At 70.8% G+C, this 55,523-nt stretch carries 50 protein-coding genes and 1 tRNA gene (2 of these 51 cut by a window edge); 14 read left to right on the plus strand and 37 right to left on the minus strand.

The window, feature by feature from the left end; all coding sequences use genetic code 11:
* Together mfd and ACFQUV_RS21390 are read right to left on the minus strand one after the other, a co-directional pair.
* A protein-coding gene (gene mfd, locus ACFQUV_RS21385) for a transcription-repair coupling factor (protein WP_129609617.1) crosses the window boundary here: on the minus strand, positions 1–383 show its 5' end (the start). The gene continues 3,151 nt to the left of window position 1, outside the view; only the first 383 of its 3,534 coding nucleotides appear in the window; the start codon lies at positions 381–383; the stop codon falls past the left edge of the window.
* Positions 384–521: 138 nt separating this feature from the next.
* Positions 522–812 (minus strand): succinate dehydrogenase assembly factor 2, encoded by a 291-nt coding sequence (locus tag ACFQUV_RS21390; protein WP_111385929.1) that lies wholly within the window; start codon positions 810–812, stop codon positions 522–524.
* Between the two features lie 221 nt (positions 813–1,033).
* Between ACFQUV_RS21390 and recG the strand changes: the two genes are divergently transcribed.
* A complete protein-coding gene (recG, locus tag ACFQUV_RS21395) occupies positions 1,034–3,133 on the plus strand; it encodes an ATP-dependent DNA helicase RecG (protein WP_129609616.1) in 2,100 nt (699 codons plus the stop codon).
* 94 nt (positions 3,134–3,227) lie between these two features.
* Here the strand turns inward: recG and ACFQUV_RS21400 are convergent, their stop codons facing one another.
* The 4 genes from ACFQUV_RS21400 to glmU all read right to left on the minus strand — a co-directional run bounded on the left by ACFQUV_RS21400 (position 3,228) and on the right by glmU (position 8,128).
* Complete coding sequence (locus ACFQUV_RS21400) at positions 3,228–3,716, minus strand: hypothetical protein (RefSeq protein ID WP_129609615.1); 489 nt, start codon at positions 3,714–3,716, stop codon at positions 3,228–3,230.
* Between the two features lie 91 nt (positions 3,717–3,807).
* Positions 3,808–4,710 (minus strand): DUF502 domain-containing protein, encoded by a 903-nt coding sequence (locus ACFQUV_RS21405; protein WP_129609614.1) that lies wholly within the window; start codon positions 4,708–4,710, stop codon positions 3,808–3,810.
* A 78-nt stretch (positions 4,711–4,788) separates the two neighbouring features.
* Positions 4,789–6,612 carry a glutamine--fructose-6-phosphate transaminase (isomerizing) gene (gene glmS, locus ACFQUV_RS21410; protein WP_129609613.1) on the minus strand — a complete coding sequence of 608 codons (1,824 nt, stop codon included), beginning with the start codon at positions 6,610–6,612 and terminating at the stop codon, positions 4,789–4,791.
* A gap of 127 nt (positions 6,613–6,739) precedes the next feature.
* Entirely contained in the window at positions 6,740–8,128 is a 1,389-nt protein-coding gene (gene glmU, locus ACFQUV_RS21415; protein ID WP_129609612.1) for a bifunctional UDP-N-acetylglucosamine diphosphorylase/glucosamine-1-phosphate N-acetyltransferase GlmU, read from the minus strand.
* Positions 8,129–8,343: 215 nt separating this feature from the next.
* On the opposite strand from glmU, the gene ACFQUV_RS21420 reads away from it, so the two are divergent.
* Both ACFQUV_RS21420 and ACFQUV_RS21425 read left to right on the plus strand, forming a co-directional pair.
* On the plus strand, positions 8,344–9,369 hold the full coding sequence (locus ACFQUV_RS21420) for a hypothetical protein (protein ID WP_129609611.1): 1,026 nt from the start codon (positions 8,344–8,346) through the stop codon (positions 9,367–9,369).
* Between the two features lie 111 nt (positions 9,370–9,480).
* Positions 9,481–9,855, plus strand: a complete 375-nt coding sequence (locus ACFQUV_RS21425) for a hypothetical protein (RefSeq protein WP_111388684.1) — start codon at positions 9,481–9,483, stop codon at positions 9,853–9,855.
* Here ACFQUV_RS21425 and ACFQUV_RS21430 read toward each other — a convergent pair.
* Positions 9,821–11,422, minus strand: coding sequence for a beta-(1-6) glucans synthase (locus ACFQUV_RS21430; RefSeq protein WP_129609610.1), 1,602 nt, complete (start codon positions 11,420–11,422; stop codon positions 9,821–9,823). The two genes, ACFQUV_RS21425 and ACFQUV_RS21430, sit on opposite strands and share 35 nt — an antisense overlap.
* Before the next feature lie 217 nt (positions 11,423–11,639).
* Between ACFQUV_RS21430 and ACFQUV_RS21435 the strand changes: the two genes are divergently transcribed.
* Positions 11,640–12,191, plus strand: coding sequence for a beta-1-3, beta-1-6-glucan biosynthesis protein (locus ACFQUV_RS21435; RefSeq protein ID WP_129609609.1), 552 nt, complete (start codon positions 11,640–11,642; stop codon positions 12,189–12,191).
* Positions 12,192–12,382: 191 nt separating this feature from the next.
* Entirely contained in the window at positions 12,383–15,106 is a 2,724-nt protein-coding gene (locus ACFQUV_RS21440) for a glycosyltransferase (RefSeq protein ID WP_129609608.1), read from the plus strand.
* A gap of 225 nt (positions 15,107–15,331) precedes the next feature.
* Here ACFQUV_RS21440 and ACFQUV_RS21445 read toward each other — a convergent pair whose 3' ends face one another.
* Positions 15,332–16,507 (minus strand): M20 aminoacylase family protein, encoded by a 1,176-nt coding sequence (locus ACFQUV_RS21445; RefSeq protein WP_378395674.1) that lies wholly within the window; start codon positions 16,505–16,507, stop codon positions 15,332–15,334.
* Between the two features lie 186 nt (positions 16,508–16,693).
* On the opposite strand from ACFQUV_RS21445, the gene ACFQUV_RS21450 reads away from it, so the two are divergent.
* Both ACFQUV_RS21450 and ACFQUV_RS21455 read left to right on the plus strand, forming a co-directional pair.
* Positions 16,694–16,769, plus strand: a tRNA-Lys gene (locus ACFQUV_RS21450).
* Between the two features lie 136 nt (positions 16,770–16,905).
* Positions 16,906–17,109: a DUF3222 family protein gene (locus ACFQUV_RS21455; RefSeq protein WP_129607401.1), complete on the plus strand. Its 204-nt coding sequence runs from the start codon at positions 16,906–16,908 to the stop codon at positions 17,107–17,109.
* 236 nt (positions 17,110–17,345) lie between these two features.
* Here the strand turns inward: ACFQUV_RS21455 and ACFQUV_RS21460 are convergent, their stop codons facing one another.
* Positions 17,346–17,615, minus strand: coding sequence for a twin-arginine translocation signal domain-containing protein (locus ACFQUV_RS21460; RefSeq protein ID WP_129607400.1), 270 nt, complete (start codon positions 17,613–17,615; stop codon positions 17,346–17,348).
* 456 nt (positions 17,616–18,071) lie between these two features.
* Here ACFQUV_RS21460 and ACFQUV_RS21465 point away from each other — a divergent pair, with 456 nt between their 5' ends.
* Complete coding sequence (locus tag ACFQUV_RS21465; protein ID WP_129607399.1) at positions 18,072–18,866, plus strand: DUF2189 domain-containing protein; 795 nt, start codon at positions 18,072–18,074, stop codon at positions 18,864–18,866.
* Between the two features lie 205 nt (positions 18,867–19,071).
* Here the strand turns inward: ACFQUV_RS21465 and ACFQUV_RS21470 are convergent, their stop codons facing one another.
* The 3 genes from ACFQUV_RS21470 to ACFQUV_RS21480 all read right to left on the minus strand — a co-directional run bounded on the left by ACFQUV_RS21470 (position 19,072) and on the right by ACFQUV_RS21480 (position 20,695).
* A complete protein-coding gene (locus tag ACFQUV_RS21470; protein WP_111385174.1) occupies positions 19,072–19,392 on the minus strand; it encodes a hypothetical protein in 321 nt (106 codons plus the stop codon).
* 206 nt (positions 19,393–19,598) lie between these two features.
* The gene (locus tag ACFQUV_RS21475) at positions 19,599–20,078 is read right to left on the minus strand and encodes a MaoC family dehydratase (RefSeq protein ID WP_129607397.1); all 480 of its coding nucleotides are present in this window, start codon (positions 20,076–20,078) and stop codon (positions 19,599–19,601) included.
* A 191-nt stretch (positions 20,079–20,269) separates the two neighbouring features.
* Entirely contained in the window at positions 20,270–20,695 is a 426-nt protein-coding gene (locus ACFQUV_RS21480) for a hypothetical protein (protein ID WP_129607396.1), read from the minus strand.
* A gap of 457 nt (positions 20,696–21,152) precedes the next feature.
* Here ACFQUV_RS21480 and ACFQUV_RS21485 point away from each other — a divergent pair, with 457 nt between their 5' ends.
* Both ACFQUV_RS21485 and trmFO read left to right on the plus strand, forming a co-directional pair.
* On the plus strand, positions 21,153–21,314 hold the full coding sequence (locus ACFQUV_RS21485; protein ID WP_111385171.1) for a DUF1127 domain-containing protein: 162 nt from the start codon (positions 21,153–21,155) through the stop codon (positions 21,312–21,314).
* A gap of 179 nt (positions 21,315–21,493) precedes the next feature.
* Entirely contained in the window at positions 21,494–22,903 is a 1,410-nt protein-coding gene (trmFO, locus tag ACFQUV_RS21490) for a methylenetetrahydrofolate--tRNA-(uracil(54)-C(5))-methyltransferase (FADH(2)-oxidizing) TrmFO (protein ID WP_129607395.1), read from the plus strand.
* 15 nt (positions 22,904–22,918) lie between these two features.
* On the opposite strand, the gene ACFQUV_RS21495 is transcribed toward trmFO, so the two are convergent.
* The 5 genes from ACFQUV_RS21495 to yajC form a co-directional block, all read right to left on the minus strand.
* Positions 22,919–23,755: a phytoene/squalene synthase family protein gene (locus tag ACFQUV_RS21495; protein ID WP_129607394.1), complete on the minus strand. Its 837-nt coding sequence runs from the start codon at positions 23,753–23,755 to the stop codon at positions 22,919–22,921.
* 45 nt (positions 23,756–23,800) lie between these two features.
* Entirely contained in the window at positions 23,801–24,181 is a 381-nt protein-coding gene (locus tag ACFQUV_RS21500) for an Mth938-like domain-containing protein (protein WP_129607393.1), read from the minus strand.
* A complete protein-coding gene (secF, locus tag ACFQUV_RS21505; protein ID WP_129607392.1) occupies positions 24,178–25,176 on the minus strand; it encodes a protein translocase subunit SecF in 999 nt (332 codons plus the stop codon). The genes ACFQUV_RS21500 and secF overlap by 4 nt, the downstream gene beginning before the upstream one ends.
* Positions 25,177–25,189: 13 nt before the next feature.
* Complete coding sequence (secD, locus tag ACFQUV_RS21510; RefSeq protein WP_111385166.1) at positions 25,190–26,797, minus strand: protein translocase subunit SecD; 1,608 nt, start codon at positions 26,795–26,797, stop codon at positions 25,190–25,192.
* 91 nt (positions 26,798–26,888) lie between these two features.
* Positions 26,889–27,236 carry a preprotein translocase subunit YajC gene (gene yajC, locus ACFQUV_RS21515; protein WP_111385165.1) on the minus strand — a complete coding sequence of 116 codons (348 nt, stop codon included), beginning with the start codon at positions 27,234–27,236 and terminating at the stop codon, positions 26,889–26,891.
* Between the two features lie 215 nt (positions 27,237–27,451).
* Between yajC and ACFQUV_RS21520 the strand changes: the two genes are divergently transcribed.
* The gene (locus ACFQUV_RS21520) at positions 27,452–28,360 is read left to right on the plus strand and encodes an ATP-binding protein (RefSeq protein ID WP_155479212.1); all 909 of its coding nucleotides are present in this window, start codon (positions 27,452–27,454) and stop codon (positions 28,358–28,360) included.
* Positions 28,361–28,468: 108 nt separating this feature from the next.
* Here the strand turns inward: ACFQUV_RS21520 and ACFQUV_RS21525 are convergent, their stop codons facing one another.
* The 4 genes from ACFQUV_RS21525 to ACFQUV_RS21540 all read right to left on the minus strand — a co-directional run bounded on the left by ACFQUV_RS21525 (position 28,469) and on the right by ACFQUV_RS21540 (position 32,784).
* On the minus strand, positions 28,469–29,953 hold the full coding sequence (locus ACFQUV_RS21525) for a peptidoglycan DD-metalloendopeptidase family protein (RefSeq protein WP_129610778.1): 1,485 nt from the start codon (positions 29,951–29,953) through the stop codon (positions 28,469–28,471).
* Positions 29,954–30,247: 294 nt separating this feature from the next.
* Positions 30,248–31,015: an ABC transporter permease gene (locus tag ACFQUV_RS21530; RefSeq protein WP_129610777.1), complete on the minus strand. Its 768-nt coding sequence runs from the start codon at positions 31,013–31,015 to the stop codon at positions 30,248–30,250.
* Positions 31,012–31,938: an ABC transporter ATP-binding protein gene (locus tag ACFQUV_RS21535; RefSeq protein ID WP_129610776.1), complete on the minus strand. Its 927-nt coding sequence runs from the start codon at positions 31,936–31,938 to the stop codon at positions 31,012–31,014. The genes ACFQUV_RS21530 and ACFQUV_RS21535 overlap by 4 nt, the downstream gene beginning before the upstream one ends.
* A 192-nt stretch (positions 31,939–32,130) precedes the next feature.
* The gene (locus ACFQUV_RS21540; RefSeq protein WP_111388267.1) at positions 32,131–32,784 is read right to left on the minus strand and encodes a protein-L-isoaspartate(D-aspartate) O-methyltransferase; all 654 of its coding nucleotides are present in this window, start codon (positions 32,782–32,784) and stop codon (positions 32,131–32,133) included.
* Between the two features lie 596 nt (positions 32,785–33,380).
* On the opposite strand from ACFQUV_RS21540, the gene ACFQUV_RS21545 reads away from it, so the two are divergent.
* Entirely contained in the window at positions 33,381–33,767 is a 387-nt protein-coding gene (locus ACFQUV_RS21545; RefSeq protein ID WP_111388268.1) for a response regulator, read from the plus strand.
* A gap of 367 nt (positions 33,768–34,134) precedes the next feature.
* Here the strand turns inward: ACFQUV_RS21545 and surE are convergent, their stop codons facing one another.
* The 11 genes from surE to ACFQUV_RS21600 form a co-directional block, all read right to left on the minus strand.
* Positions 34,135–34,899 carry a 5'/3'-nucleotidase SurE gene (gene surE / locus ACFQUV_RS21550; RefSeq protein WP_129610775.1) on the minus strand — a complete coding sequence of 255 codons (765 nt, stop codon included), beginning with the start codon at positions 34,897–34,899 and terminating at the stop codon, positions 34,135–34,137.
* A gap of 73 nt (positions 34,900–34,972) precedes the next feature.
* Positions 34,973–36,337 carry a serine--tRNA ligase gene (gene serS, locus ACFQUV_RS21555; RefSeq protein ID WP_129610774.1) on the minus strand — a complete coding sequence of 455 codons (1,365 nt, stop codon included), beginning with the start codon at positions 36,335–36,337 and terminating at the stop codon, positions 34,973–34,975.
* Between the two features lie 108 nt (positions 36,338–36,445).
* Complete coding sequence (tatC, locus tag ACFQUV_RS21560; RefSeq protein WP_111388562.1) at positions 36,446–37,264, minus strand: twin-arginine translocase subunit TatC; 819 nt, start codon at positions 37,262–37,264, stop codon at positions 36,446–36,448.
* A complete protein-coding gene (gene tatB / locus ACFQUV_RS21565; protein ID WP_129610773.1) occupies positions 37,261–37,848 on the minus strand; it encodes a Sec-independent protein translocase protein TatB in 588 nt (195 codons plus the stop codon). Before tatB ends, tatC begins: the two co-directional genes overlap by 4 nt.
* A gap of 256 nt (positions 37,849–38,104) precedes the next feature.
* Positions 38,105–38,377: a twin-arginine translocase TatA/TatE family subunit gene (locus ACFQUV_RS21570; RefSeq protein ID WP_129610772.1), complete on the minus strand. Its 273-nt coding sequence runs from the start codon at positions 38,375–38,377 to the stop codon at positions 38,105–38,107.
* Between the two features lie 179 nt (positions 38,378–38,556).
* The gene (gene scpB / locus ACFQUV_RS21575) at positions 38,557–39,522 is read right to left on the minus strand and encodes an SMC-Scp complex subunit ScpB (RefSeq protein WP_129610771.1); all 966 of its coding nucleotides are present in this window, start codon (positions 39,520–39,522) and stop codon (positions 38,557–38,559) included.
* A gap of 63 nt (positions 39,523–39,585) precedes the next feature.
* Positions 39,586–40,419, minus strand: a complete 834-nt coding sequence (locus ACFQUV_RS21580; protein ID WP_129610770.1) for a ScpA family protein — start codon at positions 40,417–40,419, stop codon at positions 39,586–39,588.
* Between the two features lie 131 nt (positions 40,420–40,550).
* Positions 40,551–41,573, minus strand: a complete 1,023-nt coding sequence (gene nagZ, locus ACFQUV_RS21585) for a beta-N-acetylhexosaminidase (RefSeq protein WP_129610769.1) — start codon at positions 41,571–41,573, stop codon at positions 40,551–40,553.
* A 143-nt stretch (positions 41,574–41,716) separates the two neighbouring features.
* Positions 41,717–43,438, minus strand: a complete 1,722-nt coding sequence (locus ACFQUV_RS21590) for an SPOR domain-containing protein (RefSeq protein ID WP_129610768.1) — start codon at positions 43,436–43,438, stop codon at positions 41,717–41,719.
* A 93-nt stretch (positions 43,439–43,531) separates the two neighbouring features.
* On the minus strand, positions 43,532–45,334 hold the full coding sequence (gene argS / locus ACFQUV_RS21595) for an arginine--tRNA ligase (protein WP_129610767.1): 1,803 nt from the start codon (positions 45,332–45,334) through the stop codon (positions 43,532–43,534).
* A gap of 28 nt (positions 45,335–45,362) precedes the next feature.
* Entirely contained in the window at positions 45,363–46,571 is a 1,209-nt protein-coding gene (locus ACFQUV_RS21600; RefSeq protein ID WP_129610766.1) for a deoxyguanosinetriphosphate triphosphohydrolase, read from the minus strand.
* Between the two features lie 81 nt (positions 46,572–46,652).
* Between ACFQUV_RS21600 and erpA the strand changes: the two genes are divergently transcribed.
* The gene (erpA, locus tag ACFQUV_RS21605; RefSeq protein WP_111383806.1) at positions 46,653–47,018 is read left to right on the plus strand and encodes an iron-sulfur cluster insertion protein ErpA; all 366 of its coding nucleotides are present in this window, start codon (positions 46,653–46,655) and stop codon (positions 47,016–47,018) included.
* 32 nt (positions 47,019–47,050) lie between these two features.
* Here erpA and ACFQUV_RS21610 read toward each other — a convergent pair whose 3' ends face one another.
* The 4 genes from ACFQUV_RS21610 to ACFQUV_RS21625 form a co-directional block, all read right to left on the minus strand.
* Entirely contained in the window at positions 47,051–48,292 is a 1,242-nt protein-coding gene (locus ACFQUV_RS21610) for a sensor domain-containing diguanylate cyclase (RefSeq protein ID WP_165364108.1), read from the minus strand.
* Between the two features lie 217 nt (positions 48,293–48,509).
* A complete protein-coding gene (locus ACFQUV_RS21615; RefSeq protein WP_129610764.1) occupies positions 48,510–49,475 on the minus strand; it encodes a tripartite tricarboxylate transporter substrate binding protein in 966 nt (321 codons plus the stop codon).
* A gap of 114 nt (positions 49,476–49,589) precedes the next feature.
* Positions 49,590–52,781, minus strand: a complete 3,192-nt coding sequence (locus ACFQUV_RS21620) for an efflux RND transporter permease subunit (RefSeq protein WP_129610763.1) — start codon at positions 52,779–52,781, stop codon at positions 49,590–49,592.
* Between the two features lie 55 nt (positions 52,782–52,836).
* Positions 52,837–53,988 carry an efflux RND transporter periplasmic adaptor subunit gene (locus ACFQUV_RS21625; RefSeq protein WP_129610762.1) on the minus strand — a complete coding sequence of 384 codons (1,152 nt, stop codon included), beginning with the start codon at positions 53,986–53,988 and terminating at the stop codon, positions 52,837–52,839.
* A gap of 315 nt (positions 53,989–54,303) precedes the next feature.
* On the opposite strand from ACFQUV_RS21625, the gene xth reads away from it, so the two are divergent.
* Positions 54,304–55,125 (plus strand): exodeoxyribonuclease III, encoded by an 822-nt coding sequence (gene xth / locus ACFQUV_RS21630; RefSeq protein ID WP_129610761.1) that lies wholly within the window; start codon positions 54,304–54,306, stop codon positions 55,123–55,125.
* 326 nt (positions 55,126–55,451) lie between these two features.
* Here the strand turns inward: xth and ACFQUV_RS21635 are convergent, their stop codons facing one another.
* Positions 55,452–55,523, minus strand: the end of a protein-coding gene (locus tag ACFQUV_RS21635; protein WP_129610760.1) for a tetratricopeptide repeat protein. Its footprint extends 819 nt past the window's final position; only the last 72 of its 891 coding nucleotides appear in the window; the start codon falls outside the window, past its right edge — the gene reads right to left on this strand; the stop codon is at positions 55,452–55,454.

The following is a 55,523-nucleotide window of genomic DNA, read 5'->3' on the forward strand; positions in this document are numbered from 1 at the left end:
ATGGCGTTGACGGTGGTCAGCAGCACGGTCGGCCGCGCGTCGCCCTTGAGTCGGGCGAGCCGCGCCAGCGTGATCATCCGCTCGGCCACGATGGCCGGATGCGGCGAGACGCGGTCGTAGGGCTGGCAGTCCCAGGCTGGGAACTCCATCCGGGCGAGATCGGGCGCGAAGAAGGCCAGCGTGCGGGCGAGCTGCGCCATGCGCGGTCCGTCGCGGCAGATCACCATCAGACTGACGGCGGGCGGGTTCGGCCGGGCCGCGATGGCGCGGGCGAGATCGCCGAGGACGAGGCCCTCGGCCCCGTCGGCGACGCTCGACAGCGTCAGGGCGCGACCGAGCGCGACGCGCTCGGCAGGTGACTTTTGGGGGAGCTTCGGAGCCATCACGTACCAGTCGTCCAAAGTTCGAGCCGTCGTGGCCGGGCTCGTCCCCGCCACGCCGACGTTCCGGCTATCGGGTCGCTCGACCCGCAATGACGTGGATGGCCGGAACGAGCCCGGCCGTGACGGCTTTCGCGGTGATCACTCCGCCGAGGCCGCGTGGTTGAACGCCTTGAGGCGGCGGAACAGCGGGGTGTCGTAGTCGGGAGGGACCGGCTTGGAGCCGTTGATCCAGGCGTAGAGATCGAGATCGGGCGCCGCGCACCAGCCCTCGAACTCCTCCACCTCGGCGTCGGTGAGGTCGCCGATCACGGCGTCGGCGAAGCGGCCGGTGAGCAGGTCGAGCTCGCGGGTGCCGCGCCGCCAGGCCCGGAACAGGAGTCGCCGCCGCCGCTCCGACAGGCCCGCGCTCGATCGTGTGCATCCGGTCATGGGCCCTCTCTCCGGCGCTCGCGCGCCTCTTTCGTCAACGCCGAAAGCCCGGACGGGGCCGGGCGCGGGTTCGATATAGCGGCTGAGGGCCAGTCCGGCAAAGGGTCGCCCATCGGTTCGGCGGGGCGGGTGAACCGCCGGCGCGGTCCGGGTATACGAGTCGGGATTGCGGAAGCGCCACCCGCCGTCCCTGCCGCCCGAGAGCCCCAAAGGCCGACACCGTGCGTCCCGACCTGCTCAACCCGCTGTTCGCCCCGGTCACCGCCCTGCCCGGCATCGCCGCCAAGACCGAGCGGCTGTTCCGCCGGCTGCTCGGCCGCGACGACGTTCCGCGGGTGCTCGATCTCCTGTTCCATCTGCCGTCCGGGGTGATCGACCGGCGCGAGCGCCCGAAGCTCGCCGAGGTCGTGCCCGGCCGGGTGGCCACCATCATGGTCACCATCGACCGGCACCGCGCCCCGCCGCCCGGGCGTTCGCGCGCTCCTTATGTGGTGTATGCCAGCGACGAGACCGGCGACATCGCCCTCACCTGGTTCAAGGCGCGGGCGGAGGTGCTGGAGAAGCTGGTGCCGGTCGGCGAGCGGCGATGGGTGTCGGGCACCGTCGCGCTCTACGACGGCATGCTCCAGATGGTGCATCCGGACCGGGTGGTGGCCGAGGCCGATCTCGCCAAGATGCCGGCGGTCGAGCCGGTCTACCCGCTCACCGAGGGCCTGTCGGCCTACGGGGTGCGGCGCGCCGTCGAGGCCGCCATCGCCCGCCTGCCGGCGCTACCCGAATGGCAGGACCCGGCGTTCCGGGCGCAGTCGCGCTTCCCGGGCTTCGCCGAGGCGCTGCGCAGCGTCCACCGGCCGACGGTGCCGGCCGACCTCTCGCCCGAGAGCCCGGCATGGTCGCGCCTCGCCTATGACGAGTTCCTGGCCGGCCAGCTCGCCCTGATGATGGTGCGGGCCCGGATGAAGAAGGCGGCCGGCCGCGCCACCGTCGGCGACGGGCACCTGCGCGACAAGCTCGCCGCCGCCCTGCCCTGGAGGCTCACCGCCTCGCAGGCCCGAGCGATCGCCGACATCGCGGCCGATCTCGAGAAGCCCGAGCGGATGCTGCGGCTGCTCCAGGGCGACGTCGGCTCCGGCAAGACCGTGGTGGCGCTGTTCGCCTGCGCGGCTGCCGTCGAGGCCGGCAGCCAGGCGGCCCTGATGGCGCCGACCGAGATCCTGGCGCGCCAGCACCTGAAGACCATCGCGCCACTGGCAGAGGCGGCGGGCCTCAGGGTGGCCATCCTCACCGGCCGCGAGCGCGGCCGCGAGCGCACCGCCACGCTGGAGAAGCTGGCGGCGGGCGAGATCGATGTCCTCGTCGGCACCCATGCGATCTTCCAGGAGGACGTGACGTTCCGCGACCTCGCGCTGGCGGTGGTCGACGAGCAGCACCGCTTCGGTGTCCACCAGCGCCTGGCGCTCGCCCGCAAGGGCCACGCCGTCGACGTGCTGGTGATGACCGCGACGCCGATCCCGCGGACCCTCGTGCTGACCTATTTCGGCGACATGGACGTGTCCGAGCTGCGCGAGAAGCCGGCGGGACGGCAGCCGATCGACACCCGCACGGTGGCGCTCGACCGTATCGACGACGTCGTCGCGGCGGTCGGCCGCGCCATGGCGGAGGGCCGGCAGGTCTACTGGGTGTGTCCGCTGGTCGAGGAATCCGAGACCGTCGATCTCGCCGCCGCGCAGGACCGTTTTCGCGATCTGTCGGGGGTGTTCGGCGACACCGTGGGGCTCGTCCACGGCAAGATGCGTGGGTCCGAGAAGGACGCCGCCATGGCCCGCTTCTCGGCCGCCGAAACCATGCTGCTGGTCGCCACCACGGTGATCGAGGTCGGGGTCGACGTGCCGCGGGCGAGCGTCATGGTGATCGAGCACGCCGAGCGGTTCGGGCTCGCCCAGCTCCACCAGCTCCGCGGCCGCATCGGCCGTGGCGCCGAGAAGTCGACCTGCCTGCTGCTCTACAAGGCTCCGCTCGGCGAGGCCGCCAAGGCGCGGCTCGCCACCATGCGGGACACCGAGGACGGCTTCCGCATCGCCGAGGAGGACCTGCGGCTGCGCGGCGAAGGCGACGTGCTCGGCACCCGCCAGAGCGGCCTGCCGGGCTTCCGCGTCGCCCGCATCGAGACCCATGCGGGGCTGCTGGAGGCGGCCCGCAAGGACGCCGCACTCATCCTCTCCCGCGATCCCGAGCTGACATCGGAGCGAGGGGCCGCCCTGCGGGTGCTGCTCTACCTGTTCGGCCGCGACGAGGCGATGCGGCTCCTGCGGGCCGGGTGAGCGCCTATGCTCAAGGTCCGGACGCCGGCGCTCCCTCGCCCCGCGAAGCGGGGAGAGGTGAAGCTCGGTGACGCCTGGCCAGCGGCGCTCCGCCTCACCACACCAGCACGGCGCGGAAGCGCTCGTGCACCAGCGCGATCGGAGTGCCGTCGGCGAGCTCCATGACGGCGCGGTGCTCCAGCACATGGGCGGGCCGCGCGGCCGGCGGCGCGTCGACCAGCACCTCGGGACCGGCGCGCCGCACCAGCACGGTGCGCCGTCGCGGCTGCAACGCCTCGACCGCCTCGCCGAACGGGCAGTCTGTGGTCAGCCGCTCGCGCATCTCCGCCGTCAGCCGGTCCGGAAAGTACCAGTTGTGGGCGTCGGCGACGGCGAGCCCGCCGATGCGGATCTCGACCCGGCGGAATGCCGTGCCGGCGGCGTCGCCGCCCAGCGCCCGCAGGCTGTCGGCATCGAGCGGCTCGGGCGAAGCACCCGCCGCGAGACGCACCGAGGGCGGGCCGTCGGCGAGGCCGCATTCGCGGCACCAGCCTTGCAGCGCCACGGTGGCGAGGCGACTCGCCAGGATACGGTCGCTCAGCACCTCGATTGCGCGCCGACGTTTCGCCGCGGCCGTATCGACCACTGCGTCGCTTTTCGCCACCACCACCATGATACGCCTGCCGTGACGAGTCCTACGGGGCGCTCGCCCGCGCCGGCCCACTCTCGGCCAGGGCGACCGGCGTCTCGTCGGTCCGGCTCGTCGAGCCGTCGCGACCACCCGTGACCTTGTCGGCCGCGACCTTGTCGGACCCGGTCCCCTGCTGGGCGATCTGGGCGGCCTGCGCGGTGGCGGCGAGCGCCGCCAGCTTCTTCTGGGTGTCGCCGCCGTTGGGCTGGATCATGCCGGCGGACATCACCAGCTTGGCGGCTGCCTCGACCGTCATGTCCAGCTCGATCAGCCGGCTCTTCGGCACGTAGAAGAAGAAGCCGGTGGTCGGGTTCGGGGTGCAGGGCATGAAGCAGGAGACGTGCTCCTCGGGCGGCAGCCGATCGGCCACCTGCTGGCCCGGCGGCGCCGACAGGAACACCAGCGACCACATGCCGGGCGACGGAAACTCGATCAGCCCCACCTTGCGGAAGCTCGACCCGGTCTCCGAGAACAGCGTCTCGAACACCTGCTTGAGCCCCTTGTAGAGCGAGCGCACCAGCGGCATGCGATCGAGCAGCCGCTCGCCGAACTCGACCAGCGTCCGCCCCACCAGGTTGGCGGTGAGGAAGCCGAGGGTGGTGAGCGCCACGAACGCGATGATCAGGCCGGTGCCCGGGATGGTCCACGGCAGGTAGGTCTCGGGCCGGTACTGGAGCGGGATGAACGGCCGCACCAGCGCATCCACCCAGGTGACGAACGACCAGGTCAGCCACAGCGTGATGGCGAGCGGCCCGGCCACGACGAGCCCGGTGAGGAAGTAGTTGCGCAGCTTCGCACCGGCGCCGAGCCCGGGGCCGGACGGCACCGGCGGCTTCTCGGTCGCGGCCGGCTTGGCGGATGCCTTGGCGGGCGCGGCTGGCGGCTTCGGCGGATCGGAGACGGTCATGGAACCCTGTAAGGTCGCTCGGAGGTGGCGCGCCAGGGTGAATCGATCGGAGCGGTCCGGGCGTCGTCGCGGCCGAATCTATTCGACCGTGACCGACTTGGCGAGGTTTCGCGGCTGGTCGACGTCGGTGCCCATGATGACCGCCGCATGATAGGCCAGCATCTGCACGGGCAGCGCGTAGACCATGGGGGTCACCGACGCCGGCATGTGGGGCAGCACCAGGGTGGCGAGCGACTCGACCGTCGCCTCCTTGGCGCCCTGCGGATCGGTGACCAGGATGATGCGGCCGCCGCGGGCGGCCACCTCCTGCATGTTCGACACGGTCTTCTCGAAGACGCGGTCGTGCGGGGCGATGACGATCACCGGAATCGTCTCGTCGATCAGGGCGATCGGCCCGTGCTTCAGCTCGCCGGCGGCGTAGCCCTCGGCGTGGATGTAGGAGATCTCCTTGAGCTTCAACGCCCCTTCGAGGGCGAGCGGGAACGAGGTGCCGCGGCCGAGATAGAGCACGTCGCGGCTCTTGGCGATGTCGCGGGCGAGCTTCTCGATCTCCGGCTCCAGGGCGAGCGCCGCCGTCATGTGGCGCGGCACCTCGGTCAGCGCCCGCACCAGCCGGCGCTCGTCGTCCTCGGACAGATTGCCGCGGGCGCGGCCCGCCGCGATGGCGATGCAGGCCAGCACGACGAGCTGGCAGGTGAACGCCTTGGTGGAGGCGACGCCGATCTCGGGACCCGCCAGCGTCGGCATCACCACGTCGCTCTCGCGCGCGATGGTGGAGGTCGGCACGTTGACGACCGAGACGACGTGCTGGCCGTTCGCCTTGGCGTGGCGCAGCGTCGCTAGCGTGTCGGCGGTCTCGCCCGACTGCGACACGAACACGGCGAGGTTGCCGGGCGCCAGCGGCGCGTCGCCATAGCGCAGCTCGGAGGCGATCTCCACCGCCACCGGCAGCCGCGCCAGGCGCTCGAACCAGTATTTCCCGGTCAGGCCGGCGTAATAGGCGGTGCCGCAGGCCGCGATGGTGACCCGCTCGATGTCGCGGAAGTCGAATGGCAGGTCCGGCAGCACGATCCGCTCGGCCGCGAAGTCGACATAGTGGGCGAGCGTGTGGCCCACCACCTCGGGCTGCTCGTGGATCTCCTTGGCCATGAAGTGGCGGAAGTTGCCCTTGTCGACCAGGAAAGCGGAGGCCGAGGAGGTCAGCACCGGCCGCTCCACCGGCGCGCCGGCCTCGTCGTAGATCTGCACCGAGCCGCGGTGCAGCACCACCCAGTCGCCGTCCTCCAGGTAGCTGATCCTGGAGGTGAACGGCGCGAGCGCGATGGCATCGGAGCCGAGATACATCTCGCCGTCGCCATAGCCGACCGCCAGCGGCGAGCCACGGCGGGCGCCGATCATGAGATCGTCCTCGCCCTCGAACACGAAGGCGAGCGCGAAGGCGCCACGCAGCCGCGGCAGCACCGCCTTGACGGCCTCGACCGGGCCGAACCCCTCCGCCATCACGGCGGCGACGAGCTGGGCCACCACCTCGGTATCGGTCTCGCTGGCGAAGCGCACGCCGCGCCCCTCCAGCTCGCCGCGCAGCTCGTTGAAGTTCTCGATGATGCCGTTGTGGACGACGGCGACGCGATCGGCGGCGTGCGGATGCGCGTTGATCTCGTTGGGGCGGCCGTGGGTCGCCCACCGGGTGTGGCCGATGCCGACCAGGCCGGCGAGCGGCTCGCGGGCGAGGCGCTGCTCCAGGTTCTTCAGCTTGCCCTCGGCGCGCCGGCGGGTCAGCCGCCCATTCTCCAGGGTGGCGACGCCGGCCGAATCGTAGCCGCGGTATTCGAGCCGCTTGAGCGCATCGACGAGCTGCGGCGCGACCGCCTCGCGGCCGAGAATTCCGATGATTCCACACATGGCAGACGCACCCCTCTCGCCGGTACGGGACGGCCCGGCGCCCCCGCCCGCGGCAGCATTTCACAAGCGGCGGCGCCGCACATCCGCCGATTCGTCGGAGCGGCCCGCCGCACGCGACGGCGTACGTTCAGGTCGCCGATCCGGGCTTTTTCCGGGCGGCCTTGCCGCGACCCGCCGCCCAGCCCTCCTTCACCACCTGGCGGCCGCGGCCGATCGCCAGGCCGTCGGGCGGCACGTCCGCGGTGATCACCGAGCCGGAGCCCACATAGGCGCCCTCGCCGATCGTCACCGGCGCCACCAGCGACGAGTTCGAGCCGATGAAGGCGCCCGCCCCGATGTCGGTGCGATGCTTGGCGGCGCCGTCGTAGTTGCAGGTGATGGTGCCGGCCCCGACATTGGCGCCCGCCCCGACCCGGGCATCGCCGATATAGGCGAGGTGGTTGGCCTTGGCGCCGGCCTCGATGGTCGACGCCTTCACCTCGACGAAGTTGCCGACATGGACGTCGCGCTCCAGCACGGCGCCGGGCCGCAGCCGGGCATAGGGGCCGACGATGGCGCCCGGGCCGACCCGGGCGCCTTCGAGATGCGAGAAGGCCCGGATGGTGGCGCCCCCCTCGACCGTCACGCCGGGACCGAACACCACATAGGGCTCGACCGTGACGTCGCGGCCGAGCCGGGTGTCGAAGGACAAGTGAACCGTGTCGGGGGCTGCCATGCAGACGCCGGCGTCGAGCGCCGCAGCGCGCAGCCGCCGCTGGAGGACGGCGCCCACCTCGGCGAGCTGGCCCTGGGTGTTGACCCCCAGCACCTCGGTCGCGTCCGCCGCCTCGGTGACGACGGCGCGTCTTCCCGCGGCGCGCGCCAGCGCCACCACGTCGGTCAGGTAGAACTCGCGCTTGGCGTTGTGGTCCGTCACGGCGTCGAGCAGCGCCAGCGCTTGCGCGCCCGCGAGGCCCATCACGCCGCCGTTGCACAGGCCGATGGCCCGCTCGGCCGGGCTCGCATCCTTCTCCTCGCGGATGGCGACGAGATCGTCGCCGTCGGTGACGAGGCGGCCGTAGCCGGACGGATCGGCGGGCCGGAAGCCGAGCACCGAGACGGCGGCGCCGGCGGCGAGCGGCGCGCGGAGCTGCGCATAGGTCTCGGGGCGGATCAGCGGATTGTCGGCGAACACCACCAGCACGTCGTCGGCGCCGCGCGCGAGCGCCGCCCGCGCGGCCCGCACCGCATGGGCGGTGCCGCGCCGCTCGGCCTGGACGAAGACGTCGGCCTCCGGCGCGATCGCCCGCACCGCGGCGGCGACCGGCTCGGCATCGGGCCCGATCACCACGGCGACACGGCCCCCGACGGTCGCCACCGCGGCGAGCACATGGGCGAGGAGCGTCCGCCCGGCGAGCGGATGCAGCACCTTGGGGCGCGACGATCGCATGCGGGTGCCCTCGCCGGCCGCCAGCACGACGGTGAGGCAGGTGCGGGCGGTGTCGGTTTGCGCCGTCACGTCGGATCGCGCCGTCATGGAGACTCCTGGTGGGACCGGGCGGCAGGCGCTCGGGAAGGCGCGCCCCTCATAGCGCGCCGGAACGACCGCGAAAAGCCGCGCCGCCGCGTCCGGCGGGGCAGCGACCATGGTTGATATCTGGTAAATTTCCGCGACTTGATTCGATGTATTCGGGCGACATGACGGACCGGCCTCGACAACGGCGCGCGGACGATGGCGAGGAGCGGGTCGACATGAGCCCCGTTTTCCGGCTCGCCGGCTGGGGTATCGCGGCAGCCGGCGCACTTGCCATCGCGGTGCTGGCCGCCCAGTCGAGCACCAGCGATCGCCGGATCGCGACGGCCCCTGCCCCGATGGCGGCCCAGGTCGAGAGTGCACGCGCCGACGCCGTACGGGCCGAGGCGGCGCGGGTCACCGCCCAGGCGATGGCGCGAGCCGCCGAGGCCGAGCGCGAGGCGCGCCGGCTCGCCGAGACGGTGAAGAGCCTGGCGGCCGATCGCGACAAGCTCGCCGGCCGCGTCTCCGCCCTGGAGACCAGCCTGGAGGACCTGACGGGCTCGGTCGCCCAGGTCCAGGCGAGCCGTCAGGGGGCAGGCGCCGACCTGTTCATGATGCCAGGCGTGGTGCCGCCGTCCGGCTTCCGGGCGCCCGATCCGGCGCCGGGCCGGACGCCCGCCGAGGCGGCGTCGCGCAGCCCCGATCCGCGGACGCTGCCGCCGATCGAGCCGCGCGAGACGGCGGCGGTTCCGCCCGGCGCGATCGCGACGGCCGCGGCTCCCCCCTCCGCTGCCGCCCCGGCCGGCGCTCCGATGTCCCTGCATCCCGAGCCGCCCACGGCCGGCGCCAGCGTCGCCGACATGGACCCGCGCGATATCCCGCTGCCGCGGCCGAACCCGCTGGCGATGGCCCGCGTGCAAGCAGCCGAGCCCTCGGCTGCGGCGCCGGCCCCCGCCCCTGCGGCGGCACCGCCCGAGGGCGGCAAGCGCTTCGCCATCGAGATCGGCGGCCCCGCCACCATCGACAATCTGCGCACCCTGTGGGCCAAGGTCCGCGACGGCCAGGCCGGCGACCTCGTCGCCGATCTCCAGCCGGCGATCGCGTTGCGCGAGGCGGCGAAGCCGGGCCTCGTGGAGATGCGGCTGGTCGCCGGGCCGGTGCCGACCGCGCTGGCCGCCGCCCGCCTGTGCGCCTCGCTGTCGATCAGCGGGATCGCCTGCCGGTCGACCCCTTACGAAGGCCAGATGCTGGCCCTACCCTGACGTCGACCCAGCACCGAGGCCGGATCGGCACGGCTCTTCAAGCGGCTGGCCGAGATCGCTATAGACTTGCACGAACACCCGCTCCGCTCGTGCTCAGCACCCGGGACCCGCATGCGCCGCTTCCTGCCCTCCGCCCGCACCACCAACTGGCTGATCACGGTCGGCTTCCTGGCGCTCGGCTATGCCTTCTACCTGCGCTATCTCGTCATCGAGAACACGCCGGTCGGGCTCGCCTGCGACGCCGGCGCCCAGACCACCGTCTGCCTGGTGCGGCTGGTCGCGACCCGGCTGTTCAACGCCCAGGTGTTCGGCTGGGTGGCGCTCGGCGCCGCGCTGATCAACCTGATGCGCCCGAACGCCCCGATGTTCGCCCTCGGGCTCGCCGCCGCGGCGCTCGGCGTGGTGCTCTACAATGCCGGCCTCGCGGGTCTCGCGGCCGGCCTGCTGGTGCTCAGCCTGGCGCGACCCGTACGCGAAGAAGCGTGAGGGCGAGCGCCACGAAGGCGGCGGCGAGCCACGCCGCCTGCCAGTTGGCCGGCGTCTCGTTGAGCAGCACGAACACGGCCGAAAGCCCGAGCACCGCCGCCGCCACGGTCTCGGCAGCGCCGCGAACACCCACCCCGCACGCCCGGACGAGGCCGACCAGCAGGAACGGCACCACGCCGGCGGTGAGCGCCGCGAACGGGAAGTCGCGATAGCGCGGATCGAAGACGAGCCCCAGCGCCGTCTGCACGGCGAGCACCGCCACGACCACCAGCAGCCACGCGCCGGCACGGCCGGCCCAATCGACGGCACGGTCGTCGCGCCCGCCGATCGCGGCCGAGAAGCCCGGCAGCGGCGTCCCCCGTCCCAGCAGGGCGGCACCGACCACCGGCGCCACGAGGGCCACCCCCATCAGGACCGCACCGCGCACGAGCCCGCCCCAGCCGAGGCTCTCCACCGCGACCTTCTCGGCCGTCAGGCCGGCCAGCGCGCCGCCGGTGACCGCGACCGCCGCCACAGCGGCCCACACCGGCGCCGGCAGCTTGGCCCGCCCACTCCCCGCCGCCAGCAGCGCGGCCGCGAAGACCGCCGCCACCAGCGCGACGCCGAGCGCCGCTTGCGCGAGCCATGCCGGATGGTCCGACACCGGCTCGCCGACCGCGAACTTCGGCGTGCGGCCCTGGTCGGTCAAAAGGCCCCAGTGGCCGCCCACCGTGCCCTCCAGGATGCGCTTCCACGGCTGATCGAATGCCTCGATGACATTGACCCGGAAGCCGCCCTGCTGGGCCCGGGCGAGCACGTCCTGCACCACCAGCGCCTGATTCGACAGCGACGGCAGCGCCCCCTCGCGCATGCGGCCGTGGCTCGGCCAGCCGACCTCGCCGACCAGGATGTCGCGGCCCGGGAACACCGCCGCCACCTTCTTGACGATCGCCTCGACATGGGCGCCCGACTCCGCCGCCGGGATCGGGATGTCCTCCCAGTACGGGAGGATATGGATGGTGATGAAATCCGCCGCCGCGGCGAGATCGCGGTTGCGCAGCCAGAACTCCCAGACATCCGCATAGGTGACCGGCACCGGCACCGCCGCCTTCACCTCGCGGATGATGGCGCCGAGGTCGACGGCGGACAGCTCGCCGCGCAGCAGCACCTCGTTGCCGACCACCACGCCCGAGACGACGCCGGGATGGCGGCGCACCAGCGCGATGGTGCCGGCGATCTCGGCCCGGTTGCGCTCGCGCTGGCTGCTCAGCCACAGGCCCTGGAGCACCTTCAGGCCGTGCCGCTCGGCGATCGCCGGGATCTGGTCGAGCCCGTGCTGGATCGAGTAGGTGCGGATGCAGCGAGTGAGCGGGGCGAGCCGCGCCAGGTCCTCCTCGATCTGCCGGGCATCGACCCGCACCGACAGGTCGAGCGGGCTCTGGGCACCGCGGAAGGGCGAGTAGGACACGCATTCGAGCTTGCGGTCCGGCACCGCGCCGGCCGCCACCGGCACCGGGCGCCCGAGCCCCCACCAGAAGCCGGCGACCAGCGCGGCGGCGATCACGAAGAGGCTGACGGGCAAGCGCATCGAGGGACGTCCGTGGCGGATGGCGGCGCGGGTGTTCGGTGCCGCCGGGACGGCGCCGAAGCCCCGGCGGCGGGGAAACCTGATTTGCAGTGCGGACAAGTAGACAGGGCCTTTGATCCGTCGCAAGATTGACATTGTCGCCATGCCGTAATGACGTTCCGGTCCCCGATGGCCGCAAGCCGTCGGGGCTTAACTTGCCCAGACCCACAGCACCGTCATGCACCTCACTGGTTCGCGCGTCGCTGCCGTTGCCGCCGCAACGGTTCTCTCCCTCGCGGCCGTCCTCGGGCCTGCGTTCGCCCAGGCTCCCGAGCAGAAGGCCCCCGAGCAGAAGGCTCCCGAGCAGGCGGCGCCACCGCAGCCGGCCCCCCAGCCCCAGAGTCCACCCGGCCAGGCCGGCGATCCGGCGCGGGCCGAGCGCAAGACGCGGGCCGACCAGACCGTCGAAGCCGGGCGCACCCTGCGCGGGCCCGCCGCCGCCGCCGAATGCGTGTGGCTGGGCGAGCGGGTGGTCGGCCTCCTGTGGCGCGACGACCTCGACACCGCCTTCCGGCACCTGGAGCTGTACGACCGCTTCGGCTGCCCGGGCGGCCATGTGCAGACGACGTTCCGCTGCGTCGTGCGCCAGGGCAACATCGATCCCAAGGCCACCGAGACGCTGAACGCACGCGTTCATGCCTGCTGGCTCGACCCGGAATTCGTGCCGGCGCCGCCCGCCGCGGCGGCCGCCGCGCCGGCGGCTCCGCCGCAAGGAACGAACCCCCGTTGAGATCATTGACGGGGCGTTGTCCATGCACCGCAAACGGCCGGCGATCGCCCTGAATTCGCCATGTCCAAAGTCTACTTGAACGTGCCCGCGCGGTATCCATATGGTGCAGCGCAAGGCAATCCCCGGTCGCGGTCGAGCCTAGGGGTCAGGCTCGAGACCGCTTACCTCCGCCCCAATCGGTAGAAGAGACCATGCGCTCCGTCGCTGCCGTGGTCGCGCTCGTAGCGTGCGTGCACGCGGGCGCGTGGGCCATTTGGCAAAACCAGACGTCTGCCCCGAACGTTACCGGCCCGCTCGCCAGCGTGTCGTACTCGCCCTTCGAAGGGCATCCGGAAGACGGCGCACGGCCGACCACCGAGCAGATCAGGAACGATCTGAAGGTGCTGTCGCCGATGACCCGGGCGATCCGAACCTACTCGGCAACCGGGGGCGCCGAGCTGGTGCCGCCCGTCGCGGCGGAGTTCGGGCTCAAGGTCGCGGTCGGCGCCTGGCTCGATCACGACCGCGCCCGCAACGAGCGGGAGATTCGCTCGGTCGTCGATCTCTACCGCAAGAACCGCAACATCAACGCCATTGTGGTCGGCAACGAAGCGATCTATCGCGCCGACTTCCAGAAGAAGACCGAGATCGTCGACGGCGCGTCGGTGACGCGGACGTTGAACGAGAAGGAGCAGGTCGGCGAGCTGATCCGCTACATCCAGCAGGTGAAGCGCGAGGTCGGCGGCTCCATCCCGGTGACCACCGGCGAAATCTACTCGACCTGGCTCGATCACCCCGAGCTCGCCTCGGCGGTCGACTTCATCGCGGTCCACATCCTCCCCTACTGGGAAGGCTTCTCGGCCACCGAGACGGTCGATCTCGCGATCAACAATTATTTCAAGCTGCGTCAGGCGTTCCCGGGCAAGCGCATCGTCATCGCCGAGTTCGGCTGGCCGAGCGCCGGTTACAATCGCCGCGCCGCCGAGCCGGGCCGCGTTCTCCAGGCGACGCTGCTGCGAGATTTCGTCGCACGCGCCGAGGCGCTGGGCGTCGACTACAACATCATCGAGGCGTTCGACCAGCCGTGGAAGACCTTCGAGGGTAGCGTCGGCGCCTACTGGGGCCTGTTCGACGCCGCCCGCCAGCCCAAATTCCCGTGGACCGGCCCGATCGCCGATCCGGCCTTCGTGAGCGTCGCGGCGGTCGCTGTGGTGGCCGGCCTCGCGCTGTCGCTGCCGGTGCTCGCCATGTCGGGCGCCACCCTTCTGCAAGCCCTGGTGTTGGCGCTGTTCGCCAACGGGGTCGGCGCCTGGGTCGGCGTCATCTTCGACTACTGGACCGGCCACTACTTCGTGGTCGGCCAGGCGATCGCGCTCGGCATCGGCCTGCTGCTGATGATCCCGCTGGTGATCATCGCGATGTGGAAGATCGACGAGATCGCCCAGGTGCTGTTCGGCCGCGGCCCGCAGCGGCTGATCCGCCAGGGCGTCAAGGCGCCCGAGGGCTACGCCCCCAAGGTGTCGATCCACGTCCCGGCCTATTTCGAGCCGCCCGAGATGCTGAAGGCGACGCTCGATGCCGTCGCCCGCCTCGACTACCCGAACTACGAGTGCGTGGTGATCATCAACAACACGCCCGATCCGGCCTTCTGGCGGCCGATCGAGGAGCACTGCCGCACGCTGGGCGAGCGCTTCAAGTTCCTCAACGCCGAGAAGATCGAGGGCTACAAGGCCGGCGCGCTGCGCCTCGCGCTCCAGCACACCGCCCCCGACGCCGAGATCATCGGCATCATCGATGCCGACTACACGGTGACGCCCGACTGGCTGAAGGATCTGGTGCCGGCCTTCGCGGACCCGCAGGTCGGCCTGGTGCAGGCCCCGCAGGATCACCGCGACGGCGACAAGACCCCCCTGCACGCCATCATGAACGGCGAGTATGCGGGCTTCTTCGACATCGGCATGGTCCAGCGCAACGAGGTCGACGCCATCGTGACGCACGGCACCATGTGCCTGATCCGTCGCGCCGCCATGGACGACGCCGGCGGCTGGTCGTCGGACACGATCTGCGAGGACACCGATCTCGGCCTCACCATCTACGAGCAGGGCTGGCGCGCCCACTACACCAACCGGCGCTACGGCCACGGCCTGCTGCCCGACACCTTCGAGGCGTTCAAGAAGCAGCGCCACCGCTGGGCCTATGGCGGCTTCCAGATCGTCAAGAAGCACTGGCGCCGCTTCCTGCCCGGCGAGACCCGCCTGTCGACCCCGCAGCGGCGCGAGTTCGTGCTCGGCTGGATGAACTGGATGGGGGCCGAGAGCCTCGGCGTCGTCGTCGCCATGCTCAACCTGATCTGGGTTCCGGTGGTCGCCTTCGTGGGTATCGCCATCCCGGACAAGGTGCTGACCCTGCCGATTCTCGCCGCCTCGGCGGTGTCGATGCTGCACTTCGCGACGCTCTATCGCGCTCGTGTCGGCATCGGGGCCGGCCACGCGACCGGCGCCATGCTGGCCGCGATGGCGATGCAGTGGACGGTGGCCAAGGCGGTCGGCGTCGGCCTGATCAAGGACCACCTGCCCTTCGTGCGCACCGCCAAGGGCGGCTTCGCCCGCAAGCGGGTGTCGTTCCCGGCCTTCGACGAGGCGGTGTTCGGCGGCCTGCTGCTCATCGGCGCCGCGATCATCTTCATCACCAACCACGAGAGCGTCCGCGAGGTGAACCTCTTCGGCATCGTGCTGGTGGTGCAGAGCCTGCCGTTCCTGGCGGCGGTCGGCCTCGCCGGCCTCGAGGGCTCGCGGCTCAACGACTTCGCCTTCTGGCGCTCGCTCCAGGCCCGCACCACCGAGCTGCTGGGCGGCACCGCGGCCGAGCCGCGCCGCGCCGAGCTGCGGATCGAGCCGCCGGTCAGCGCCGACAAGGGCATCGAGCCGGCCCAGTAGGCGCGGCTCTCGTCCGCCAGACAAAGCAAAAAGGCCCGGCTCGCGCCGGGCCTTTCTATTTCATGATGACTCCGGTTGGGCGCCTTGCTCGGCCTCGTGTCCGGACGCGCTGTCGCGCGCAGCGCGGCCGCGCGAGCCGGGACCCAAACGCCGCGGATCAGGAGGCGCCTCGTCCGGGGCACCCCTTCCGGCGGCATCGCGCCCCCTACCCCGGCATCGCGCCCCCTACCCCGGCAGCGCGGTCTCGACCAGCCGCACCCAGTAGGAGGTGCCGTAGGGGATCACCTCGTCGTTGAAGTCGTAGGCCGGGTTGTGCAGGCCGGCGGAGTCGCCGTTGCCGACGAACACGAAGGCACCCGGCCGCTGCTCCAGCATGTAGGCGAAGTCCTCCGCCCCCATGAACGGCGCGATGTTCGGATCGACCTTGTCGGCGCCCGCGACCTCGCCGGCGACGCCCGCCGCGAAGCCCGCCTCGCGGGCGTGATTGACCAGCACCGGATAGCCGCGCCGGTAGTCGAGCCGGGCCTTGGCGCCGTACGCCGCCGCGGTCGCCTCGGCGATCCGGCCGATTCGCTCCTCCAGCAGGTCGCGCACCTCGGGCGCCAAGCTGCGGGCGGTGCCGCGCAGGCGCGCCGTCTGCGGGATCACGTTGTCGGTGTTGCCGGCCTGGAACATGCAGATCGACACCACCGCGGCCTTCAGCGGATCGACGTTGCGCGACACCACCGACTGGAGCGCGCTGACGATCTGGGCGCCGACCAGGACGGTGTCGATGGAGAGATGCGGCCGCGCCGCATGGCCGCCGACGCCCTCGATGTCGATGGTGACGAGGTCCTGGGCCGCCATGATCGGCCCGGTGCGGGTGGCGAAGCGGCCGACCGGCAGGCCGGGCGCATTGTGCATGCCATAGACCTCGTCGATGCCGAAGCGCTCGAACAGGCCGTCCTTGATCATGGCGAGTGCCCCCGCCCCGCCCTCCTCGGCCGGCTGGAAGATCACCACCGCGGTGCCGGCGAAGTTGCGGGTCTCGGCGAGATGGCGGGCGGCGCCGAGCAGCATGGCGGTGTGGCCGTCGTGGCCGCAGGCGTGCATCTTGCCCGGCACCGTCGACCTGTGGGGGACGTCGTTCGCCTCCTCGATGGGCAGAGCGTCCATGTCGGCGCGCAGGCCGATCACCTTGCCGGGCGCACCGTTGCCGCCCTTGGCGCCGCGGATAACGCCGACGACGCCGCTGCGGCCGATGCCCGGCACCACCTCGTCGCAGCCGAAGGCCCGCAGCTTCTCGGCGACCAGGCCGGCGGTCCGCGGCAGATCGTAACGCAGCTCGGGATGGGCATGCAGATCGCGCCGCCATTCGGTGATCTGGGCGTGCAGGTCGGAAATGCGGTTGACGATCGGCATCGGCAGTCCTCGTTCGGCAGTCTTGGTCCGCGGGGCGCGTACCGCCCACTCGTCGTCAGGCGGGCGAGTATCGCCCATTGTTGTCAGGGCGGGCGAGTATCGCCCGCTCGGCCACGGATTGCCACATGCCGGCGGCAGCGCCGACCTTGCCACCGCGGCGGCGGGTCTTTACACACGGCGACGCAGGAGCCCGTAGCTCAGTCGGTAGAGCACGTGACTTTTAATCATGGGGTCCCGGGTTCGAGTCCCGGCGGGCTCACCATCGCGATCGATTGTACTGGCTGGGACCCGATTTCCGTGTCCGAGATGCCGAGCACCCACCGCGCGACGCCGGCCCCCCACTGCGGGGTGACACCCGGCGCGCCCACGGGGGGTCCTGAACTCATGGAATGCCGACGATGACCGAGCTCGTTGCCGACGACGTCCGCAAGATTGCCGCCGCGCTGGTGAAAACCGCAATCGAGACCGTGTCCGAGGAGGACGGCGGGGCCCGAAACGCCTGCAAGCTGTGCGGCGCCTCGGTGCCGTGGCAGCAGACCGGCGAGGAGATCCGCCACGCGCCGGGCTGCGCCGTGGTGATCGCCCAGCGCATCACCAGCTGAGCATCACCGGCTGACGCGCCCCGTTTCGAGCGGGCTGCCGGCCGCCCCGCCGGGCGGATGCGCCTCGCTTCGACCCCGCCGCCGGCCGCAGCGCCGGCGCATGAAAAAGCCGCCCCGAGCGGGGCGGCCATTGGTCGAATCCGACCGGATCGGTTCTGCTCGGGCGCCCTCTCGGGACGTTCTCGTGTGATCGTGTCGCCGACCGCGAACCGGGTCCCACGTCGCCGGACGATACTCTAACGCTTGAGCACGAAGATCCGGCAGTAGCCCTTGGGGGCGATCTCGCCCTCGACCGTCGCGCAGCCATTCGGCGGCCGCCAGTTCGAGCAGGTGTCGCAGGTCTTGTCGCCCAGCGGCGTGTCCTGATAGGCGACCGCCTTCTGCGACATCTTGGCGGCCGCGGGCTGCACCGCGACGCCCAGGATGGCCGCAGCGCCGGCAGCGCTCGCCGCCGTCTTCAGCAGGCCGCGACGCGACACCTCGCCAGTCTTGGAAGTCTCACTCATTGTCGAGCATCTCCTGGTGATAATCGGTGAGCCGCGGACCTCGGCTGCACCTCGGCGCACCGCGGCGAATGAACGGTACAGAGATACAATCCGGCGCGTGCGACAACAAGTCACCTAGCCGCGATTTTCGCGTGACATGCCGCGTCGGGCGGCCGACCGCGCCCAGCCGGTCCGTCCAGGACGACGGAGCAGCGGCCGCGGGCGGCCGACATCGCGGCATCGCGGGTGCGACATCGCGCGCCGTCGACTGTCGCCTTCGTGACCGCCCGTGAGTGGCATCCGGCCTTAGCCTTCCCGTTCGGCGGGACGAGTTCGACGCGAATCGACGGAAGGGCCGTCCCGTCTGGCGGCGGCGCTGCGAGGAGGTGCCATGTCCGACGCCGGCATCACCGCTTCGGCGATCCGGCTGCGGCCCATCGGAAGAGGCCGCCATCGACAATCACGAGGGAGGACTGAATGGCAACGCTCCACGTCTTCGCCGGCTCGCACGCGCCGGACGCTCGCCCCACCGTCCGCCGCATCGGCTTTGCCGATCTGGGCACGGCGATCGCCCGTGGCCTCGACGATTTCCGTGCGATGCCGAGCCATGTGATCTTCCTCAGCCTGCTCTATCCGCTGGTCGGGCTGGTGCTGGCCCGCCTGAGCTTCGGCTACGACCTGGTGCCGCTGCTGTTCCCGCTCACCGCCGGCTTCGCGCTGATCGGCCCGTTCGTGGCGCTCGGCCTCTACGAGATGAGCCGCCGGCGCGAGCAGGGTGTGCCGACGAGCTGGCGCGACGCCTTCGCGGTGCTGCGCAACCCGTCGATCGATTCGATCGCCCTGCTGGGCGGCCTGCTGATGGTGCTGTTCGTGATCTGGCTGGCGGTTGCGGACGCCCTCTATGTCGGCCTGTTCGGCCATGCGCCGCCCGAATCGCTCGGTCGCTTCCTGACCGACGTGTTCACCACCGAGCAGGGCCGCACGCTGCTGCTCGTCGGCAACGCCATCGGGTTCCTGTTCGCCCTCCTGGTGCTGGTGGTCAGCGTGGTGTCGTTTCCGCTGCTGCTCGACCGCGATGTCGGCCTGGTCTGCGCGATGGAAACCTCGGTGCGGGCGGTGCTGCGCAATCCGCTGCCGATGGCGGCCTGGGGCCTGATCGTCGCGGTCGCCCTGGCGGTCGGGTCGCTGCCCTTCTTCATCGGCCTCGCCGTGGTGCTGCCGGTGCTGGCGCACGCCACCTGGCATCTCTACCGGCGCGTCGTCGTGATCTGAGGCAGTGACCGAGCCCGGCTCGCGATACTCGCCGCTCGCAATATGCCGTCGCGCGCAATGATCGCGCATCTCAATGATCGCGCGTCGCAATGATCGCGAGACTTGGCTCGTGTCCGACGAAAACCTGGCTCCCCCCGGCGTAACAAGCACCACTCGGGCTGCGCCCTCCAGCGCAGCCCTCCTCGATCCAGAACCTCGGCGCCCGTCAGCGCAGCGCCGAGACGTCGCCCTCGTCCGGCCCGCACACCCGCAAGGCGCTCAGGATGCTCAGGGTGGTGGCGTTGGGGCAGTAGTTGCGCCAGTCCTGCCATCCCGGGTCGGCGAACTCGTCCGCGAGATCGCGGGCACAGCGGCCCGGCACGTCGCAGGTGGCGCACAGCCGGTGCAGCACACCGAAGGCCCGCGGCTCGCTGCAATAGAGTTCGTCGGGATCGAGGTGCAGGGCCCGCATCCGGCGGCACAGCAGCAGATCATCGGCGGCAGGGTCGTCGTCGGGATCGAATCCGCGCCCCGGCTGAAGCCGCATAATGGCGGCCAAGTCACTCAAAGTTTCGTGTGGAGGCGTCATAGGACCTCCCTTTCATGCGATGGTCACGCCCCCTCTTCCGCGTGCAATTCGAGTATACACCGCGGCTTTCGCGCAGCTAATTCAATCGTCGTATGTGACTGCCGCCGCCCGTTATGCGGATTGAGGCCGGGGAGCGCGGGCGAGCCTCCGCCCGCGCCGGCGCATCAGGCTTTCGCGTCGGGCTTCGGCGCATCGGGCTTGGGCAGCCGCGACGGCACCTTCACCCAGGCCTCGCCGTCGACCACCACCTCGTCTCCTACCTTGCAGGTGCAGACGATCCGGGCGCGGCACTTCTCCGGCATCAGCTCGGCGATCTCCAGCCGCACGTGAACGACGTCGCCGATCCGCACCGGGCCGCGGAAGTTCAGGGTCTGCGAGAAGTAGATGACGCCGGGGCCGGGCAGCCGCATGCCGAGCACGGCCGAGATCAGGCTGGCCGAGAAGATGCCGTGGGCGATGCGGGTCTTGAACAGCGTGCCGGCCGCATAAGCCTCGTCGAGATGGATCGGGTTGTGGTCGCCGCTGACATCCGCGAAGGCGCGGACCGCAGCATCGGTGACGGTCCGCTGCAAGGTCTCGCTCATGCCGATGGCGAGGTCCTCGAAATAGAGGCTGCGGGGCTCCAATACGGTGTCGACGGCCATGGTCCTCTCTCGTTGCAGGATGGCAGCGATGCACGAACCGCGGCAGAGCACCATGGGATATGCGCCCTGGCAAGCGTGACCCTCGGTGGCGCCCCCCGGACGATGGTCTAACACGATGGCCGAATCGAAACGGGCCGCCCGACAGGCGGCCCGTCCAATGTGTCGGCGGCGACGGAACGACGCCCGAGGTGTCAGCGATAATGGCCGTGCGGCACCACGCGGCCCGGCCCCGGTCCCATCGGATAGCCCGGACGCACCACCGGCCCCGGCCGATGGATCGGGTAGCCCGGACGCACCACCGGACCCGGCCGATACACGGGAGCCGGCCGGTAGACCGGCGCCGGCCCGTACCGCCAGCCCTGCCAGCCCATGGGGCCGCCCCAGCCATAGCCCTGGCGCCAGGCGAAGCCGCAGCGATACCAGCCCGGGCCGCGCCAGCCGCCGCCATACCAGCAGTAACGGTTGCCGCCCCAGTAGTATTGGACCGTCGTTCCGACCGTGGCGGCATCGGCCGCCGCGCCCAGCGCGCCCGCCGCGGAGAGCGGCGCCGCCTGCGCCGCCGAGACGACGGTGAGCGCGGCTGCGGCCGCCGCGAGAGCCAAGAGGTGACGCTTCATTCCCATCCTCCGATGATGATTGTCGGCGTAGCCGGCAAGTGACCCATGGTGATCGGCTCGCCCAGAACGGCTGCGAGACCGCGACGCGACCGGCGCGCCGACCGAATGGCGCAGTGGCCTTCGGCCGCCCCTGGCGGCTGGTCGGTGTCGCGCATCGCCAACGAAACGAGCGGCGTCCCCGCTCTTTGTCGCCGTAGCATGCGCCCGGGTTCAAGCGCTATCACCGGCTGACCCGCCCACTGCCCCGACCGGCCGCGAATGCGGGCGTCTGCCGCTCGCCCATTCTGCTCACTGTCAAGGCAGTATTTTGCCTAATAATGCATCAGCCGAATAGCTGAAGCGCAAAACCTGAGGCTTTTCGCCCGATTTTGGCAACCTATCTGTGCAACAAGACGGCCGCGTGGGCAGCGTCCACGCGGCCGGGCGTCACCCACGACGTCGTCTCAAGGGGGTTGTCATGTACGTCTTCTCCAACCTGGTTCACATGATCCGGGTGTGGCATCGCTATCAGACCAGCCTGCGCGAGCTGAGCCGGCTCGGCGACCGCGAGCTTGCCGATATCGGCATTCTGCGCGCCGACATCCAGCGGGTCGCCTGGGAGGCCGCACGGGTCGACTGAGACCGCGGTTCGTCCCGGAGTGCTCGCCGTCGGCGGTACCCATTACGGAAAGAAAAGTCGCCCGCCCCCGTGGCGGGCGCTTTCTTTTGGGGGTCGCCGCGTCCGCGGCGCCTTCCGGTCGGCACCCCCGGACGCGACGGCGCTTCCCAAGCCGCGCCTCCCTCCCCTATATCCGGGCCATGCAACCCGTTCACGTCATCGGCGGCGGACTCGCCGGCTGCGAAGCCGCTTGGCAGATCGCCACCCGCGGTGTTCCCGTGGTGATCCACGAGATGCGGCCCGTCCACGCCACCGCGGCCCACAGGACCGACGGCCTGGCCGAGCTCGTCTGCTCCAACTCGTTCCGCTCCGACGATGCCGCCACCAATGCGGTCGGCCTGCTGCACGCCGAGATGCGCCGCCTCGGATCGCTGATCATGCGGGCCGCCGATGCCAACCAGGTGCCGGCCGGCGGCGCGCTGGCGGTCGACCGTGACGCCTTCTCGGCGGCCGTCACGGCGGCGCTCACCGCTCATCCCCTGGTCACCATCGCGCGCGAGGAGGTGGCCGGCCTGCCCCCCGCCGAGTGGGACAGCGTCATCGTCGCCACCGGCCCGCTGACCTCGCCGGCGCTCGCCGAGGCGGTGCGCGGCCTCACCGGGGCCGACTCCCTCGCCTTCTTCGATGCCATCGCGCCGATCGTCCACCGCGATTCCATCGACATGTCGGTCGCCTGGGCGCAGTCGCGCTACGACAAGGCGGGTCCCGGCGGCTCCGGCGCCGACTACCTCAACTGCCCGCTCGATCGCGCCCGGTACGAGGCGTTCGTCGATGCGCTGCTCGCCGCCGAGACGGTGCCGTTCCGCGACTTCGAGGCGTCGACCCCCTATTTCGACGGCTGCCTGCCGATCGAGGTGATGGCGGCGCGCGGCCGCGACACCCTGCGCTTCGGGCCGATGAAGCCGGTCGGGCTCACCGATCCGCGCCATCCGGAGCGGAAGCCGCATGCCATCGTTCAGCTCCGCCAGGACAACCGGCTCGGCACGCTGTTCAACATCGTGGGCTTCCAGACCAAGATGAAGCACGCCGAGCAAGTGCGTGTGTTCAGGATGATTCCGGGACTGGAGCAGGCCGAGTTCGCACGCCTCGGCGGCATCCATCGCAACACCTTCCTGGAGTCGCCCCGGCTGCTCGATCCGACCCTGCGGCTCGCCGCCATGCCGCGGCTGCGCTTCGCCGGCCAGATCACCGGCTGCGAGGGATACGTCGAATCGGCGGCCGTCGGGCTCCTCGCCGGCCGCTTCGCGGCGGCCGAGCGGCGCGGCGAGCCGGTCGCGCCGCCGCCGCCCACCACGGCGCACGGCGCCCTGCTGGGCCACATCACCGGCGGCCATGTGGTCACCATCGACGCGGGGCCGCGCTCGTTCCAGCCCATGAACGTCAATTTCGGGCTGTTCCCGCCGCTCGCCGCCGCGCCGGTGCGCCAGCCCGGGGCGCCGCGGCTGCGTGGCGCCGCCAAGACGCTCGCCCGCAAGCAGGCGCTGACCACCCGGGCGCTCGCCGATCTCGATGCCTGGCGAGCCGCCGCCGAGCCGGTCTCCCCCGCCTGACCAGCGGCGCGGCCATCACCTGGACCGGCGCGCCGCCCGCCACAGAATCCACTGCCGCCGCCAGGGCGCGAGATCGACCCGGGCGAAGGGATCGTCCGCCGCCTCCAGCCGATCGAGCAGCGGTCCGGCGAGCGCCACCGGCAGGAAGGCGGGACCGGCCGCCGCCGGCAGCATGGCGCGGGCCCGCTCGGCCTCGGCCAGCTCCAGCCGCGCCCGCTCGCGCAGGTCGGCGAGTGCGGCCCGCAGGCCCGGGCTCTCCCGGCGCTCGACGATGTCGGCCGGGTCCACCCCGTGGCGGGCCAGGAGATCGGCCGGCAGATAGACCTGCCCACGCGCCGCATGCGCCGGCATCGCCTGGAGCAGCCGCGCCAGGCCCGAGCCGATCCCGGCCGGGCCGGCGAGCGCCGCGATCATCGGGTCGGGACCCGCCAGGATGCGGCCGGCCAGCTCGATCAACGCCGACGAGGTCTTCCGCACATACCCGTAGAGGGCCGTGAGGTTCGGCATCGGATCGTCGTAGAGATCGAACGCCCGCGCCTCCAGCAGCAGCAGCAGCGGCGCCGTCGGCAGAGCATGGGCCGCCACGGTGGCGAGCAGCGCGTCGGCGACCGGGTTGGCCCGCACCTCGCCGTGGCCTTCCCCGCCGAGCGCATCGCGCCACCACTGGAGCCGGATCTCGCCCGCCATCGGGGTCCGAGCCACCTCGCGCACCCGCGCCACCTCGACGTTGAAGGCGTAGAGCGCCAGGAGATGCGGCCGCTGCGCGGCCGGTGCGAACAGGGCTGCCAGCCAGCGGTCGCGGTCGGCAGCGCGCACCAGCGTCTCGCAATGGGCGAAAGACTCGGCCGTCATGGGCGGAGACTAGCGCGGCCGCGACACGCCGGCATCCGTCGTCTCTCAGTCCACCGCGATCAGCACGGCGCCGACGCGCCGCCGCTCGACCAGCAGCAGATTCCAGGTCCGCACCGCGGCGCCGGTGGTCATGCTCTCGACCACGATGCCGTGCTGACGCAGCCGCGCCCGCAAGGGCTCCGGCACCGGCCAGGGCACCATGCCGGCGCCGATCAGCAGATACTCGACCGACGGCTCGGCGGCGATCACCCGATCGATCTCGGCCTCGCCAATGGCATCCGCTGTCGTCGGCGGAATAGCCCAGATGCCGTTCGGCAGGCACAGCACCGAGCCGCGATGCGACAGGTCGCCGAAACGAAAGCCGCCGTCGCCGTACGACTCGATCAGCGCCGGTCGCGGCAGGTGCCGGTCGCCCGCGTCGCTCACGCGCCGCGCCCGCCCTTCACCAGCGGCAGCGGCGCCCCGCCCTTCTTGTCGTCCGCCGTCGCCTCGTCGGCCTCGTCCTCGACGCCGCCCTTCTCGCGGTTCCGGCCGACGCCCAGATAGATCAGGATCGGCGAGGCGATGAAGATCGACGTGTAGGAGCCGACCAGCACGGCGCCGAACGTCATGGTGGCCGAGAAGCTGTAGAGGGTCGGCCCGCCGAAGATCAGCAGCGACAGCAGCGCGAGCGTGACGGTGACGTGGGTGATGATCGAGCGCGACAGCGTCGAGTTGATGGCGATGTTGATGAGCTGATCGATGGGCAGCTTCTTGTAGCGGCGCAGCATCTCGCGGATGCGGTCGAAGATCACCACCGTGTCGTTGACCGAATAGCCCAGGATGGTGAGGAGCGCCGCCACGCTGGTGAGATCGAAATCGATCTGCAACAGCGACATGAAGCCGACGGTGAGCACCAGGTCGTGGACGTTGGCGATCATGGCGCCGAGCGCGAACTGCCACTCGAACCGGAACCAGAGATAGAGCAGGATACCGAACACGGCGAGCATCATGCCGATGGTGCCGCTGATCAGCAGCTCCTGCGACACGCGGGGTCCCACCACCTCGACGCGCCGGTAGTCGACCGTGTCGCCGAGCGCGCCACGCACCTTGGCGACCGCCGCCTGCTGGGCCTCCTCGCCGCCCGGCTGCTGCGGGATGCGGATCATCACGTCGCGCGGCGAGCCGAACTCCTGGAGCTGGACGTCGCCGAGCTCGAGCGCGTTCAGGGTCGAACGCATCTTGGCGAGATCGGCCGGGCCGGCCTTCGACTGCACCTCGATCAGGGTGCCGCCGAGGAAGTCGATGCCGTAGTTGAGGCCGACGAAGAAGAACGCGAGCAGCGCCAGAACCGACATCGCAGCCGAGAACGGGAAGCTGATGCGCCGGAAGCGCATGAAGTCGAAATTGGTGTCGTCCGGGACGATGCGGAGATGGCGCATGGTGGGGGCTCGATCAGATGGAGATGACGCGCGGGCGCTTCCACCACACCCAGGTCGCGATCATCAGCCGCGTCATCGTGAAGGCGGTGAACACCGTGGTGATGATGCCGATCGCCAACGTCAGGGCGAAGCCCTTCACCGGGCCGGAGCCGATGAAGAACAGGATCGCGGCGGCGATGAAGCTCGTGGTGTTGGAGTCCACGATGGTGGCGAGCGCCCGGCTGAAGCCGGCGTCGAGCGCGTTGAGGGCCGAGCGTCCGGCCCGCACCTCCTCGCGCACGCGCTCGTAGATCAGCACGTTCGAGTCGACCGCCATGCCGACCGTGAGCACGATGCCGGCGATGCCGGGCAGCGTCAGCGTCGCGTTGAGCATCGACAGGATACCGAAGATCATCGCCACGTTGATGGCGACCGCGATGTTGGCGAACAGGCCGAACAGCCCGTAGGTCGCGAACATGAAGGCGATCACCATCAGGGACCCGATCCAGGTGGCGCGGATGCCCTTGTCGATCGAATCCTGGCCGAGGCCGGCGCCGACGGTGCGCTCCTCGATGATGGTGAGCGGCGCCGGCAGGGCGCCGGCCCGCAGCAGGATCGCCAGATCGTTGGCGCTCTGCACCGAGAAGTTGCCGGAGATCTGCCCCGACCCGCCGAGGATCGGCTCGCGGATCACCGGCGCCGAGATCACCTCGTTGTCGAGCACGATGGCGAACGGCCGGCCGACATTCTCCTGGGTCACCTGGGCGAAGCGGCGGCCGCCCGAGGTGTTGAAGCGGAACGACACGATCGGCTCGCTGGTGCGCTGGTCGAAGCCGGGCTGGGCGTCGTTGAGGTCCTCGCCCGAGACCATGATGCGCTTCTCGACCACCACCGGCACGCGGGCGCCGCCGCGGCCCTCGTAGAGCAGCTCGGAGTCGGGTGGCACCCGCCCGCTCTGCGCCGCCTCCTGCGGACTGACCGACATGTCGACCAGCCGGAAGGTCAGCTTGGCGGTCTTGCCGAGCAGCTCCTTCAGACGGGTCGGGTCCTGGAGGCCCGGCACCTGCACCAGGATACGGTCGACGCCCTGGCGCTGGATCGACGGCTCGACGGTGCCGAGCTCGTTGACGCGCTTCTCGATGATCTGGATCGACTGGTCGACCGACTGGCGGATGCGCTCGGTCATCGCCGCCTGGGTGATGGTCAGGCGGTAGGCGCCGTTGCCGAGATCGGCGATGTCGACCGAGCGCTGCCCGGTGCCGCCGAGCAGCCCGCCGAGCGGCTGCGACAGCTCGCGCAGCTTGGCGAGCGCCTGGGCCGGGTCGCTGCCCTCGCGGATGCGCACCTCGACCGAATCGCCGCGGGCGACGAGGCCGGTGTAGCCGATCTTGGCGTCGCGCAGCACGCGGCGGACGTCGTCACGCAGCGTCTCGACCTTCTCGCGACGGACCGCGTTGGAATCGACCTCGAGCAGGATGTGCGAGCCGCCTTGCAGATCGAGGCCCAGCACGATGTGGCGTTGCGCCCATTTGGGCCAACGGTCGACCATCTCGTCGGGGAAGAAGTTGGGGACGGCAAACAGGCAGACGATCAGCGCCAGGCCCAGAATGGCCACCGCCTTCCACCGCGAGATATAGAGCATGAGGGTCGTCCGTTACGAGAGAGAGTGCCGGCCCGCGAGAGGGCGGGCCGTGGGGCAGCGCCGCGGGCGGACCGGCCGGGCGCCGGCGCGGTCAGCCCGCCTTGACGGCCTCGTCCTTCACGGGCTCGCCCTTGGCGCGGACCTCGGCCACCATGCTGCGGATTTGGCGCGCCCGCACCCCATCCGCAAGCTCGATCTCGATCTCGTTGTCGTCGATCACCTTGGTCACCTTGGCGATCATGCCGCCCGAGGTGATCACGGTGTCACCGCGGCGCACGTTCTTGATCATCTCCTGGTGCTGCTTGGCGCGGCGCTGCTGCGGCCGCAGGATCAGGAAGTACATGATCACGAAGATGAGGATGAACGGCAGAAGCGACATCATCATCTCGGTACCGCTCGCCGCTCCGGCGGCCTGAGCGTACGCAGGCGTCACGATCATCGGTCTCTACTCCTCGGGAAAGCGGGTCGAGGGCAGGTCCGGGGGGCGCCGCGCGCGCCCGGTCCCACCCGAAAAATCCGCCGGGACTATAGCGGTGGGCCGGCTGATTGCAACGCCGCGTCAGGGACGGCGTGTCGCGCCCGGCGGGGCTTTCCCGGCCCGGTGGGTTGCGGTTGCGGCCCGCCCCCGGTATGGAACGGCCGGAACCGGACGCCATGCATCAGCCCTCGACCACCCCCCTCGCCGCCCCGCCCGCCAGCCTCGACACGCTGCTGGAGCGCATCGCCGCCGCCCTGGAGCGGCTGGCGCCGCCACCCCCGGCGGCGCCGGACTTCGCTGCCGCGGAGGCGTTCGTCTGGCATCCGGAGGGGCATCGCCTGGCCCCGGTGCCGCATGTCAACCGGGTGGACATGTCGCTCCTGTGCGGCATCGACAGCGTGCGCGACCTCCTGCGCGCCAACACCGAGCGGTTCGCCCGCGGCCTGCCGGCCAACAACGCCCTCCTGTGGGGCGCCCGCGGCATGGGCAAGTCGTCCCTGGTGAAGGCCGTGCACGCCGGCGTCAATGCCGGGCTCGGCGACAAGGCCGGCAGCCTCAAGCTGATCGAGATCCACCGCGAGGACATCGAGAGCCTGCCCGAGCTGATGGGCATGCTGCGCGGCGCGCCGTGCCGCTTCATCGTCTTCTGCGACGACCTCTCGTTCGACGCCGCCGACACCTCCTACAAGTCGCTGAAGGCCGTGCTGGAAGGCGGCATCGAGGGACGGCCCGAGAACGTCATCCTCTACGCCACCTCCAACCGCCGGCACCTGCTGCCGCGCGACATGATGGAGAACGAGCGGTCCACCGCCATCAATCCGGGCGAGGCGATCGAGGAGAAGGTGTCGCTGTCGGACCGCTTCGGCCTGTGGCTCGGCTTCCACCGTTGCAGCCAGGACGAGTATCTCGCCATGGTCCAGGGCTATGTGGCCCACCACGGCATCCCGATCGCACCCGACGCGCTGCGCCGCGAGGCGCTGGAATGGGCCACCACCCGCGGCTCGCGCTCCGGCCGCGTCGCCTGGCAGTTCGTCCAGGATCTCGCCGGCCGGCTCGGCGTTCGCCTCACCGACACGCCGGCCTGAAGCCGGCGCCGCCCCGCTAGGCGCGGGCTCGACCCGCGCATTCCCTCACGTCTCCAGTAAACGATCGGTCTCGGAGGATATCCGGGGGCGAGCGACCCGCGTCGGCGGCTACGCGCCGTTCGGCAGGTGCTGCATCGGGTCGACCGGCGCGGACCCCTTGCGGATCTCGAAGTGGAGCTGCGGCGACGACACCGTGCCGGACTGCCCCGACTTGGCGATCACCTGGCCGCGGCGCACCTGATCGTTGCGCTTCACCATCAGCTCGCTGTTGTGGGCGTAGGCGGTGACGAAGCCGTTGGCGTGACGGATCAGCACCAGATTGCCGTAGCCCTTCAGCTCGCTCCCGGCATACGCGACCACACCGTCCTCGGCGGCCCGCACGGCCGTGCCCTCGGGCACCGCCAGATTGATGCCGTCGTTCTGCTGGCCGTTGGCCTTGCCGAAGGTGGCGATCACCCGCCCCTTCACGGGCCAGCGGAACGACAGGGCGCCGTTGCGATCGGCACGCTCCTCCTCGACCGGCTGCTCGGACGGCAGCGACGCGCGGTGGACCGATGCGGTGGGCTCGGCCGAGGCCATTCGGGTCGGCGCAACGGCCGGCGCCGGCGGCGGTGCAGCCGCGGGAGCCGCAGCCGCCGTGCGCGGCGGAGCCGCCAGCGGCGCCGCGGCGGTCCGCGCCGGGGCCGGCACGGCGACCGGAGCCGGAGCCGGGGCGGCGGCAGGCGCCGCCTGGAGCTGGGCGGTGCGGCCGGCGCGGTTCGGAATCGTCAGCCGGTCGCCCATCTTCAGCATCGTGTGGGGCTGGATGTTGTTGGCGGCGGCGATCTCGCGGATCGGCGTGTTGTAGCGGCGCGCGATGCCGACCAGCGTCTCGCCCGGAGCCACCACATGGACGCCGCCGGCCGGCGCCCGCCCCGCGGGCATCGAGGCGGCGACCGGCGTGGCTGCACCACGGGTGTCGGCGGCCGATGGCCCGGCATAGCGCGGAATGACCAGGCGACGCCCCGGCTGGAGCACCGCCGGCCCGGCGAGGCCGTTGGCCTCGGCGATCACGTTGACGGGCACCCCGTAGCGCTTCGAGAGAGAGGCGAGCGAGTCGCCCGGAGCGACGGTGACGGGCGTGCCGCCCTCCCACTGCCAACCGGGCGCCGTGGCACTGGCGCCGGCGGCCGAACGCGGCGGCGACGCCAGGCGCGGCACCGTGCCGGTGACCTCGGGCGCGCCGACGGGACGATCGAGCGCCGCGGCCGGCGCCGGCTGATACGAGCCGTAGCCACGCCCGCCCCCGGCGACCCCGCCGCCTGCGACGGCGCCTTGATGATGCGCCCCATAGGCGGGCGGCGGCAGCGACTGCGCCACCGGCGCGCCGCCGAGCGGCTGCGTGTCGACGCGACCGACAGGCGCCGCCTGGGCGGGCGGCAACGACCCGGTCGTCTCGTAGGAGGGGCGCGCCCCCGCATAGGGATTCTGAAGAGGACTTTGCGCGAGCCGGTTGGAGTCCGTGCTGCAATTGGCGACCCCGAGCCCGACCAGCAGCACCGCCAGCACCCGCGACACGTGATACGGGCTCGACGACTCGACGATCGTACGCATCGGCTCACTCACTCTACGCCACGGACACGGGAGGGAGTTAAGCACCGAGCGAGTAAAGATTGATTTAACCCTGCGGGTTCCCGAACGACGATTCCTTTACGATTACAAAGGAACACGCAGCGGACACGCGGACACGCCAAAATCCGTGCAGCGAATATGCTTAACGGACCGCAGCAACTTAGTTCTATATTTGTTCTACTGACGCGACACTATGGATGTGCCGGTCCATCGGGGGCTGGCGCGGTGGGCCGCCGCGAGCAGTCCACCCTCCCCGGCGGCTCCGGGCGTGCGCTCTCACGCTTTCAGGCGATAGCCCGTCCGGAACATCCACGCCACCGTGACGAGGCACAGCCCGAGGAACAGCAGCGTCATCGCCAAGCTCACCCCGATATGGACATCGGCGGTGCCGAAGAAGCTCCAGCGAAAGCCGCTGATCAGATACACGACGGGGTTGAACAGCGCGATCGTCTGCCAGGGCGGCGGCAGCACCCCGATCGAGTAGAAGGTGCCGCCCAGGAACGTCAGCGGAGTGATCACCAGGAGCGGCACGAGCTGGAGCTTCTCGAAGCCGTCGGCCCAGATGCCGATGATAAAGCCGAGCAGGCTGAAGGTGACCGCGGTGAGCACCAGGAAGGCGAGCATCCACACCGGATGCTCGACGTGCAGCGGCACGAACAGCGCCGAGGTCGCCAGCACCACGAGGCCGAGGATGATCGACTTGGTGGCGGCCGCCCCGACATAGCCGAGCACGATCTCGCCATACGACACCGGCGCCGACAGGATCTCGTAGATGGTCCCGGTGAAGCGCGGGAAGTAGATGCCGAACGAGGCGTTGGCGACGCTCTGGGTCAGCAGCAGCAGCATGATCAGGCCGGGGACGATGAAGGCGCCGTACGGCACCCCGTCGATCTCGGTGATGCGTGACCCGATCGCCGCCCCGAACACGACGAAGTAGAGCGACGTGGAGAGCACCGGCGAGACGAGGCTCTGGAGCAGCGTCCGCCCGGCGCGGGCCATCTCGAACACGTAGATGGCGCGCACCGCCCGCAGATTGCCGATCATCGCGCCTGCCTCACGAGATCCACGAAGATGTCCTCGAGCGAGCTCTGGGTGGTGTGGAGATCGTGAAACTCGATGCCGGCGCGGGCGAGGTCCTGGAGGAGCCCGGTGATGCCGGTGCGCTCCCCTTGCGAGTCGTAGTCGTAGACGAGCGCGGCGCCGTCGTCGGCAAGCGCCAGCGCGTAGCCGGCGAGCGGCGGCGGCACCGCGTCGAGCCGACCGTTGAGCTGAATGGTGAGCTGCTTGCGGCCGAGCTTCTGCATCAGCGTCGCCTTGTCCTCGACCAGCACGATCTCGCCCCGGTTGATGACGCCGATGCGATCCGCCATCTGCTCGGCCTCCTCGATGTAGTGGGTGGTGAGGATGATGGTGACGCCGGAGGCGCGCAGCGCCCGCACCACCTCCCACATGTCCTTGCGCAGCTCGACGTCGACGCCAGCGGTCGGCTCGTCGAGGAACAGGATGCGCGGCTCGTGCGACAGCGCCTTGGCGATCAGCACGCGCCGCTTCATGCCGCCCGACAGCGTCATGATGCGGCTGTCGCGCTTTTCCCACAGCGACAGGTCGCGCAGCACCTTCTCGACATGGGCCGGGTTCTTCGGCTTGCCGAACAGGCCGCGGCTGAACGAGACGGTGTCCCACACCGACTCGAAGGCGTCGGTGGTCAGCTCCTGCGGCACCAGGCCGATGAGCGCGCGGGCGGCGCGATAATCCGAGACGATGTCGTGACCGTCGACCGTGACGGTGCCGGTCGAGGCCCGCACGATGCCGCACACGATGCTGATCAGCGTCGTCTTGCCGGCGCCGTTCGGTCCGAGCAGCGCGAAGATCTCGCCGCGGCGGATATCGAGATCGATGGTCTTGAGGGCCTGGAAGCCCGAGGCATAGGTCTTCGACAGACCCTTGATCGAGATCACGGGGGACATGCGGAACGATGGGCTCCGGCGAATCGGGGGTGAGGCACGGCGCAGCCGCCGACCGCGGAGCCGCCCGCGGCCGACCGCCGGACGGAGCCGCCCGCGACATATCGGCACCATGGCGCCCGAGAGCAAGTGCGAATTGCCGGATCGGTGGACGGCACGCCGCACGGCATCCCGGGTGCGAACCCCCGCCCTGCCCTACAGCTCGCGCGCCCGGCCGGGCAGCAGCGGCACGAAGCGCACCGGGATGAGGTTCTCCCGCACCAGCCCGTCGGGACGCTTGGTCAGCCGCACGATGATCTGCACGCCATCGTGAGGGCCGAGCGGCACCACCATGATGCCACCGTCGACGAGCTGCTCCACGAGGGCGCGGGGAATCGTCTCGGCCGCCGCTGTCACCAGGATGCGGTCGTAAGGCGCATGCTCCGGCACGCCGGCGAGGCCGTCCCCCACTACCACCTCGATGGTGCCATAGCCGAGCGCCCCGAAGCGGGCGAGCGCCGCGTCGGCGAGCGTGCGGTAACGCTCGACCGTGACCACACGGCGGGCCAGGCGCGACAGCACCGCGGCCTGATAGCCGGAGCCGGTGCCGACCTCGAGCACATGGTGGTGAGGCGCCACCCCGAGGCGCTCCGTCATGTAGGCGACCACGTAGGGCTGGCTGATGGTCTGGCCGCAGGCGATCGGCAGCGCGTGGTCCAGATGGGCGACGTCGAGGTCCTCGGGCCGCACGAACTTCTCACGCGGCACCTCGTCCATGGCGCGCAGCACGGCCGCATCGGTGATGCCGCGGCGGCGGAGATTGAGGAGGAACTCCATTCGGCCGATTCCTCGGTCGGCAAGCGTCGTCATGGCGGCCGTGTTCCTTCCGCACGCAAGTCGAGCCGCACGCCGTTCGGGCCGCACGCCGTGCGAGCCGCTCACAAGTCGAGCCGCACGTCCGTCGAACATGGTCCGCGGCGAAACCGCGCGGGCCTATCGCCAATTTGCCCCATTCCGAGCCTATCACCCAAGAGAGAACTGGCGTAACCAGGGATTGCTCGGGCGGCGGCACGACGGCCGATCGGGTCCACGAATGCGGCGCAGGCGGGGAACCTTTTCGACCCGAGCGACTTGTGTTTCGGGGTATTGACGTTCGGAAGGCAATCCTCGCGTTCCCATGGGGCGCGGCGGCCGGCTGACGAGCGAGCATGCCGATCCACGAAACGGTGCCCACGAGCCGAGTATCCGGGGCCCGCGTTCGGCGGATCGCATGGTCACGAGTGGTGCTCACGGGTCGTGTGTTCACACGTAGTGTGTCCGCGAGTCGTGTGCCCACGAGGTCTCGTCAAACCCGGGACTCACATCCTGGGAGCCCTCCGACGAGACACTCCGACGGGACACTCCGATGCGACCGGAGGCGATTCCGACAGTACGCCGACCGAACGGGCCAGACAGGACGGAGCACGATGGACAAGGCAGGAAACGGGGCCGCCGAGACCAAGAACATCCTCGTCGTCGAGGACGAGATCATGATCCGGATGCTGCTGGAGGACATGCTCGACGACCTCGGCTACACCATCGCGGGTGCGGTGGGCCGCATCGACGATGCCATCAAGCTCGCCCGGACCGGCGAATTCGACATGGCGATCCTGGACGTGAACCTGAACGGCCAGACGGTCAGCCCGGTGGCGGAGATCCTGGAGGAGCGCGGCCTGCCCTTCGTGTTCGCCACCGGCTATGGCGAGCGCGGCCTGCCCGAGCGGTTCATGAACCGCCCGACCCTCCAGAAGCCGTTCCAGCAGGAAAATCTCAGCAAGATTCTGACGCAGGCGTTCGAGCGTTCGCCGGCCTGAGCCGCGACGTTCTCCGCCGCCGCGCCATCAAGCCCGGGCCGCTCTCTCGGCCCGGGCTTTTATTTTCTGGAGACGGGGAGTTTTCGCGACGGAAGGCCCGCACCCGGAGGATGGAAGATCCGGCTGATCAATTCGCTGGTCATTCCGGAAGCCGCGAAGCGGCTATCCGGAAGCCAGCCGAGAGCTCCGCGTTCGCCGTTGGATTCCGGGCTCGCCGCTTCGCGGCGCCCCGGAATGACGGCCCACTGATCACCCGAAAACAGTATCGGGACTCCGCGAGTGCCGGCCCCGGCCGTCGCTGCAAGGCTGGGCTACGCCCTACTACGCCCTCGCGAACGTCCGAGCGAGCGACCCGCCCTCATCGCCCTCACCCGAGCACGTCGGCGAGCCGGGTCATGAACGGCTCGTCGGTGAGGTCGATGCGCAGCGGTGTCACCGTGATGCGGCCGGCCGCGAGCGCACCGAGATCGGTGCCGCCGGTCGGCGCCGGGCGCGGGCCGCGCGCGAAGGCGATCCAGAAATACGGATTGCCGCGGCCGTCGTGGCGCGGATCGATGCGAATCCACTCCTGGTCGCGCTTGCCCTGGCTCGCCACCGCGACGCCGGTGACGGCCTCCGGGGCGCGGTCCGGGAAGTTGACGTTGACCAGCACGTCGCGCGGGATGCCAGCCTCCAACACCCGGCGGATCAGGTCCGGTCCATGCCGCAGCGCCGTCTCCCAGTGCGGCTGTTGCCGCGTCTCGGCACCGTAGCTCTGCGACAGCGCGATCGACGGCACGCCCAGGATGGTGCCCTCGATGGCGCCCGCGATCGTGCCCGAATAGGTGACGTCCTCGGCCACGTTCGAGCCGCGATTGACGCCGGACAGCACGAGGTCGGGTCCCTTGTCGGCGAGGATATGCCGAACCCCCATGATGACGCAGTCGGTCGGCGTGCCCTTCACGGCGAAGCGGCGCGGGTCGATCTCGCGCAGCCGCAGCGGATCGTTGAGCGACAAGGAATGCGAGACGCCCGACTGATCGAACTCCGGCGCCACGACCCAGACGTCGTCGGAGAGCGCGCGGGCGATCTCGACGCAGACCTCCAGGCCCGGCGCATGGATGCCGTCGTCGTTGGTGACCAGGATGCGCATCAGTGATGTCCGTTCCAATTCAGCTCGCGCCCCGGACTGACGGCGGCATCCGACAGGGCCGTGACGAGAGAGTTCACGCGCCCGCCTCGATGACGGTCAGGCCGCCCATATACGGCCGCAGCACCTCGGGCACCACGATCGAGCCGTCGGCCTGCTGATAGTTCTCCATCACGGCGATCAGGGCGCGGCCGACCGCCACCCCCGAGCCGTTGAGGGTGTGGACGTGGCGCACCGCGCGGTTCTCCGCCGTGCGATAGCGGGCGCCCATGCGGCGCGCCTGGAAGTCGCCGCACACCGAGCAGGACGAGATCTCGCGGAACATGCCCTGCCCCGGCAGCCACACCTCGATGTCGTAGGTCTTCTGCGACGCGAACCCCATGTCGCCGGTGCTCAGGGTGACGACGCGGTAGTGCAGGCCGAGCCGGCGCAGCACCTCCTCGGCGCAGGACAGCATGCGCTCGTGCTCGTCGCGGCTCTGCTCCGGCGTGGTGATGGAGACCAGCTCGACCTTGTAGAACTGGTGCTGGCGGATCATGCCGCGGGTGTCGCGCCCGGCCGCCCCCGCCTCGGCGCGGAAGCAGTAGGTGCCGGCGGTCATGCGCAGCGGCAGCTCGGCTTCCTCGACGATCTGCTCGCGCACCAGGTTGGTCAGCGGCACTTCGGCGGTCGGCACCAGCCACAGCCGCGACGCGACCCCGCCCTGCGGGTCGGTGGCGGTCGCCGTCGTCGCGCCGGATGCCTCGACGATCTGCCGCAGCGCCTCATTGTCGAGCGCCGCGAACTGGTCGTCCAGGAACTTCGGCAGCTGCGCGGTGCCGAACATGGCGTGATCGCGCACCAGCAGCGGCGGCGACACCTCGGTATAGCCGTGCTCGCCAGTGTGCAGATCGAGCATGAACTGGGCGAGCGCGCGCTCCAGCCGGGCGAGCTTGCTCTTGAGCACCACGAAGCGGGCGCCGGAGAGCCGCGCCGCCGCCTCGAAGTCCATCTGCTCGAGGCCCTCGCCCAGCTCGAAATGCTGGCGCGGCGCGAAGCCGAGCGCCGGCGGCGCGCCGAAGCGATGGTGCTCGACATTGTCGCGCTCGTCGGCGCCGTCCGGCACGTCGTCGAGCGGCGTGTTGGGCACCTGGGCGAGCGCCGCATCGAGCGCCGCCGAGGCGGCCCGCTCCTCCTTCTCCAGGTCGGGAATCGCCGTCTTGAGCCCGGCGACCTCGTCCATCAGGGCCTTGGCGGCGGCCTCGTCCTTGCGCTTCTTGGCCTCGCCGATCTCCTTGGAGGCGGCGTTGCGGCGGGCCTGGGCAGCCTCCAGCGCCTGGATGGCGGCACGGCGGCGGTCGTCGAGGGCGAGGAGGTCGTCGGAGAGCGGCGCGAGGCCCCGGCGGGCGAGCCCGCGATCGAAGGCGGCGCGGTTCTCGCGAATCCAGCGGATGTCGTACATGGCGGTCGCTCGGGAACTCGGACGGGGAATCGGGAGGCCCTTATAGCATCCCGGCGGAGGTTCGCCCGTGATGGTTCGCCCGTTCCCCGGCCGCGACGGGCGGCCCGCTCAGGCCGCGGTCGACGCCGTGTCGCCGCCGTCGCCGGTCGTGGTGGTCGCGGTCCGATCCGGCTTGGCCTGCTTCTCGACGATGCGGACCGCCACGATGGCGCCCTCGTAGAGCACCATCAGGGGCAGCGCCAGGGAGAGCTGGGAGAGCACGTCGGGCGGCGTCAGCACCGCGGCGATCACGAAGGCGCCGACGATGAAGTAGCGGCGCTTCGCCTTGAGCATGTCGGCGGTGACGATGCCGATGCGGCCGAGCAGCGTCAGGATCACCGGAAGCTGGAACGCGACCCCGAACGCCAGGATCAGGCTCATCATCAGCGACAGATACTCGCCCACCTTGGGCAGCAGCGCGATGTCGGCGGTGTCCGGGCTGCCGAGCTGCTGCATGCCGAGCGAGAAGCGCACCAGCATGGGCATGACCATGAAGTAGACGACCGCCGCGCCGAGCACGAAGAACACCGGGGTCGCCACCAGATAGGGCCGGAACGCCTGCCGCTCGTGGTGGTACAGGCCGGGCGCCACGAACATGTAGATCTGGGTCGCGATCACCGGGAAGGCGAGGAACACCGCCCCGAACATGGCGAGCTTGAGCTGGGTGATGAAGTACTCGAGCAGCGCCGTGTAGATGAACTTGGAGTTCTCCGGGCCGGCCACCCACACGAACGGCCACACCAGCACGTTGTAGATCTGCTTGGCGAACACGAAGCAGAGCACGAACATGACCGCGAACGCGACCAGCGACTTGATCAGCCGCGCGCGCAGCTCGATCAGGTGGTCCATCAACGGCGCCTTGGTGGCCTCGATGTCCTCGTGGGTCATGCGGGCCGCTCTCCTGGCGCGGGCGGCGCAGGCGCCGTCTCGGCCGACGGAGCCGGCACGGCCGATGGCGTGGTCTCGATGGTCGGAGTCGCAGCCGACGGGGGTGTCTCGACCGGCGGAGCCGCGGCCGCCGACACCGGCTCGGTGGTGGCGGCCGGCACCGGCGTCGGCTCGGGAACCGGCGGCGGCAGCGCCGCTGCCTCGCTCGGTTTCGCCTCACCCGGTGTCACGTCACCCGGTGCCACATCGCTCGGTGCCGCCTGGGTCGGGGTGGTCTCGCTCGGGCTCGGCGTCACCGCCGTGGTCGCCGCCGGGGTCGCCGTCTTGGCGGCGTCGGCCAGCGGATCGAACTTGGCGAAGGCACGCGCCGACTCGTTGATGTCGTCGACCTGCTTCTTGAGGTCGGCCATCTCGGCCTCGCGCAGCGCCTCCTGGAACTGGCCCTGGAACTCGCCCGCCATGCGGCGGATCTTGGCGGTCCATTGGCCGATGGCGCGCAGCACGCCGGGCAGCTCCTTCGGGCCGATCGCGATGAGCGCGACCACCCCGATGAGCAACAGCTCGCTCCACCCGATATCGAACATCGTGGCTCCGACGGTCACGCCGCCGGGATGGCGCGTGGCCCGCTCCGGCGCGATGCGCGGCGGCGACGCCGGATCACGCCATCGATCTCGTATTGCCCTGGCGTACCGCCGTCCGACCGGCCGTCACACTGATCGGAGGCGAGGCGAACGGAGGTGCGGCGACACGCCGGCGGCGCGCCAGCGGTTTGCCGCAGAACGCCCCGCGGTTCAAGCGCGTCGGCGCCGGACCGCCACGCGGCGGCAGTCGGCGGCCCGCTCAGCCGACCTTGCGGCTGTCGGCCGGCGGCGGCTGGACGGTCTGGGCCGGCTGGACGGTGGACGCCGGCGGCGCCTGGTGATCGATCGTCCGCACCGGCTCGGCGGGCTTGGCGGGCTCCACCTTGGCGGTGTCGTCGTCGCTCATGCCCTTCTTGAACGCCTTGATGCCCTGGGCGACGTCACCCATCATCTCGGAAATCTTGCCGCGACCGAACAGCAGCAGGATCACGCCGATGACGACGATCCAGTGCCAGATGCTCATCGAACCCATCGGACTACCCTCCAACCGACGGGCCACCGTGTGCCGGCCTCGCCTTCGGTTTTGTTCGAGAACCTAGGCGGACGACGGGTCAAAAACAAGGACCCGCCGGGCGCCGAATTGCGTACGGCGGAGCGGATGGTTGCCGCGGCTTCTTCGCACGCCACCCCCGCCGGAGACGGCCGGCGGCGTCAGTCGCCCTCCGGACGGGCCGGCGCGTCGGCGCTCGCCTGCGGGGCGGGCTCGTCGGCGGCGTCCTCGACCCGCGGGGCGAGGCCGAGGTCCAGCTCCACCGCGTCCAGCGGCTCCTCGTCCTCGCGCAGCGCCGGATCGTCGGACGGCGACGGCACCCCGAAGCCGGCCGGAAGCTGACCGTCGAACAGGCCGGCGCCCTTCAGCTCGTCCAGCCCCGGCAGGTCGCCGAGCTGCTCCAGGCCGAAATGGGAGAGGAACTGATCGGTGGTGCCGTAGGTGACCGGCCGGCCCGGCGCCTTGCGGCGGCCGCGCAGCCTGATCCAGCCGGTCTCCATCAGCACGTCGAGGGTGCCCTTGGCGACCGCGACGCCGCGAATGTCCTCGATCTCGGCGCGGGTCACCGGCTGGTGGTAGGCCACGATGGCCAGCGTCTCGATAGCGGCGCGCGACAGCTTCTTGGGCTCGCTCGCCTCGTGGGTGAGCAGCCAGGCGAGATCGTTGGCGGTGCGGAACGCCCAGGTGCTGCCGATCCGCACCAGGTTGACGCCGCGCGGCGCATATTCGAGCTGGAGCCGCTTGAGCGCGGCATGAACGTCGCTGCCGGCCGGGAGCCGCTTGGCCAGCGTCTTCTCGTCGAGCGGCGCGGTGGCGGCGAACAGCAACGCCTCGATCAGGCGCAGCTCGTCGGGCCGCGCCTCCGGCTGGGCCTCGTCGTCGACCTCGTCCTCCGGCTGGGCCTCGTCGTCGACCTCGTCCTCGGGCTGGGCCGGGGCCGCCGCGGTCGCAGAATCCGGCTCGGGGGATGGCGCGTCGGCGGCGTCGATCGGTGCCGCCACCGCATCGTCCGTGGTTGCCGGGGTCGTGGTCGCCGGCCCGGGGGCCTCGCGGGCGGAGTCGACCTCGCCCGCGTCGGCCACCGACTCCGGGGCCGTCCCCCGGCCCGTGTCGCTCTCGGGGATCATGGTCGCCTCTTCGGCCAGTTTCGCTATCCGCCAACCTTCGCGGCTCATGCCGGCCTCCCCTGGTTACTGGATGGTCTCGCCCGCCGCCGCCGGCGGCGGCGAATCCCCGTCGGGCTCGGCCGCGTGCTTGCGCACATAGATGGGCGCGAATGCGGTGGGCTGATGGACGTCCATCACGCCCTCGCGGACCAGCTCCAGCAGAGCCGCCAAGCTGGAGGCATAGACGGTCGTCCGCATCGTGGGCTCGACCGCATAGCTGATCAGGAAGGAGTCGAGAACACTCCAGTCGGCGGCGCCGCCGACCAGCCGCTCCAGCGCGACGCGCGCATCGGCCAGAGACCACACGTTGCGCTTGCGCATGCGGACATGGGCGAGCGCGTGGCGCTGGCGCTGTGACGCATAGGCGGAGAGGAGATCGTACAGGGTCGCCGACCAGGCCGGCCGCCTGATCTCCTCGATCGGCTCGGGGTCGCCGCGGCCGAACACCTCGCGGCCGAGCTGCGGCCGGCTCATCAGCTTGGCGGCGGCGTCGCGGATCGCCTCCAGCCGCTTCAGCCGCAGCGCCAGGGCGGCCGCCATGTCGGTGGCGCTCATGCCCTCGGGCTCGCTGCCGGCCGGCAGCAGCAGGCGCGACTTGAGATAGGCCAGCCAGGCCGCCATCACCAGGTAGTCGGCGGCGAGCTCCAGCCGCAGCCGCCGCGCCTCCTCGATGAAGACGAGATACTGCTCGGCCAGCGCCAGGATCGAGATGCGGGCGAGGTCGACCTTCTGCTGGCGGGCGAGCGCGAGCAGCAGGTCGAGCGGTCCCTCGAAACCCTCGACGTCGACGATCAGGGCCGGCTCGTCGGCCGCCCGGTCGACCACCTCGGTCGGGAACTGGCCCGTCTGGTCGGTCATCGCGCCTCCCTGGCCGCCCGGCGGCTGGCCGCCCGGCTGGTCGCCTGGCGACGGGACAGCCGAATGCGCAGTCGGCTCGCCTTCCGCCGACGTCGGATCGTTCGCGCCCTCGCCCGTCATGTCGGCCTCCGTCACGATGCGGCGGCCGCAGCGGCGATCATACGGGAAAACGTGGTGCGCGCCGCCGCGAGATCGCCGGGCTCGGGGGACCGACGGGCCGCGAGCGCCGCCGCGCAGCGCCCCGCCGCAGCCCCGGACAGCACCGGCGCCTCCCCTGCAACCTGCTCCATCTCCACGAGATTGCCGTTGCAATGGAGGGCCAGGTCGCAGCCCGCCGCGAGCGCCCCGCGGGTCCGCTCGGCGAGGCTGCCGGACAGCGCCCCCATGGAGAGATCGTCGGTCATCAGGGCGCCCGAGAAGCCGATGCGGCCGCGAATCACCTCGGCGATCACGGTCGGCGACAGGGTCGCGGGACGGTCCGGATCGATCGCCGTGTAGACCACATGGGCCGTCATGCCGAGCGGCAGCCGGGCCAGCGGCCGGAACGCCGCGAAGTCGGTGCGCTCCAGGGTCTCGCGGTCGCAGCCGACCACCGGCAGCGCCCGGTGGCTGTCGCAGGCGGCGCGGCCGTGTCCGGGCAGGTGCTTCAGAACCGGCAGAATGCCCCCGGCCGCAAGCCCCTCGGCGAGCGCCGCCGCCACCGCGGCGACGACCTCGGCCCTGTCCCCATAGGCGCGGTCGCCGATCACCGGATCGCCCTCCGGGGCCGGCACATCGGCGAGCGGCAGACAGTCGACCGTGATGCCGAGTGGCGCGAGATCGGCGGCGATCAGCCGGCCGCCCAACCGGGCGGCAGCGAGCCCGGCGGCGGGATCGCGGCGATACAGGGCGCCGTAGCAGGCGCCGGCCGGATAGGCGGGCCAGTGCGGCGGCCCGAGGCGCTGTACCCGCCCGCCTTCCTGATCGACCAGGACGGCCGCCTCGAACCCGCACTCGGACCTGAATTCATCGATCAGGGCAGTGACTTGGCCCGGATTCTCGATATTCCGTCTGAACAGGATGAGGCCCCACGGCCGGGCTGCGCGGACGAACTGCCGCTCGGCGTCGCCGAGGCGCGGGCCGGCGACGCCGGTGATGAACGATCGAGCCGTCATGGCGCCGTTTATCCCGGTCCACGGCGCCGAAATCCAGGCGGGAGCGACGCTCGCGCGCACTTATCCCCGTGTGATGCGGCAATCGGGAGGCGCGTACGAGCGCCCCCGCTCGGGATGCAGAAGCCGGCGGCGGGTCCGGACGATCAGTTGCGCTGGACGATGCAGTTGCCGCCGGCGGCCTTGAGGCTCTCGCAGAGCTGGACGGCGTCGTCGCGGCTGGCGAACGGGCCGACCTGGCTGCCGTAGTAGATGCCCTTGGAGCCGAGATCCTTCTTCTTCACCAGCACTTGCCGGCTCGACAGCACCGACGGGTACTTCTCCTGCATGGCCCGGAACGAGGCCCGGGCCTCCTCCGGGGTCTTCTGGGCGGAGAGCTGGACCACGTAGTTGCCGGATTCGGCGGCACTCGGGGTCGGGGTCGCCATGGCGGAGCGGGCCGGCGCCGGGGCGGCGGCCTGCGGGGTGATCGGCATCGGGCCGCTGCCGGCCGGCGCCGCCGGCGTGGCAGGCCGGACCGGGCGAGCGGCCGGAGGCGCGGCGGGCGCCGCGGGGGTCGCGGCCGGCACCGCCGATCGCGCCGCCGGAGCGGGCGGCGCCGACGGCTCGCCGTCGGGCCTTATGGTGACGGTGCGGATCTTCTTGGGGTCGCCGGCCCCTGCGGCCGGCACGGTGGCCGGAGCGCTCACGGTGGGCGGCACGTTGGCGGTGGTATCCGGGAAGCGCGGTGCGGCGCCCGGGTCGCGCAGCGCCACCGGCTGCTCCTCGCGCGGCACCACCTTCTCGTTGGGGGCGCCGACCCGCTCATAAATCTGCTTGTCGCCGCTGCTGCCCTGCGACGCGGACGCGATCTTCTTGGGGGCTCCGTCGGCGCGGATCACCGGAGGGCCGCCGTCGCGGGGGCTCTCGCCCTTGAGGCTGCGGTAGCCGTAGGCTCCCGCGGTGCCCACCACGGCGAGCGCCATGATGGCGGCCGCCACCATCAGGCCACGGCGGCGCTGCTGCGGCGGCATCTCCGGATAGTCGGGCGCCTGTCCGGCGATCGGCGCGAAGCGATCCTGGGCGGCCCGCGCCGGATCGTAGTACTCGCCGCTCTCATAGGCGCCGTCGGCAGCGGGCGCGTAGCGCGGATCGTAATCGTCGACGGGGGCACGGCCGGCCGGAGGCGCGGCCTCGCCGCGGCCGAGCCCGAGCGGCTCGGCGTGGGTCGGAAACATCGGCTCGGTCCCGGCCGCCCGATGGTCGAGCGGACGGCCGCCGAAGGGATCGGGCTCGGCCTCCGGCTCGGTGCTCCAGCCGGCGGCGGCCGATGCGGCATCACGCGGGCGCGGCGGCGACCACCCGGGCTCGGAAAGCGGCGGCTCGCTCGCCCGCCCGGCGGACAGCCAGGACGGCGGACCGGCGAGCCGGCCGGTGGTGTCACCGGCCGGGCGCGGCGGCTCGGTGTAGCCGTCGTAGCGCTGATCGGGCTGGCGAGGCTCGCGCCCGAACGCCGGCTCTTCGTAGGGGCCGGCCCGCGGATCGTCGTAGGCCGCATCCGGATAGCGGGGATCGGCCGAACGTGGATCGGGATAGCGCGAATCGGGGTAGCCGGAATCCGGATAGCCGGCCTCGGAATAGCCGGGCGCAGCCGGGCGCGGCGCCGGATCGGCCCGGCGCGGAACCGTGGCGCCGCGATCGAACCGCGGCTCGCGCCTCTCACCCTCCGGGTGCGGCTGCGGCGAGCGCACGCTCTGGTAGGACACGGGATCGTTCTGGCCGATCAGCCGTGCCAGCTCGACCAGCGGATCGGATGCAGGGTCGGGCCTCGCGGTTCCGCGCGCCGTCGCTGCCGCTCCGTCCGTCCGTCGATATCGCTCGTCCGCCATGCCAGCCCGCCACAGGTCGCGGTGCCACTCAACCGCGGAAGCCGCGGACGTTCCGCCTTCTGCAGAACCGCACTTCCACCGCGCTGGCGAGGGTCACCGCATCTCGTCAGGCGCATCGACCCCGAGCAGACCAAGCCCCACGGAGAGCACCGTGATCACACCTTGAACCAGCGCGAGACGGGCCAATGTCAGTTGTGGATCATCTTGCATAATGAAACGTAAATGTGGCGAGTCCTTGCCGCCGCGCGTGTACTGGGCATGGAAGTCGCTCGCCAGATCGTACAGGTAGAAGGCGATCCGGTGCGGCTCGTGGGCGGCGGCCGCCGCCTCGATCAGGCGCGGAAACTGGGCGATGCTCCGCATCAGCGCGATCTCGCCGGGATCGTCGAGGCGATCGAGCGGCGCCCCCGTCAGGCACAGGGAGAGCGCGGCCGGGCCCTTCCAGTCCTCCGGCAGCTCGTCCAGGACGTCGCGGGCGTGGCGAAACACCGAGCGGCCGCGGGCGTGGCCGTACTGCACGTAGAACACCGGGTTGTCGCGTGACTGCTCGATCACCTTGGCGAGGTCGAAATCGAGCACGGCGTCGTTCTTGCGGTACAGCATCATGAAGCGGACGGCGTCCTTGCCGACTTCGTCCACCACTTCACGAAGCGTGATGAAGTCCCCTGCCCGCTTCGACATTTTGACGGGCTGACCGGCCCGCAGCAGCTTCACGAGCTGGACGATCTTGACATCGAGGCGGGCGCGCCCGCCGCTCACCGCCGTCACGGCCGCCTGCATGCGCTTGATGTAGCCGCCGTGATCGGCACCCCACACGTCGATCAGCTCGTCGAAGCCGCGGCCGACCTTGCCGGCGTGATAGGCGATGTCGGAGGCGAAATAGGTGTAGCTGCCGTCCGACTTCTTGAGCGGCCGATCGATGTCGTCGCCGAAGTCGGTGGTGCGGAACAGCGTCTGCTCGCGGTCCTCCCAGTCCTCCGGCGGCGCCCCCTTCGGGGGCGGCAGGCGGCCCTCGTAGACCTTGCCCTCGGCCCGTAGCGCCGCGATGGTCTCGCCGACCCGGTCGGTGCCCTCGATCAGCGACCGCTCGGAGAAGAACACGTCGTGGCGGACATTGAGCGCCGCCAGGTCGTCGCGGATCATCGCCATCATCATGTTGACGGCGACCTGACGCACCTCCGGCAGCCAGTCGGCCTCCGGCCGATGCCGCAGCGTCTCGCCGAACCGGGCCGCCAGGGCACGGCCGACCGGCACCAGATAGTCACCGGGATAGAGCCCCTCCGGGATCGGGCCGATATCCTCGCCCAGCGCCTCGCGGTAGCGCAGGAAGGCCGAGCGGGCGAGCACGTCGACCTGCGCCCCGGCGTCGTTGATGTAGTACTCGCGGGTGACGGGCCGCCCCACGAAGGCCAGCAGGTTGGCGAGCGCGTCGCCGAACACGGCGCCGCGACAGTGGCCGACATGCATGGGGCCGGTGGGGTTGGCCGAGACGTACTCGACATTGACCGGGGCGCCACCCGGGGTGCCACGGGCATAGTTGGAGCCGGCCAGGAGCGCGGACCGCAGCGCGGCGCGCCAGATCTCCGGCTTCAGGGTCAGGTTGATGAAGCCCGGCCCGGCGATGTCGACCCGCGCCACCCAGGGATCAGCGGCGAGCCGGCCGGCGATCGCCTCGGCCAGCTCGCGCGGCTTCTTGCCGGCGTCCTTGGCCAGCACCATGGCGGCGTTGGTGGCGAGATCGCCATGGCTCGCATCGCGCGGCGGCTCGACCAGCACGCGGCTGCGGTCGAGATCGGGAGCGAGCCCACCGGCCGCCACCAGGGCATCGAGGGCGGCCTGGACCCGGCGCAGGACGGCGGCCGGCACATGACTGGTTTCGTCAGTGTTATCAAACATTTTGTTTCGCCATGGAGGATCGCGCGGCCTACCGCAATTGCGGCGTCGAGTCAAAGAGCCGGCGATGCTCGATCAGCGCATAGCGGTCGGTCATCCCGGCGATGAAGTCGGCGATGCGGCGCGCCCGCGCCCCGGTCTCGTCCGGCAGGTCGTGCCGCCATTCCGCCGGCAGGGTCTCGGGATCGGTCGCATAGCGCCCGAACAGGTCGGCCAGCACGCCTTCGGCCGCCCCCATCACCTGCATGACCCGCGGATGCCGGTACATATGGGTCCACAGGAACGCCTTGATGGCGCGGTCGGCCGCCGCCATGGTGGCCGAGAACGCAACCAGAGGTGAGTCGGCAAGTCGGACGTCGTCCACGTCGGCCGGCGACTTCTCCGCGATCCGGCGCCGCGACTCGGCGACCACGTCCTCGATCATCACGGTGATCAACCGCCGGATCAGCTCGTGGACGAGCCGGGCGTGATCGAGATTGGTGTGCATCGCACAAATCTCGTCCAGGATGTGCGCAACAATTTCCACCTCGCGCGCCACGTCGAGATCGAACAGCCCGGCCCGCAGCCCGTCGTCGATGTCGTGGGCATCATAGGCGATATCGTCCGCGATGGCCCCCGCCTGGGCCTCCAGGCTGGGGAAGCTCCAGAGTGCCAGGTCGTGCACCGCAACATAGTCCCGAATGACGACGGGGAGCTTGTCTTCGGCAGCGCAGCAGGATCGCCCCTCCGCGGCCCGCGGCAGCAGCGGGCCGTTGTGCTTGACCAGCCCTTCCAGGGTCTCCCACGTCAGGTTGAGCCCCTCGAAGGCCGGATAGCGCCGCTCCAGCCGGGTCACCACCGCGAGCGTCTGGGCGTTGTGGTCGAACCCGCCATGATCGGCGAGGCAGCGATCCAGCGCCCGCTCGCCGGCATGGCCGAACGGCGGATGGCCGAGATCGTGGGCGAGCGCGCACGCCTCGGCCAGATCCTCGTCGAGGCCGAGCGCCCGGGCGATCGAGCGCGCCACCTGGGTGACCTCCAGGGTGTGGGTCAGCCGGGTCCGGAAGTGATCGCCCTCGTGATAGACGAACACCTGCGTCTTGTGGGCGAGCCGCCGAAACGCGGTGGAGTGGATCACCCGGTCGCAGTCGCGCCGGAACACGCTGCGTCCCGGGCTCGGCTGGTCCGGATGGAGCCGGCCCCGGCTCGCCCTGGCGTCGGCCGCATACGGCGCCCGCGCGCACGCTCCCTCGACCGCCATCGCCCTCGCCACCTCTCCACATTGACCCGCCACCGGGCAGCACTTACCTGTTTCAGGGTGGCACAGGCAATGCGAGACCCCATGACGGAGCCAACGACGGACGCGATCCCCGGCGCGACCCCCGCCGGCGTGACTCTGACCGACAGCGCGGTGCGGCGGATCGGCGAGATCCTCCACGCCGAGCCGGACGGCGCGATGCTGCGGGTCAGCGTGGAAGGCGGCGGCTGCTCCGGCTTCCAGTATCGGTTCGATCTCGCGCGCGAGCGCGCCGACGACGACACGGTGCTGGCCCGCGACGGCGCCGTGGTGCTGATCGACCCGGTGTCGATGCAGTACATGGCGGGCGCCAGGATCGACTTCGTCGACGACCTGATCGGCGCCTCGTTCAAGATCGACAACCCGGTCGCCTCGGCGTCGTGCGGCTGCGGCACCAGCTTCACAATCTGAGAGACCGTTTGGACGCCGGCTCGGCACCTGGCTCAGCCGGCCGGGGCCGCGATCTCGACCCGGTCGCGGCCCGACCGCTTGGCGACGTAGAGAGCCTGATCGGCCCGCGCCACCAGATCGGCCGCAGTGGTGCCTCCGACGGGGCCCACGATGGCGCCGAAGCTCGCCGTGACGCGCCATGGCTCTCCGCGCAGATCGAACGGCCGCTCCGCCACCGTGGCACGCAGTCGCTCCATCGTGGTGCCGAGAGCATCGGCGGCGAGCGGCCGCAGCAGCAGCAGGAACTCCTCGCCGCCGTAGCGCCCGACCAGATCCCCCTCGCGCAGCGCCGACGCCATCCGGCGGGTGAACTCGATCAGCACGGCGTCGCCGGCGGCGTGCCCGTGCTCGTCGTTGACGCGCTTGAAGTGGTCGATGTCCACCATCACCAGGCCGAACGGCTGCCGGGTGGCGGCGGCCGCGCGCACCACCTGCTCGACCGCACCCATGATGGCGCCGCGGTTCAACGCCCCGGTCAGCGGATCGTGGGCGGCCGCCTCGCTGAGCCGGTGCCGTTCCTCCTGGAGACGCCGGTTGTGGTCCAGCATCTCCTCGTAGAGACGGCTCTTCTCGATCACCAGCGAGACCTGGGCGGCGATCTGCCGGAACGTCGTGCGATGAAGGTCGTGATAGGCGCCGCGGTCGCGGCTGGTGAAGAACAGAACGCCGATCGGGCGCCGGCCGACGATGAGCGGACAGGTGAGGCTCGATCGTCCCCCCTCCTCGACGATACGCCGGGTCGCATCCGAATGCGGGTTCTCGGCCAGATGGGCTTCGAGATCGTTGATGATGCGCGGCTCGCCGCTCGCCAGCACGGCCGCCAGGCTGCTCCCGGCGAGCGGCTGCGCATAGCCGGCGGAAATCCGCATCGGCCCGAGCAGGGAGCGGGCCCAGAAGGCGGAGAGATGCGTGCCATCCGGCGTGACGAAGGCGCAGCCGATGCGATGATACGGGATCACCTCGCCGAAGCGCTCGAAGATGCGATCGAGGACGTCGTCCAGCAGCACGCCTTCTTCGAGGCGATGGACCAGGTCGAACAGCCGCTCGACCTCGCGCTCGCGCCGGGCGATCTGCTCGGCCAGCAGCTCCAGCTCGCGAGCGAGCACCGACAGCGGATCGATGGCATCGGATTCGAGCTTCGGAACCGGCTTGCCGCTGCGCAGCTCGCGCACCCATGCGGCGTAAGCGGCCGCCCGGGATTCGACCGGGGGCTCGAGCACCGTCTCGGCGGACATCGACATTTCCCCTGTGCAGGAACGCCGTGCAATGCGGATCGACGGGGCCGCGGAGACTACGGACCGAACAATACCGTTGTTCAAAACCGTTAAATTACCATTGAGACTCCGCCATTGTTATTAGTCGCAGGCCGCAGGGCTGCCGCGCCGGCCACGCGGGGCCTTCGGCCCGCGTCCACAGCCTCGGCCGGGATGCGGGCCGGCGATCATGTCGAAATCAGTTCAGCTTCATGCCGATCGCCTTGGCGAAGCGGTCGAGGGTGACCACGTCGGCCTCGACCACCTTGCCGAACTCCGCCGCCGAGAGCGGCATCGGCTCGACCCCGAGCTGCACCAGGCGCTCGCGCACCGCCGGGGTCGCGGCCGCCGCCAGCAGCTCGCGATTGAGCGTCGCCACCACGGCGGGGCTCGTCTTCGCCGGGGCGAACAGGCCGATCCACACCGTGAGGTCGGAGTCCGGGAAGCCGGCTTCGAGCGTGGTCGGGACCTCGGGCAGATCGGCGAGCCGCTTGGGGCTGCTGACGGCCAGCGCCTTGACCCGGCCGGCCCGGATATGCGGCAGCGCCGTCGAGACCGGGCAGAAATAGTAGGTCACGCGGCCGGCGATCACCTCGGTCAACGCCTCGGCGCCGCCCTTGAACGGGATATGCACGGCCTCGTAGCCGGCGCTGGCGCGGAAGCGCTCGGCGCTGAGATGGACGGCGGAGCCGATGCCGACCGACGCGAAGGTGAACGAGCCGGGCTGCGCCTTGGCGGCCGCCACGAACGCCTGCACGGTGTCGAGCCCGGCCGAGGGCGCCACCACCAGGACGTTGGGGACGCTGCCGAAGGCGCCGACCGGCACGAAATCGCGCACCACGTCGTAGGACAGGTTCGGGTAGATCGCCGGCGCGATGGCGTGCGCCTGCGAGGTGGCGAGCAGCGTGTAGCCGTCCGGCTCCGCCTTGGCGACGCTCGCCGAGCCGATGGTGCCGCCGGCCCCGGCGCGGTTCTCCACCACCAGCGGCTGGCCGAGCCGCGCCGACATGCCCTCGAGCACCACCCGCGGCACCACGTCGGTGGCGCTGCCGGCCCCGAACGGAATCACCACCCGCACCGGCTTGGCCGGCCACTCCTGGGCGGAGGCCGCCGCCACCCCCGCCATCGACATCAACACCGCCGCTAGAAACACTCGCCTACGCATGCTCGCCCCTCTGGGTCCCCCATGGACCGCCCCGGAGACGCAATATGCATGCCTGCCATGCAGGCCGCCAGTCCGGCGACGAGAGCCGCCGCCACCAGCCGGCGCCGCGGCTCCCTACTCGGCGGCCGCCGGGGCGCGCTCGCCCTCGCGAACCGGCGCGAGCTGCGGCTCCAGCCGCTGCTTCAGGCGGCGGTCGAGGCGATCGAGATAGATGTAGATCACCGGCGTGATGTAGAGGGTGAGGAGCTGCGAGACGGCGAGCCCGCCCACCACGGCGACGCCGAGCGGCTGGCGCAGCTCTGCCCCCGCCCCGGTGCCGAGCGCGATCGGCAGCGCCCCGAAGATCGCCGCGAAGGTGGTCATCATGATCGGCCGAAAGCGCAGCAGGCAGGCTTCCCGCATCGCCGCCTCGGCGCCGAGCCCAACCCGGCGGCGCTCGATGGCGAAGTCGATCATCATGATGGCGTTCTTCTTGACGATGCCGACCAGCATCACGATGCCGATCATGGCGATCACCGACAGCTCCATCTGAAACGCCATCAGCACCAGCAGTGCGCCGACGCCGGCCGACGGCAGCCCCGAGATGATGGTGATCGGATGGATGAAGCTCTCGTAGAGAATCCCGAGCACCACATAGGCGGCGAACACGGCGGCGAGCACCAGAACGCCCTGCCCGCGCAGGGAGTCCTGGAACACCTGGGCGGAGCCCTGGAAACCCGTCGCGATCGACGCCGGCAGATTGGCGTCGCGCTCGATGTCGCGGATGGCGTCGACCGCCTGGCCGAGCGAGAAGCCGGGCGCCAGGTTGAACGAGATGGTCACCGAAGGCTGCTGGCCCTGGTGGTTCACCTGCAACGGACCGACGGTGCGCACCACCCGCGTGACGGCGGAGAGCGGGATGGCCGGGCCGTTCGCGGCGGTGTTGCCGGTGACGCCGCCGCCGGGCGTCAGCGCCGCGCCGGCGGCGCCGCTCAGATTGGTCTTGAGGAAGATGCGGTCGAGCCCGGACGGATCGGCCTGGAACTCCGGCAGGCTCTCCAGGATCACCTGATAGTCGTTCGACGGCGTGTAGATGGTGGCGACCTGACGGGTGCCGAAGGCGTTGTAGAGCTCCTGCCGCACCTGCTCGACCGAGATGCCGTAATAGGCGGCGCGCTCGCGGTCGATCTCCACCGTCATCTGCGGATTGGAGATGTAGAGGTCGGTGCCGACGTCGCGCAGGCCCCGAAGCGCCGCGATCTTCTCCCGCATGATCGGGGCGACATCGTAGAGCGTCGCCGTGTCGCTGGACTGGAGCGTGTATTGGTACTCGCTCTTGGAGATGCGGCCGGTGATGTTGATGTTCTGGACGTTCTGGAAGAACGTCGCCATGCCGACCACCTGCGAGGTCTCCCGACGCAGCCGCTGGATCACCGCGGTGGCGTTCTCGTTGCGCTCCTTCTTGGGCTTGAGCGAGATGAACATGCGGCCGTAGTTCGGCGTCGGGTTGGGGCCGCCGACCCCGACGGTCGAGTTGACATAGGCGACCGCCGGATCGGCGCGGACGATCTCGGCGATGCGGCGCTGGCGCTCCTGCATGGCCTTGAACGAGATGTCGGCCGGGCCCTCGACGGTGGCCGAGATGAAGCCGGTGTCCTCGATCGGGAAGAAGCCCTTCGGAATCGCGATGTAGAGCCAGACGGTGCCGACCAGGGTGGCGGCGGTGGCGACCAGCACGATCGGCTTGTGGCGCAGCACCAGGTCGAGCGTCACCTCGTAGGCGCGCAGCATGCCGTCGAAGGCACGCTCGAACACCCGCAGCAGGATGTTCTGCTTCTCGCCCTCCCGATGGCTGCGCAGCACCCGGGCGCACAGCATCGGGGTCAGTGTCAGTGACACGAAGCCGGAGATCAGGATCGCCACCGCGATGGTGACGGCGAACTCGCGGAACACCCGGCCGACCAGGCCGCCCATCAGCAGCACCGGGATGAACACCGCGATCAGCGAGAAGGTGATCGACACGATGGTGAAGCCGATCTCGCGCGCGCCCTTGAGGGCCGCCTCGAACGGCCGCATGCCCCCCTCGATGTGGCGCACGATGTTCTCGAGCATCACGATGGCGTCGTCGACCACGAAGCCGACCGACAGCGTGAGCGCCAGCATGGTCATGTTGTTGATGGAGAAGCCGAGCGCGTACATCACCGCGAAGGTGCCGACCAGCGAGATCGGCACCGCCAGCGCCGGGATGAGGGTGGCCGAGAAGGTGCGCAGGAACAGGAAGATCACCAGCACGACGAGACCGATGGCGATCGCCAGGGTCTCCTGCACGTCGAACACGGCCTCGCGGATCGAGGTGGAGCGGTCGTTCAACACCTCCATCCGGATGGCGGCCGGGATCTGGGCCCGGTAGCTCGGCAGCCGCTCGCGCACCGCGTCGACCACAGCCACCGTGTTGGCCGAGGGCTGCCGCTGGATCGCCAGCACGATCGCGCGCTCGTTGTTGAAGTAGCTGGCGATGCGATCGTTCTCGACCGAGTCGACGACGCGCGCCACCTCCTCCAGCTTGACCGGCGCGCCGTTGCGATAGGCCACCACCACCTTGCGATACTCGGCCGCCTTGTTCATCGCCGCGGTGGCCGTCAGGGTGACGTTCTGCTCGGTGCCCGAGATGGTACCGACTGGCGTGTTGGAGTTGGTCTTGGCGACGACGTTGCGGATGTCCTCGAGCGAGATGTTGCGGGCCGCCGCCGCCACCGGGTCGACCTGCACCCGCACCGCGAAGCGCTGCGCCCCGTAGACCAGCACCTGGGCGACGCCGGGGATCTGCGAGATCTGCTGCGCCAGGGTGATCTCGCCGTAGTCGTTGATGGTCGACAGCGGCAGCGTCGGCGACACCAGGCTGATGTAGAGGATCGGGAAGTCGCCGGGATTGACCTTACGGAAGCTCGGCGGCGTCGTCATCTCGATCGGCAGCCGCCGCTGCGCCACCGACAGCGCGGTCTGCACGTCCAGCGCTGCCCCGTCGATATCGCGGGCGAGGTCGAACTGGATGGTGATCTGGGTGGTGCCGAGCGACGACATCGAGGTCATCGACGAGATGCCCGCGATGGTCGAGAGCTGACGCTCGATCGGCGAGGCGACCGAAGCCGCCATGGTCTCGGGGCTGGCGCCCGGGAGGGTCGCGGTGATCGAGATGGTCGGGTAGTCCACGGTCGGCAACGCCGCCACGGCGAGCAGCCGATAGGCGAAGATCCCGAACACGATCATGGAGGCGGTGATCAGGGTGGTCATCACCGGCCGGCGGATGCACGTCTCCGAGAGATTCACGGGGTCGTCTCCAGTGCGGCCGATGCCGGTTCGGGGGTATCGCGACGTGCGACGATCAGGCTCCCGCCTTGCGGGACGGGTCGGCCTCGCCGCGGACGGTGACGCGGGCGCCGTCGGTGAGCTGGAGGTGGCCGTCGGTGACCACCGTCTCGCCGCCCGTGATGCCGCCGTCCACCACGGTCTCCAGCCCCACGCTGCGCAGCACCGTCACCGGCTGCACCCGGGCGGTCCCGTCCTTCACCACATAGACGAAGCTGCCCTGCTGGCTGACCTGGACGGCGGCGGACGGCACCGTGACGGCGTCCTCGACCCGCAAGGTGAGCCGTGCGGTCACCAGCGTGCCGGGCCACAGCAGCTCGTCCTGGTTGGGCATCAGGGCGCGGACGGTGGCCATGCCGGTCGCCGCGTCGACGGCGTTCTCGATCATGGCGATCTGGCCGCGCGCCTGGCGGGCCTCGCCCGGAATGATCGCCTCGACACCGGAGTCCTCGCCCGCCATGGCGGCGCGGATCTGCGGCAGCACCCGCTGCGGCACCGTGAACGAGATGTAGACCGGCGCCATCTGGTTGATGGTGGCGATCGGCGTGAGATCGGCGGTGCGGACCTGATTGCCGACCTTGACGTTCGCCTGGCTGATGCGGCCCGTGATGGGCGCCCTCATGGTGGTGAAGCCGAGCTGCACCTCCAGGTGCTCGATGGTCGCTTCGCTCGCCCGGATGGCGGCGCGATAGACGTCGGCCTGGGTCTTGGCGTTGTCGAGATTGACCTGAGGCGTCGCCGCGCGGGCGACCAGCTCGGTGTAGCGGCGCAGATCGCGCTCGGCGCCTTCGAGCTGGGCCTTGTCGCGGGCGAGCTGGCCCTTGGCCTGGCGGATCTGGGCTTCGAGCGCGCGGCTGTCCAGGGTGACCAGGAGGTCGCCCGCCTTGACCAGGGCGCCGTCCTCGAAATGGATGGCGACGATCTCGCTGTCGATGCGGGTGCGCAGCGCCACGCTGGCGAGCGTCGTGACGGTGCCCAGCGCCTCGAGCTGCACCGGCGCCTTCTTGCGGGTCGCCACCGCGGTGGTCACCGCCACGGCCCGCGGGCCGGTCGCACGGGCCGTCGGCGGCGCGCTCTTGTCGCCGGGGCCGAGCTGCTGCACCGCGACCGCGCTGCCGGCCAGCGCGAGCACGGCGAGAACCCCGAACAGGACACGTCGTTTCGTCATCGCGCGCGAACGCCTCACGAGGCCGCCGGCTCCCCGCGCGCCACCAGCGCCCACCGAGGCGCCGCGGGTGTGGCCGGCAAAGGAAAGCGTGGATACCGACAGAATGAATACAAAGTCGCCGCGACACCACGCGGCCGATCGTTCGACCTGCCGCATGATGCCATGGCCTATGTTGAGGAATTATCATAACGAGCCGCCGGGTGCAGCCGGAAGCTCGCCGGATTGCTAAAATGTAATTGAAATCGCGGGCTGGGCGGGTCATCCCGGCCATCGCCGCGGCGTCCGGAGGGGCCGGACGTCCAGCCGGAGAGTGCCATGCGGATCGCCACCTGGAACGTCAACTCGGTCAAGCAGAGGCTCGATCACCTCGTATCCTGGCTCCAGGCCCGCCAGCCCGACATCGTGTGCCTTCAGGAGATCAAGTGCGTCGACGACGCCTTTCCGCGGGAGCCGATCGAGGCGCTGGGCTACAATGTGGCGGTGCACGGCCAGAAGACTTTCAACGGGGTGGCGGTGCTGTCGCGTCTCCCGTTCGACGAGGTGACGCCCGGGCTGCCCGGCGAGGACGGAGACGACCACGCCCGCTTCCTGGAGGCTGTCGTCTCGACCGGCGACGGGGTGGTGCGGGTGGCGTGCCTGTACCTGCCCAACGGCAACCCGGTCGGCACCGAGAAATACCCCTACAAGCTGCGCTGGATGGACCGGCTCGCGGCCTATGCGCGCGACCGCCTGGCGCTGGAGGAGCCGCTGGTGCTGGCCGGCGACTACAACGTGCTGCCGGCCGAGATCGACGTGCCGAACCCGGACGCCTGGCGGCAGGACGCGCTGTTCCTGCCCACCACCCGGGAGCGGTTCGCGGCCCTCAAGGGACTAGGCTTCACCGATGCGATCCGGGCCGGCTCCGACGCACCCGGCCTCTACACGTTCTGGGACTATCAGGCGGGGTGCTGGCCGAAGAACCAGGGGCTGCGCATCGACCACCTGCTGCTGTCACCCCAGGCGGCCGACCGGCTGGTGTCCGCCGGCATCGACAAGCATGTGCGCGGCTGGGACAAGCCGTCCGACCATGTCCCGGTGTGGTGCGACCTCGATCTCGGGAAGTCGGCGCGGGCGGCCTCGGCGCCGGACGCCGCCTGAACGGCGGTCGCGCCAGGATGAACAGGACCGTAGCCCGGGTTGAGGAACGAAACCCGGGATCGTCGGACCGGGGACTTTCTGGCACCGCCGACCCGGATGTCGCTGTGCTCCATCCGGGCTACGGGAGAGCTGCTCCGATGAACTGCGAGGCGGGTGCTGAACGGCGGTCGCGCCAGGATGAACAGAACCGTAGCCCGGGTTGAGGAACGAAACCCGGGATCGTCGGACCGGGGACTTTCGGGCACCGCCGACCCGGATGTCGCTGTGCTCCATCCGGGCTACGGGAGAACTGCTCCGATGAACTGCGAGGCGAACGACGTGCCGCCCTACTCCCGCCGGCCGCCGCGCAGCCAGCGCTCGATATAGGCGAGCGCGCTCGCCCGCTCCTCGTCGCTCGC

It is taken from the genome of Rhodoplanes sp. P11, from assembly GCF_964266735.1.
GTDB classification, from domain to species: domain Bacteria; phylum Pseudomonadota; class Alphaproteobacteria; order Rhizobiales; family Xanthobacteraceae; genus Rhodoplanes; species Rhodoplanes serenus.

What these genes read in the sequence shown, in the direction of transcription:
- argS (WP_129610767.1), bottom strand. Translation starts at nt 45,334, where the DNA reads ATGTTTGATAACACTGACGAAACCAGTCATGTGCCGGCCGCCGTCCTG.
- ACFQUV_RS21600 (WP_129610766.1), bottom strand. Translation starts at nt 46,571, where the DNA reads ATGGCGGTCGAGGGAGCGTGCGCGCGGGCGCCGTATGCGGCCGACGCC.
- ACFQUV_RS21465 (WP_129607399.1), top strand. Translation starts at nt 18,072, where the DNA reads ATGGCAACGCTCCACGTCTTCGCCGGCTCGCACGCGCCGGACGCTCGC.
- ACFQUV_RS21520 (WP_155479212.1), top strand. Translation starts at nt 27,452, where the DNA reads ATGCATCAGCCCTCGACCACCCCCCTCGCCGCCCCGCCCGCCAGCCTC.
- ACFQUV_RS21440 (WP_129609608.1), top strand. Translation starts at nt 12,383, where the DNA reads ATGCGCTCCGTCGCTGCCGTGGTCGCGCTCGTAGCGTGCGTGCACGCG.
- xth (WP_129610761.1), top strand. Translation starts at nt 54,304, where the DNA reads ATGCGGATCGCCACCTGGAACGTCAACTCGGTCAAGCAGAGGCTCGAT.
- ACFQUV_RS21610 (WP_165364108.1), bottom strand. Translation starts at nt 48,292, where the DNA reads ATGTCCGCCGAGACGGTGCTCGAGCCCCCGGTCGAATCCCGGGCGGCC.
- ACFQUV_RS21480 (WP_129607396.1), bottom strand. Translation starts at nt 20,695, where the DNA reads ATGAAGCGTCACCTCTTGGCTCTCGCGGCGGCCGCAGCCGCGCTCACC.
- ACFQUV_RS21570 (WP_129610772.1), bottom strand. Translation starts at nt 38,377, where the DNA reads ATGGGTTCGATGAGCATCTGGCACTGGATCGTCGTCATCGGCGTGATC.
- serS (WP_129610774.1), bottom strand. Translation starts at nt 36,337, where the DNA reads ATGTACGACATCCGCTGGATTCGCGAGAACCGCGCCGCCTTCGATCGC.
- ACFQUV_RS21530 (WP_129610777.1), bottom strand. Translation starts at nt 31,015, where the DNA reads ATGATCGGCAATCTGCGGGCGGTGCGCGCCATCTACGTGTTCGAGATG.
- ACFQUV_RS21615 (WP_129610764.1), bottom strand. Translation starts at nt 49,475, where the DNA reads ATGCGTAGGCGAGTGTTTCTAGCGGCGGTGTTGATGTCGATGGCGGGG.
- ACFQUV_RS21625 (WP_129610762.1), bottom strand. Translation starts at nt 53,988, where the DNA reads ATGACGAAACGACGTGTCCTGTTCGGGGTTCTCGCCGTGCTCGCGCTG.
- scpB (WP_129610771.1), bottom strand. Translation starts at nt 39,522, where the DNA reads ATGATCCCCGAGAGCGACACGGGCCGGGGGACGGCCCCGGAGTCGGTG.
- ACFQUV_RS21535 (WP_129610776.1), bottom strand. Translation starts at nt 31,938, where the DNA reads ATGTCCCCCGTGATCTCGATCAAGGGTCTGTCGAAGACCTATGCCTCG.
- ACFQUV_RS21420 (WP_129609611.1), top strand. Translation starts at nt 8,344, where the DNA reads ATGAGCCCCGTTTTCCGGCTCGCCGGCTGGGGTATCGCGGCAGCCGGC.
- ACFQUV_RS21485 (WP_111385171.1), top strand. Translation starts at nt 21,153, where the DNA reads ATGTACGTCTTCTCCAACCTGGTTCACATGATCCGGGTGTGGCATCGC.
- ACFQUV_RS21455 (WP_129607401.1), top strand. Translation starts at nt 16,906, where the DNA reads ATGACCGAGCTCGTTGCCGACGACGTCCGCAAGATTGCCGCCGCGCTG.
- ACFQUV_RS21580 (WP_129610770.1), bottom strand. Translation starts at nt 40,419, where the DNA reads ATGACCGACCAGACGGGCCAGTTCCCGACCGAGGTGGTCGACCGGGCG.
- surE (WP_129610775.1), bottom strand. Translation starts at nt 34,899, where the DNA reads ATGCGCATCCTGGTCACCAACGACGACGGCATCCATGCGCCGGGCCTG.
- ACFQUV_RS21525 (WP_129610778.1), bottom strand. Translation starts at nt 29,953, where the DNA reads ATGCGTACGATCGTCGAGTCGTCGAGCCCGTATCACGTGTCGCGGGTG.
- yajC (WP_111385165.1), bottom strand. Translation starts at nt 27,236, where the DNA reads ATGATCGTGACGCCTGCGTACGCTCAGGCCGCCGGAGCGGCGAGCGGT.
- ACFQUV_RS21445 (WP_378395674.1), bottom strand. Translation starts at nt 16,507, where the DNA reads ATGCCGATCGTCAACCGCATTTCCGACCTGCACGCCCAGATCACCGAA.
- ACFQUV_RS21425 (WP_111388684.1), top strand. Translation starts at nt 9,481, where the DNA reads ATGCGCCGCTTCCTGCCCTCCGCCCGCACCACCAACTGGCTGATCACG.
- ACFQUV_RS21540 (WP_111388267.1), bottom strand. Translation starts at nt 32,784, where the DNA reads ATGACGACGCTTGCCGACCGAGGAATCGGCCGAATGGAGTTCCTCCTC.
- ACFQUV_RS21470 (WP_111385174.1), bottom strand. Translation starts at nt 19,392, where the DNA reads ATGCGGCTTCAGCCGGGGCGCGGATTCGATCCCGACGACGACCCTGCC.
- nagZ (WP_129610769.1), bottom strand. Translation starts at nt 41,573, where the DNA reads ATGACGGCTCGATCGTTCATCACCGGCGTCGCCGGCCCGCGCCTCGGC.
- ACFQUV_RS21430 (WP_129609610.1), bottom strand. Translation starts at nt 11,422, where the DNA reads ATGCGCTTGCCCGTCAGCCTCTTCGTGATCGCCGCCGCGCTGGTCGCC.
- ACFQUV_RS21460 (WP_129607400.1), bottom strand. Translation starts at nt 17,615, where the DNA reads ATGAGTGAGACTTCCAAGACTGGCGAGGTGTCGCGTCGCGGCCTGCTG.
- tatC (WP_111388562.1), bottom strand. Translation starts at nt 37,264, where the DNA reads ATGACCCACGAGGACATCGAGGCCACCAAGGCGCCGTTGATGGACCAC.
- ACFQUV_RS21435 (WP_129609609.1), top strand. Translation starts at nt 11,640, where the DNA reads ATGCACCTCACTGGTTCGCGCGTCGCTGCCGTTGCCGCCGCAACGGTT.
- ACFQUV_RS21495 (WP_129607394.1), bottom strand. Translation starts at nt 23,755, where the DNA reads ATGACGGCCGAGTCTTTCGCCCATTGCGAGACGCTGGTGCGCGCTGCC.
- tatB (WP_129610773.1), bottom strand. Translation starts at nt 37,848, where the DNA reads ATGTTCGATATCGGGTGGAGCGAGCTGTTGCTCATCGGGGTGGTCGCG.
- erpA (WP_111383806.1), top strand. Translation starts at nt 46,653, where the DNA reads ATGACGGAGCCAACGACGGACGCGATCCCCGGCGCGACCCCCGCCGGC.
- glmS (WP_129609613.1), bottom strand. Translation starts at nt 6,612, where the DNA reads ATGTGTGGAATCATCGGAATTCTCGGCCGCGAGGCGGTCGCGCCGCAG.
- secF (WP_129607392.1), bottom strand. Translation starts at nt 25,176, where the DNA reads ATGCGCCATCTCCGCATCGTCCCGGACGACACCAATTTCGACTTCATG.
- ACFQUV_RS21475 (WP_129607397.1), bottom strand. Translation starts at nt 20,078, where the DNA reads ATGGCCGTCGACACCGTATTGGAGCCCCGCAGCCTCTATTTCGAGGAC.
- secD (WP_111385166.1), bottom strand. Translation starts at nt 26,797, where the DNA reads ATGCTCTATATCTCGCGGTGGAAGGCGGTGGCCATTCTGGGCCTGGCG.
- ACFQUV_RS21390 (WP_111385929.1), bottom strand. Translation starts at nt 812, where the DNA reads ATGACCGGATGCACACGATCGAGCGCGGGCCTGTCGGAGCGGCGGCGG.
- glmU (WP_129609612.1), bottom strand. Translation starts at nt 8,128, where the DNA reads ATGACGGCGCGATCCGACGTGACGGCGCAAACCGACACCGCCCGCACC.
- ACFQUV_RS21590 (WP_129610768.1), bottom strand. Translation starts at nt 43,438, where the DNA reads ATGGCGGACGAGCGATATCGACGGACGGACGGAGCGGCAGCGACGGCG.
- trmFO (WP_129607395.1), top strand. Translation starts at nt 21,494, where the DNA reads ATGCAACCCGTTCACGTCATCGGCGGCGGACTCGCCGGCTGCGAAGCC.
- ACFQUV_RS21405 (WP_129609614.1), bottom strand. Translation starts at nt 4,710, where the DNA reads ATGACCGTCTCCGATCCGCCGAAGCCGCCAGCCGCGCCCGCCAAGGCA.
- ACFQUV_RS21545 (WP_111388268.1), top strand. Translation starts at nt 33,381, where the DNA reads ATGGACAAGGCAGGAAACGGGGCCGCCGAGACCAAGAACATCCTCGTC.